At 70.1% G+C, this 55,779-nt stretch carries 57 protein-coding genes and 1 pseudogene (1 of these 58 only partly in view); 23 read left to right on the plus strand and 35 right to left on the minus strand.

Annotated elements, in window-relative coordinates; genetic code table 11:
* Nucleotides 1-119 precede the first annotated feature (119 nt).
* The 11 genes from BMG523DRAFT_RS12585 to BMG523DRAFT_RS12630 all read right to left on the minus strand — a co-directional run bounded on the left by BMG523DRAFT_RS12585 (nt 120) and on the right by BMG523DRAFT_RS12630 (nt 12,656).
* Nucleotides 120-1,229 carry a lysophospholipid acyltransferase family protein gene (locus tag BMG523DRAFT_RS12585; protein WP_011434942.1) on the minus strand — a complete coding sequence of 370 codons (1,110 nt, stop codon included), beginning with the start codon at nt 1,227-1,229 and terminating at the stop codon, nt 120-122.
* A gap of 95 nt (nt 1,230-1,324) precedes the next feature.
* Complete coding sequence (locus tag BMG523DRAFT_RS12590) at nt 1,325-2,365, minus strand: NAD-dependent epimerase/dehydratase family protein (protein ID WP_023839821.1); 1,041 nt, start codon at nt 2,363-2,365, stop codon at nt 1,325-1,327.
* A 327-nt stretch (nt 2,366-2,692) separates the two neighbouring features.
* Nucleotides 2,693-3,562 carry an S-adenosyl-l-methionine hydroxide adenosyltransferase family protein gene (locus BMG523DRAFT_RS12595; RefSeq protein WP_043591250.1) on the minus strand — a complete coding sequence of 290 codons (870 nt, stop codon included), beginning with the start codon at nt 3,560-3,562 and terminating at the stop codon, nt 2,693-2,695.
* A 294-nt stretch (nt 3,563-3,856) separates the two neighbouring features.
* Nucleotides 3,857-3,955 (minus strand): AURKAIP1/COX24 domain-containing protein, encoded by a 99-nt coding sequence (locus BMG523DRAFT_RS23110; protein WP_003948845.1) that lies wholly within the window; start codon nt 3,953-3,955, stop codon nt 3,857-3,859.
* 96 nt (nt 3,956-4,051) lie between these two features.
* Nucleotides 4,052-4,849 (minus strand): pyrroline-5-carboxylate reductase, encoded by a 798-nt coding sequence (gene proC, locus BMG523DRAFT_RS12600; protein ID WP_023839823.1) that lies wholly within the window; start codon nt 4,847-4,849, stop codon nt 4,052-4,054.
* A 100-nt stretch (nt 4,850-4,949) separates the two neighbouring features.
* Nucleotides 4,950-7,085, minus strand: a complete 2,136-nt coding sequence (locus BMG523DRAFT_RS12605; protein ID WP_083494819.1) for an acyltransferase — start codon at nt 7,083-7,085, stop codon at nt 4,950-4,952.
* Nucleotides 7,086-7,483: 398 nt separating this feature from the next.
* Nucleotides 7,484-8,281, minus strand: coding sequence for a class I SAM-dependent methyltransferase (locus BMG523DRAFT_RS12610; protein ID WP_051623860.1), 798 nt, complete (start codon nt 8,279-8,281; stop codon nt 7,484-7,486).
* Between the two features lie 82 nt (nt 8,282-8,363).
* Complete coding sequence (locus tag BMG523DRAFT_RS12615; RefSeq protein ID WP_023839825.1) at nt 8,364-9,374, minus strand: sugar phosphate isomerase/epimerase; 1,011 nt, start codon at nt 9,372-9,374, stop codon at nt 8,364-8,366.
* 187 nt (nt 9,375-9,561) lie between these two features.
* Entirely contained in the window at nt 9,562-10,662 is a 1,101-nt protein-coding gene (locus BMG523DRAFT_RS12620) for a Ppx/GppA phosphatase family protein (RefSeq protein WP_023839826.1), read from the minus strand.
* Entirely contained in the window at nt 10,659-11,339 is a 681-nt protein-coding gene (locus BMG523DRAFT_RS12625) for a response regulator transcription factor (protein ID WP_011434934.1), read from the minus strand. Before BMG523DRAFT_RS12625 ends, BMG523DRAFT_RS12620 begins: the two co-directional genes overlap by 4 nt.
* Nucleotides 11,340-11,456: 117 nt before the next feature.
* Nucleotides 11,457-12,656, minus strand: a complete 1,200-nt coding sequence (locus BMG523DRAFT_RS12630; protein WP_235463118.1) for a cell wall metabolism sensor histidine kinase WalK — start codon at nt 12,654-12,656, stop codon at nt 11,457-11,459.
* 407 nt (nt 12,657-13,063) lie between these two features.
* Between BMG523DRAFT_RS12630 and phoU the strand changes: the two genes are divergently transcribed.
* Complete coding sequence (phoU, locus tag BMG523DRAFT_RS12635) at nt 13,064-13,711, plus strand: phosphate signaling complex protein PhoU (protein WP_011434932.1); 648 nt, start codon at nt 13,064-13,066, stop codon at nt 13,709-13,711.
* Nucleotides 13,712-13,928: 217 nt separating this feature from the next.
* Here phoU and BMG523DRAFT_RS12640 read toward each other — a convergent pair whose 3' ends face one another.
* On the minus strand, nt 13,929-14,666 hold the full coding sequence (locus tag BMG523DRAFT_RS12640) for a phosphoglyceromutase (RefSeq protein ID WP_023839828.1): 738 nt from the start codon (nt 14,664-14,666) through the stop codon (nt 13,929-13,931).
* Between the two features lie 542 nt (nt 14,667-15,208).
* Between BMG523DRAFT_RS12640 and BMG523DRAFT_RS12645 the strand changes: the two genes are divergently transcribed.
* On the plus strand, nt 15,209-16,366 hold the full coding sequence (locus BMG523DRAFT_RS12645; protein WP_043591253.1) for a folate-binding protein YgfZ: 1,158 nt from the start codon (nt 15,209-15,211) through the stop codon (nt 16,364-16,366).
* Nucleotides 16,367-16,394: 28 nt separating this feature from the next.
* On the opposite strand, the gene BMG523DRAFT_RS12650 is transcribed toward BMG523DRAFT_RS12645, so the two are convergent.
* The 5 genes from BMG523DRAFT_RS12650 to BMG523DRAFT_RS12670 all read right to left on the minus strand — a co-directional run bounded on the left by BMG523DRAFT_RS12650 (nt 16,395) and on the right by BMG523DRAFT_RS12670 (nt 22,518).
* Nucleotides 16,395-17,744: a hypothetical protein gene (locus BMG523DRAFT_RS12650; RefSeq protein WP_043591255.1), complete on the minus strand. Its 1,350-nt coding sequence runs from the start codon at nt 17,742-17,744 to the stop codon at nt 16,395-16,397.
* Between the two features lie 352 nt (nt 17,745-18,096).
* The gene (locus tag BMG523DRAFT_RS12655; protein ID WP_011434928.1) at nt 18,097-19,254 is read right to left on the minus strand and encodes an ABC transporter ATP-binding protein; all 1,158 of its coding nucleotides are present in this window, start codon (nt 19,252-19,254) and stop codon (nt 18,097-18,099) included.
* A gap of 25 nt (nt 19,255-19,279) precedes the next feature.
* A complete protein-coding gene (locus BMG523DRAFT_RS12660) occupies nt 19,280-20,638 on the minus strand; it encodes an extracellular solute-binding protein (protein ID WP_043591257.1) in 1,359 nt (452 codons plus the stop codon).
* Nucleotides 20,639-20,650: 12 nt separating this feature from the next.
* Nucleotides 20,651-21,460, minus strand: coding sequence for a carbohydrate ABC transporter permease (locus tag BMG523DRAFT_RS12665; RefSeq protein WP_235463119.1), 810 nt, complete (start codon nt 21,458-21,460; stop codon nt 20,651-20,653).
* A 152-nt stretch (nt 21,461-21,612) separates the two neighbouring features.
* Nucleotides 21,613-22,518: a carbohydrate ABC transporter permease gene (locus BMG523DRAFT_RS12670; protein WP_011434925.1), complete on the minus strand. Its 906-nt coding sequence runs from the start codon at nt 22,516-22,518 to the stop codon at nt 21,613-21,615.
* A 279-nt stretch (nt 22,519-22,797) separates the two neighbouring features.
* On the opposite strand from BMG523DRAFT_RS12670, the gene BMG523DRAFT_RS12675 reads away from it, so the two are divergent.
* The 4 genes from BMG523DRAFT_RS12675 to BMG523DRAFT_RS12690 all read left to right on the plus strand — a co-directional run bounded on the left by BMG523DRAFT_RS12675 (nt 22,798) and on the right by BMG523DRAFT_RS12690 (nt 27,022).
* Nucleotides 22,798-24,027: a DUF349 domain-containing protein gene (locus tag BMG523DRAFT_RS12675; protein WP_023839831.1), complete on the plus strand. Its 1,230-nt coding sequence runs from the start codon at nt 22,798-22,800 to the stop codon at nt 24,025-24,027.
* A 429-nt stretch (nt 24,028-24,456) separates the two neighbouring features.
* Nucleotides 24,457-25,254, plus strand: a complete 798-nt coding sequence (locus BMG523DRAFT_RS12680; RefSeq protein WP_023839832.1) for a helix-turn-helix domain-containing protein — start codon at nt 24,457-24,459, stop codon at nt 25,252-25,254.
* A 169-nt stretch (nt 25,255-25,423) separates the two neighbouring features.
* Nucleotides 25,424-25,951 (plus strand): hypothetical protein, encoded by a 528-nt coding sequence (locus BMG523DRAFT_RS12685; RefSeq protein WP_011434922.1) that lies wholly within the window; start codon nt 25,424-25,426, stop codon nt 25,949-25,951.
* A 117-nt stretch (nt 25,952-26,068) separates the two neighbouring features.
* Nucleotides 26,069-27,022, plus strand: coding sequence for an aldo/keto reductase (locus BMG523DRAFT_RS12690; RefSeq protein WP_011434921.1), 954 nt, complete (start codon nt 26,069-26,071; stop codon nt 27,020-27,022).
* Between the two features lie 93 nt (nt 27,023-27,115).
* Here BMG523DRAFT_RS12690 and BMG523DRAFT_RS12695 read toward each other — a convergent pair.
* Nucleotides 27,116-27,910: pseudogene (locus BMG523DRAFT_RS12695) on the minus strand (class I SAM-dependent methyltransferase); the annotation flags it as partial.
* Between the two features lie 254 nt (nt 27,911-28,164).
* On the opposite strand from BMG523DRAFT_RS12695, the gene mshA reads away from it, so the two are divergent.
* Complete coding sequence (mshA, locus tag BMG523DRAFT_RS12700; RefSeq protein WP_011434919.1) at nt 28,165-29,472, plus strand: D-inositol-3-phosphate glycosyltransferase; 1,308 nt, start codon at nt 28,165-28,167, stop codon at nt 29,470-29,472.
* 56 nt (nt 29,473-29,528) lie between these two features.
* A complete protein-coding gene (locus tag BMG523DRAFT_RS12705; protein ID WP_011434918.1) occupies nt 29,529-30,023 on the plus strand; it encodes a YbjN domain-containing protein in 495 nt (164 codons plus the stop codon).
* A gap of 199 nt (nt 30,024-30,222) precedes the next feature.
* Here the strand turns inward: BMG523DRAFT_RS12705 and BMG523DRAFT_RS12710 are convergent, their stop codons facing one another.
* Nucleotides 30,223-30,585, minus strand: coding sequence for a DsrE family protein (locus tag BMG523DRAFT_RS12710; RefSeq protein ID WP_035729484.1), 363 nt, complete (start codon nt 30,583-30,585; stop codon nt 30,223-30,225).
* Nucleotides 30,586-30,790: 205 nt separating this feature from the next.
* Here BMG523DRAFT_RS12710 and BMG523DRAFT_RS12715 point away from each other — a divergent pair, with 205 nt between their 5' ends.
* The 3 genes from BMG523DRAFT_RS12715 (at nt 30,791) to BMG523DRAFT_RS12725 (ending at nt 32,187) form a co-directional block, all read left to right on the plus strand.
* On the plus strand, nt 30,791-31,009 hold the full coding sequence (locus BMG523DRAFT_RS12715) for a hypothetical protein (protein WP_023839833.1): 219 nt from the start codon (nt 30,791-30,793) through the stop codon (nt 31,007-31,009).
* A gap of 153 nt (nt 31,010-31,162) precedes the next feature.
* Nucleotides 31,163-31,729: an FABP family protein gene (locus BMG523DRAFT_RS12720; protein ID WP_011434916.1), complete on the plus strand. Its 567-nt coding sequence runs from the start codon at nt 31,163-31,165 to the stop codon at nt 31,727-31,729.
* A gap of 185 nt (nt 31,730-31,914) precedes the next feature.
* Nucleotides 31,915-32,187, plus strand: coding sequence for a hypothetical protein (locus BMG523DRAFT_RS12725; RefSeq protein ID WP_330218913.1), 273 nt, complete (start codon nt 31,915-31,917; stop codon nt 32,185-32,187).
* Nucleotides 32,188-32,275: 88 nt separating this feature from the next.
* On the opposite strand, the gene BMG523DRAFT_RS12730 is transcribed toward BMG523DRAFT_RS12725, so the two are convergent.
* The 9 genes from BMG523DRAFT_RS12730 to BMG523DRAFT_RS12760 form a co-directional block, all read right to left on the minus strand.
* Complete coding sequence (locus BMG523DRAFT_RS12730) at nt 32,276-32,575, minus strand: DUF1416 domain-containing protein (protein WP_011434914.1); 300 nt, start codon at nt 32,573-32,575, stop codon at nt 32,276-32,278.
* 3 nt (nt 32,576-32,578) lie between these two features.
* Nucleotides 32,579-33,412 (minus strand): sulfurtransferase, encoded by an 834-nt coding sequence (locus BMG523DRAFT_RS12735; protein WP_011434913.1) that lies wholly within the window; start codon nt 33,410-33,412, stop codon nt 32,579-32,581.
* Nucleotides 33,409-33,828 carry a DUF4395 domain-containing protein gene (locus tag BMG523DRAFT_RS12740; protein WP_011434912.1) on the minus strand — a complete coding sequence of 140 codons (420 nt, stop codon included), beginning with the start codon at nt 33,826-33,828 and terminating at the stop codon, nt 33,409-33,411. The genes BMG523DRAFT_RS12735 and BMG523DRAFT_RS12740 overlap by 4 nt, the downstream gene beginning before the upstream one ends.
* Before the next feature lie 95 nt (nt 33,829-33,923).
* Nucleotides 33,924-34,073 (minus strand): putative leader peptide, encoded by a 150-nt coding sequence (locus BMG523DRAFT_RS27365; protein WP_368671105.1) that lies wholly within the window; start codon nt 34,071-34,073, stop codon nt 33,924-33,926.
* Entirely contained in the window at nt 34,039-34,443 is a 405-nt protein-coding gene (locus tag BMG523DRAFT_RS12745) for a thioredoxin family protein (RefSeq protein ID WP_049761040.1), read from the minus strand. The genes BMG523DRAFT_RS27365 and BMG523DRAFT_RS12745 overlap by 35 nt, the downstream gene beginning before the upstream one ends.
* A 127-nt stretch (nt 34,444-34,570) precedes the next feature.
* Nucleotides 34,571-35,512, minus strand: coding sequence for a hypothetical protein (locus BMG523DRAFT_RS12750; protein WP_023839836.1), 942 nt, complete (start codon nt 35,510-35,512; stop codon nt 34,571-34,573).
* 32 nt (nt 35,513-35,544) lie between these two features.
* A complete protein-coding gene (locus BMG523DRAFT_RS27005) occupies nt 35,545-35,670 on the minus strand; it encodes a hypothetical protein (RefSeq protein WP_023839837.1) in 126 nt (41 codons plus the stop codon).
* Nucleotides 35,667-35,921 (minus strand): MoaD/ThiS family protein, encoded by a 255-nt coding sequence (locus tag BMG523DRAFT_RS12755; protein WP_035729657.1) that lies wholly within the window; start codon nt 35,919-35,921, stop codon nt 35,667-35,669. The genes BMG523DRAFT_RS27005 and BMG523DRAFT_RS12755 overlap by 4 nt, the downstream gene beginning before the upstream one ends.
* Nucleotides 35,922-35,956: 35 nt before the next feature.
* Entirely contained in the window at nt 35,957-36,529 is a 573-nt protein-coding gene (locus BMG523DRAFT_RS12760) for a hypothetical protein (RefSeq protein WP_051623861.1), read from the minus strand.
* Nucleotides 36,530-36,866: 337 nt separating this feature from the next.
* Here BMG523DRAFT_RS12760 and BMG523DRAFT_RS12765 point away from each other — a divergent pair, with 337 nt between their 5' ends.
* Nucleotides 36,867-37,619 carry a response regulator transcription factor gene (locus BMG523DRAFT_RS12765; RefSeq protein WP_011434907.1) on the plus strand — a complete coding sequence of 251 codons (753 nt, stop codon included), beginning with the start codon at nt 36,867-36,869 and terminating at the stop codon, nt 37,617-37,619.
* Between the two features lie 196 nt (nt 37,620-37,815).
* The gene (gene mshD, locus BMG523DRAFT_RS12770) at nt 37,816-38,850 is read left to right on the plus strand and encodes a mycothiol synthase (RefSeq protein WP_011434906.1); all 1,035 of its coding nucleotides are present in this window, start codon (nt 37,816-37,818) and stop codon (nt 38,848-38,850) included.
* A gap of 29 nt (nt 38,851-38,879) precedes the next feature.
* Here mshD and BMG523DRAFT_RS12775 read toward each other — a convergent pair whose 3' ends face one another.
* Nucleotides 38,880-39,239, minus strand: coding sequence for an STAS domain-containing protein (locus tag BMG523DRAFT_RS12775; RefSeq protein WP_035729468.1), 360 nt, complete (start codon nt 39,237-39,239; stop codon nt 38,880-38,882).
* Between the two features lie 285 nt (nt 39,240-39,524).
* Here BMG523DRAFT_RS12775 and BMG523DRAFT_RS12780 point away from each other — a divergent pair, with 285 nt between their 5' ends.
* From BMG523DRAFT_RS12780 to BMG523DRAFT_RS12800, 5 genes are all read left to right on the plus strand, one after another.
* Nucleotides 39,525-40,037, plus strand: coding sequence for a hypothetical protein (locus BMG523DRAFT_RS12780; RefSeq protein ID WP_043591262.1), 513 nt, complete (start codon nt 39,525-39,527; stop codon nt 40,035-40,037).
* Nucleotides 40,038-40,280: 243 nt separating this feature from the next.
* Nucleotides 40,281-41,666, plus strand: a complete 1,386-nt coding sequence (gene selA, locus BMG523DRAFT_RS12785; protein ID WP_023839840.1) for an L-seryl-tRNA(Sec) selenium transferase — start codon at nt 40,281-40,283, stop codon at nt 41,664-41,666.
* A gap of 51 nt (nt 41,667-41,717) precedes the next feature.
* A complete protein-coding gene (locus tag BMG523DRAFT_RS12790; protein ID WP_023839841.1) occupies nt 41,718-41,897 on the plus strand; it encodes a hypothetical protein in 180 nt (59 codons plus the stop codon).
* A gap of 325 nt (nt 41,898-42,222) precedes the next feature.
* Complete coding sequence (locus BMG523DRAFT_RS12795) at nt 42,223-43,872, plus strand: NAD(P)/FAD-dependent oxidoreductase (protein WP_011434902.1); 1,650 nt, start codon at nt 42,223-42,225, stop codon at nt 43,870-43,872.
* A gap of 185 nt (nt 43,873-44,057) precedes the next feature.
* Entirely contained in the window at nt 44,058-44,630 is a 573-nt protein-coding gene (locus BMG523DRAFT_RS12800) for a VOC family protein (RefSeq protein WP_108913486.1), read from the plus strand.
* Between the two features lie 402 nt (nt 44,631-45,032).
* Here the strand turns inward: BMG523DRAFT_RS12800 and BMG523DRAFT_RS12805 are convergent, their stop codons facing one another.
* Nucleotides 45,033-45,485, minus strand: coding sequence for a MarR family winged helix-turn-helix transcriptional regulator (locus BMG523DRAFT_RS12805; RefSeq protein WP_011434900.1), 453 nt, complete (start codon nt 45,483-45,485; stop codon nt 45,033-45,035).
* A gap of 270 nt (nt 45,486-45,755) precedes the next feature.
* Here BMG523DRAFT_RS12805 and BMG523DRAFT_RS12810 point away from each other — a divergent pair, with 270 nt between their 5' ends.
* Genes BMG523DRAFT_RS12810 through BMG523DRAFT_RS12820 form a run of 3 tightly spaced genes read left to right on the plus strand, consistent with a single transcriptional unit; the run spans nt 45,756 to nt 48,722 of the window.
* On the plus strand, nt 45,756-46,826 hold the full coding sequence (locus tag BMG523DRAFT_RS12810) for a 3-dehydroquinate synthase (RefSeq protein WP_011434899.1): 1,071 nt from the start codon (nt 45,756-45,758) through the stop codon (nt 46,824-46,826).
* A 5-nt stretch (nt 46,827-46,831) separates the two neighbouring features.
* Nucleotides 46,832-47,653, plus strand: a complete 822-nt coding sequence (locus BMG523DRAFT_RS12815) for a shikimate dehydrogenase (protein ID WP_011434898.1) — start codon at nt 46,832-46,834, stop codon at nt 47,651-47,653.
* A 16-nt stretch (nt 47,654-47,669) separates the two neighbouring features.
* A complete protein-coding gene (locus BMG523DRAFT_RS12820) occupies nt 47,670-48,722 on the plus strand; it encodes an ROK family protein (RefSeq protein WP_023839846.1) in 1,053 nt (350 codons plus the stop codon).
* On the opposite strand, the gene BMG523DRAFT_RS12825 is transcribed toward BMG523DRAFT_RS12820, so the two are convergent.
* From BMG523DRAFT_RS12825 to BMG523DRAFT_RS12835, 3 genes are all read right to left on the minus strand, one after another.
* Nucleotides 48,689-49,450, minus strand: coding sequence for an HAD-IA family hydrolase (locus tag BMG523DRAFT_RS12825; RefSeq protein WP_023839847.1), 762 nt, complete (start codon nt 49,448-49,450; stop codon nt 48,689-48,691). The genes BMG523DRAFT_RS12820 and BMG523DRAFT_RS12825 overlap by 34 nt on opposite strands.
* 108 nt (nt 49,451-49,558) lie before the next feature.
* Entirely contained in the window at nt 49,559-50,689 is a 1,131-nt protein-coding gene (locus BMG523DRAFT_RS12830; protein WP_023839848.1) for a Gfo/Idh/MocA family protein, read from the minus strand.
* Nucleotides 50,686-51,852, minus strand: coding sequence for a DegT/DnrJ/EryC1/StrS family aminotransferase (locus tag BMG523DRAFT_RS12835; RefSeq protein WP_023839849.1), 1,167 nt, complete (start codon nt 51,850-51,852; stop codon nt 50,686-50,688). Before BMG523DRAFT_RS12835 ends, BMG523DRAFT_RS12830 begins: the two co-directional genes overlap by 4 nt.
* Before the next feature lie 325 nt (nt 51,853-52,177).
* Here BMG523DRAFT_RS12835 and BMG523DRAFT_RS12840 point away from each other — a divergent pair, with 325 nt between their 5' ends.
* Entirely contained in the window at nt 52,178-52,618 is a 441-nt protein-coding gene (locus BMG523DRAFT_RS12840; protein WP_023839850.1) for a type II 3-dehydroquinate dehydratase, read from the plus strand.
* A 557-nt stretch (nt 52,619-53,175) separates the two neighbouring features.
* Here the strand turns inward: BMG523DRAFT_RS12840 and BMG523DRAFT_RS12845 are convergent.
* Nucleotides 53,176-54,330, minus strand: a complete 1,155-nt coding sequence (locus tag BMG523DRAFT_RS12845) for a malic enzyme-like protein (RefSeq protein ID WP_347272479.1) — start codon at nt 54,328-54,330, stop codon at nt 53,176-53,178.
* 217 nt (nt 54,331-54,547) lie between these two features.
* Nucleotides 54,548-54,895 (minus strand): helix-turn-helix transcriptional regulator, encoded by a 348-nt coding sequence (locus tag BMG523DRAFT_RS12850; protein ID WP_023839852.1) that lies wholly within the window; start codon nt 54,893-54,895, stop codon nt 54,548-54,550.
* 476 nt (nt 54,896-55,371) lie between these two features.
* Between BMG523DRAFT_RS12850 and BMG523DRAFT_RS12855 the strand changes: the two genes are divergently transcribed.
* A protein-coding gene (locus tag BMG523DRAFT_RS12855) for a SulP family inorganic anion transporter (protein ID WP_254668599.1) crosses the window boundary here: on the plus strand, nt 55,372-55,779 show its 5' portion. The gene runs 1,206 nt beyond the window's last position; 408 of the gene's 1,614 nt are visible here — the first part of the coding sequence; the start codon lies at nt 55,372-55,374; its stop codon lies beyond the right edge, outside the window.

Below are 55,779 nucleotides of genomic sequence, written 5' to 3' on the forward strand. Positions count from 1 at the left end.
CTCGACATCCTCGGCGTCGACCCAACCAGACCACCTTGATCGACAATCAGGTCGGTCAACGCATCGAAACCCCATGTGCGAAAGACAGGCCTAGAGCACCTTCGGCGCCGGGAAAGAACCTAGAAGAACACCGAGCGGCGCTGCATCAGCAGGCTGTACAGCGTATGCTGGATGGTCTCCCGGATGCGGTCGGTGAGCTCGAACACCAGCATCGGGTCGTCCGCCGCCTCAGCGGTGTACGTCTTCGTTGGGACCGGCTCCCCGAACTCGATGATCCATTTGGACGGAAGCGGGATGAGCCCCAGCAGACCGAACCACGGGAAGGTCGGTGTAACCGGCAGGTAGGGCAGCCCGAACAGGCGAGCGAGCGACTTCGCGTTACCGATCATAGGATAGATTTCTTCGGCTCCGACGATCGTGCACGGAATGATCGGCACACCCGTCCGCAACGCGGCCGAGACGAATCCACCGCGCCCGAACCGCTGCAACTTGTACCGCTCGCTGAACGGCTTGCCGACGCCCTTGAAGCCCTCCGGCCAGACCCCGACAAGGTGCCCGGTGTTCAGCAGGTGTTCCGCGTCAGCCTGACACGCCAGAGTGTTGCCGATCTTACGAGCCAGCGGGGCCAGGAACGGCACCGCGAACACCAGGTCGGCGGCGAGCATGCGCAGGTGGCGATGGGCCGGATGATGATCGAGGATGGCCACGGCCATCATCAGCGCGTCCATTGGCAGGGTGCCCGAGTGATTGGCCACCACCAGAGCGCCACCCGTGTCCGGGATGTTCTCCAGCCCCCGGGTCTCGACCCGGAAGTAGTCCCGGTAGATCGGCCGCAGCAGCGGAGCGACGACGTGTTCGGTGAGGTCCGGGTCAAACCCGTGCTCGTCGACGACGTAGTCGCCGGTGATGCGCCGCCGCAGGAAGGCCAGCGCTCCCGCGAGGGCCGTCTCCAGATCACCGGGTTCGGCCGTCGGCGGTGGCGCACCGTCCGTCCTGGCAGCGCCATCGGGCCCGGCAGCGGCGGTGGGACCCGTCGCCGGGTCGGACGGCCCACCCGCCGCCGACCGGCTTTCGGTCAGCGTCGCCTCGGCACCGTTGAGCGAGGAGCGAGGGGACGCGGCGGCTGGACCAAGGAAGACCTCGTCGGGGGAAACCTCGTCGAGAAAAGCCGGGTCACGCGAAGCCGGGTCACGCGAAGCCGAATCGGCTGCGGCGGATTTCCAAGGCATGATCTGCGCTTCACCCCGGGATTCGTCACCTTTTATCACGTGTTCCGCCTCCCCCCTATCCGATCCCGCACCCGGCGGGCCGCAACCGCCCTCCATCACCCTGTTCCCACCAGCCGGCGTCGGGCCAGCGAATCGAGCATCCTGTGCTCGGCTCGGGAGATCAGATCGTGGTCGATGGTGAACCGGAGCCCGCGCTGGCGGACGAAACTGTCGAAGGTCTCCATCGTCGAGTACCGGGGCCGGTAACCGAAGATCTCCTTCAGCCGGGTCGTGTCCACGGCCCGGCCGTGCGCGAGGAAGTCAAGCTGCTCAGCGGAGAAGTCGACGAGCCGCAGCCGCCGGGCGATCCCGCCCAACACCCCGATCGCGGGGAACGGCACCGGCGTGGACGGCCGACCCGCTCGGCGGATCGCCTGCGAAAGCAGGAGCACACCGTCCCCGGCCACGTTGAACGTCCCCGGGTGGGCGCGGCGGGTCGCGCGCATCAGCACGGCCAACGCGTCATCGGAGTGCAGCAGCTGGATGCGGGGGTCGAAGCCGAGGACCGTGGGAACCAGCGGAAGGTCCAGATAGCGCGCGAGCGGGCTGTCGATCTGCGGACCGAGGATGTTGGTGAACCGCAGCACGGTTACCGCGATGTCGGGACGTCGCCGGCTGAATCCACGCACGTAACCCTCGACCTCGACGGCGTCCTTGGCATAGCCACCGGCGGGCAGGGCGCGCGGCTCAGTGTCCTCTGTAAACAGCGCGGGGTCGCGAGCGGACGACCCGTAGATCGACGTCGTGGACTTCACGACCAGCTTGGTGACACTGGGCGCCTTCTGGCACGCGGCCAGCAGCTGCATCGTGCCGATGACGTTGATTTCCTTCATCGCGGCCCGTCCACCCGCACCGAGCGGCGTGGCGATCACGTTCAGATGCAGCACCGTATCGATCTCCGTGGTGGAGATCACCTTTGCGATCAACGGATGCCGGATGTCCGCGCGCACGAACTGGGTCCGCCCGAGGTCGCTGGTGGGAGCAGTGGTATCGACCCCGACGACGGCCTCGACCCCCGGGTCAGCCGCGAGCGCCATCGCCACCTGCGCCCCCAACGGCCGCGCTACACCGGTCACCAACACACGGCGTGGTCTCATGGCAGTCTCCCGCAACGCCCGCATGGTCCAGCCCGGCACCCGGACCGGATGGCCGGGCGACCGGGCAGCCCGAACCAGGCCGACCGGAGCGCGCCACCGTTCCCCGGGACCGGGGGCCGCGATGTCCGGCCGAGAAAGGTTCACGCGGTCCGATCGTGGGCTCATCGTACGCCCGTCCCTCGACCGCTCATTGCACAGCGTAAGGCCAGCCGCGCACATCGAATACGGAAAGTAGGGGAAAAACAACCCGTCCGAGCCGGACGAGGATCGACGCCGGCCAGGCCCGGTGCCGCTGCCGACGCTGCCGGCCCAGCGGTGATGCCGGCATCACCGCTGGGCCGGCAGCGGAAAATCCAGGATGGAGCGTCCCGGTGACGGGCTCCTCGGCAGCTGCGCCACGACGACCGCGTCCTGGCGCCGCAGCCGCAGCAGGTCGGCCGCTCGCCCACAATTTACTGCGATCATCACTCGACGCAACGCGTCCTCACACAAGGTGACTCCACCGCGGGGCGCATCGCCGTAGGTATGCGTGAACGTGAGCCGCATGACGCGGTTGCCGGCGAGGACCTCGACCAGATCTCCCAACAGAATACCGGCGGCCTCCAGCTCGGCCCGGGTCATGTTGAGCGAGAGATTGCCGAAGTGGTCGACGGACACGACCTCGCCGTGCACATGGTCGTCGTCGACGCTGCACGCCCGCGGCTGGAAACGCGTGAGCGCGTCGGGGTCGAGCCGGGGGCCGACGTCGGTGAGGGCGAGTCCGGCCGCAAGCCGGGCCGCGACCGGCGCATAGACGTCCCGTCCCCGGAACACCGCGGTGGGCAGCGGCAGCCACAGCTCCCGGTTGGAGATCTCGTGCACCGCGGCGACGCCACCGAGCGCATCCCAGGCCAGCGACGCCACGCCGTTGTCCGGGCAGACGAAGGTCGAGCCGTCCGTGCTCCGGATCGCCGCGCCGCGGGTGTAACCGTCGGCATCGAGCCGCTCCACGACGACGAGATGAACCCCCATCGGAAGATAACCGATCGCGCCGACCAGGGTGACGGCCGCATGCCCGACGTCCTGCGGCGCGATGGCGTGGCAGACGTCGAGGACGCGCGCCGACGGGGCGTGCCGCGCGATAACCCCGTGACACACCCCTACAGAGGCATCGTCGACGCCGTAGTCGGACAGGAAATTGATCCACGATCCCGTCATGCCGTCTCCCTGGCTGCGGGCCGGCCACGCTGCCACCCGAGGGAAACAGCCTGTCACACGGTGACAGTTACAGCACGCAAAGCCACATGATACGAGACGGCATGGCGGTACGAACTCGCGACGTGCGGGGTGGACACCGGACGCCGGGGACCGCGGATCGGCCGACTGTCTCCAGGTACGACCGGACTCCCGGGTACGCCCCACCCCCCGGTGGGCGACCCGCGTCCTAGTGCGCTACCTACTTCCTGGCAGCGGCCTGACTTCCTGGCAGCGGCCTGACTTCCTGGCAGCGGCCTACTTCTTGTTGCGGCGCTGAACGCGCGTCCGCTTCAGCAACTTGCGGTGCTTCTTCTTGGCCATCCGCTTACGACGCTTCTTGATGACAGAACCCACGTACCCGACCGATCTATGTTGAGGAAGTTACCGGGCGAGCCTACCCGCCACGGCGGGCAACCATCGGAGCCCGGGTGCTCCGGTACCCGGGTGCCCTCAACTACGGCCGAGTTCCCGCGACCGACTGCTCGCCGCCTCCAGGGCGTCCATGAGCGCCGCGCGCACACCGCGACGGTCCAGCTCCCGCAGTGCCGCGATCGTGGTCCCGGCCGGAGAGGTGACGGCCTCCCGCAACAGCGCCGGATGCTCACCGCTCTCGCGCAGCATCCGCGCCGAGCCCAGGGCGGTCTGGGTCATGAGTTCCGCGGCCAGGGTGCGGGGCAGCCCAAGGAGCACACCCGCCTCGATCATCGCATCGACAAGATAGAAGAAGTACGCCGGTCCGCTGCCGGACAGGGCCGTCACCGCGTCGAGCTGGGACTCTGCCACCCGCGTCACCCGGCCGACCGGCGTCAGCAGGGCTTCTGCCGTGGCGAGGTGCTTCTCCTCGGCGTAGCGGCCCCCGCAGATCGCCGACATCGCCTCCCCGACGAGCAGCGGGGTGTTCGTCATCACCCGGACCACCGGGGGAAGCGAAGGTAGCCGCTCCTCGAGAAGATCAGTGGTGATGCCCGCCGCCAACGACACCACGAGCGTCCCGTTCGCGACCACCGACCCGATCTCGGCCAGCAGGGTCCCGACGTCCTGGGGCTTCACCCCGATGATCAGAACATCCGCCTTGGCTGCGGCCACCGTCGGCGCCTGCACCTCGACGCCGTGACGCGCCACGATCTCACCAGCCCGGTCGGCATCACGTTCGGCCACGACGATGTCCTGAGCGGCATGCCCGGACCGCAGCAGCCCCGACAGCATCGCCCCGCCGAGCCGTCCCGCCCCCATGACCGCAACGATCATGACCATCCTTCCCTTCCACCCGCTTCTACCCCGGCCTGGAGGTTACGGCGCCCTCGGGCAGCCAGCGGAACGCGGATCCCGGCCCGCCGTCGTGCGCGGGCTACCAGCCGTAGCCCGACTGGCGATCAACTCCATGTCGCCCGTCGTACTCGAGCCGGCGTTCGTGGCCACCCCAGTGGCCGGGCTCGTGACCCGTCCAGGGCTCGTGACNGGGCTCGTGACCCGTCCAGGGCTCGTGACGTTCGCCCCGCCGGCCGACGACGGATCGAGGATCGTAGATTATTTCGGCGGTGTATGCCCGGTCCGTGGCCGCCGGCCGCTGCGCCTCCTCGCCGCCGTTTTGCCGGCCTCGCACCGCCCACGACAGGTCGGCGGTCTCGGTGAGTCCGTACCCGTACCCCGGCCAAGGACGGACGTAGCCCTCATCGATCCATTCATCACCCCATTCATCGGCATCGTCCGGGCCACCCGCCGGTTGATCGGACCCGACCTCGTACGACGACCAGCCACCGTCGCCCGACCAGCCACCGTCGCCCGACCAGCCACCGTCGCCCGACCAGCCACCGTCGCCCGACCAGCCACCCCGCGACCGGGCCCCGGGCGGATCGCCGGGCCGGTCGTGATCCAGCCGATCAGACCGACCGGTCGTGGCCGACGCGACGCGTGCCGGCCGGTCTGGCTCGCCAGCCGGATACACCTCGTCAAGGGTGTACAGCCCGGCGGCCCGGCGGTCCCCGTCAGGCCGGTAACGCTGTCCGGATTCACCGGTCCGGTCCCAGGACCGGTGGTGCCGGTGGCCCTCGTACCGGCCGGCCCGCGGGACGGCCGGGTGCGAGAACCGTCCGCGGTCGGGCTCCCGGGCCGGTTCGGGAATGCGCGCCCAGGTGGCGGCGCCGGGTCCAATGTCGTCTCCGGGAGCGGGCCGCGCCGCCGGGATCGCGCCCGGCGCGGGCCCACGGGGGGTGTCGGCCCACGGGGGTCGGGCACGCTGCGCAGGCTTCTCCACGAACCGGTTCGAGAAGTACGCGATGAACGTGCTGACCGCCGCCGCCACGACAACCGACGGCCACAGCCCGATCCGGGGCACCAGCTGCCCGTTCGCAACCGAGATCACCGGATAGTGCCAGAGGTAGATACTGAAGGTGATCTTACCGAGGAAGGCCATCCGTGGACTGCCGAGCAGGCGGACCCAGCCGGCGTCGCGGCGCAGGTCGGCGCCCAGGATGACCACGGCACCGAGCAGGGCGCTGGGCAGGTAGGCGGCATGGTCGAGCCAGTTGGCGTCATAACCGTCCTTGTTCGGCCCAAGGAAGGCGAAGAAGATCAATCCGATCCCCGCGACGAAGCCGAGATCGGCGATCCGACGGCCCGCCCGCCAACGCTCGACCGTCGCCGCCGTGACAGGGGTCATCGTGCCGATCTGCTGGGCGTGCCGGCGGCGGCGCGGCGCGGCCAGGTCCGGCTCCTCGGCGACGAGGGCGCGCAGGCGGGTGTCACGCCAGACCGCCAGCAGACAGCCGATCAGCAGCGGTGCGACGTGCGTGTCCAGCGCGAGGTACACCCGCGAGTGCGGGGCGCCGCCGGCGGCCACGGTCCAGGTCCAGACCGCCGCGAAGGCGATCATGGCGAAAAGCATCTTCAGCAGGTGCGCCCGGAACCGGTCCGAGCGGCTGACAATCAGGAACAGCCCCGGCCACAGGAGATAGAACTGCTCCTCCAGGGACAGGGACCACACGTGGGCCAACCATCGCCCACCGGCGGCAGGATGCAGGACCTTGTACCAGTTGTTGACATTGAAAAAGGCGGAGAGCGCACTCCCGACGTAGTCGTCCCGGAAGGGGATGTCGTTCCATTTGAACGCCACCGTCACCGCGAGCCCGACGAGCAGGTACACCCACATCGCGGGCATCAGCCGGTAGGCCCGGCGCACCAGGAATCGACTCACCGAGATCGTCCCGGTCCGGCTGTGTTCGGTCAGCAGGAGCGTGGTGATAAGAAATCCACTCAGCACGAAGAAGACGTCGACGGCGACGTTGCTGGCCTGGATCGCACCCATGTGGCCGGCGAGGATGGTGTAGATACAGACGATCCGCAGCCCGTCCAGCGCCGGGTTGTACGCGAACTTCGCCGCGGCGGCCGCCGCCGGCCCGGCCGGCGGCTCCCAGCCAGCCGGGGTGCCGTCGCGCGTTATCCTCGTTATCCCTGTCGCCTCAGTCTGCTGCGGGGCAAGCCGCATGATGACCGTCGCCTCCTCCATCGGGCGTCGGCAGTCCCGGCACCGACACCCGACACTCAGGGTGACCGTACGGTGCCGCGATAACCCGAGCGTGAGTCGCTCCCAAACCATGCCGCCGGTCGGACCAATGACCCGGATACGGGTACCCGTATCACTCCGCTACGCCAGCGAAGTCAGACATCACTGTGCGAATGACGCAAGACTAACGGATCGGAAAATTCGGGACAAGGCAGGTACCGGTGGCCACAAAACAACGCCACCCCAAAAGCGACGCTGTGCGCACGGTTCATTACGAAGTCACATCGGCCGAACCATGGCGTCACAGCGCGTCAGAGAAAGGGGAAGATCACCGGATGGGAGAGCCTCGGCAGAGGCGCCCACGCTGTCTCTCCCGCGCGCTACTCGGGAACCTGGGCAATCACCAGGAGCGTACGAAACGGCTCGACGACGACACCGTCAGGAAAGGCGCGCAGCATCGTGCGACGCTCCGCGTCAAGGAAATCGTCGAGGCGATCGCCGATGGCCGCGACGTAGGACTTCGACCGCTGCCAGGTGAGGTAGTCATCGATGTTAATCCGGCGCCGCCACCGGCCGGTCAGGGTGACAACCTCCCTGAAGTGGCCGGTCCACCGCAACTCGTCGGCGAACGGTCGCGCACGGTACCCGCGGTGATATCCGGGGTTCATCCGCTCGAGCCGTTCCTGCTGGCGCTGCCACCACCGGTACTCCTCGGCGTCGACGTCGTTCCACCACACGGCGAGGGCTCCGCCGGGCCGCAGCACGCGGGCGGCCTCGGCCGCGGCGGTCAGTACCTGTACCCAGTGCCATGCCTGGGCATAGCAGACCAGGTCGACGACCTGGTCCCGGAAGGGCAACGCCTCCCCGTCCCCGCGCACCGCGGGCAGTCCGGGGCTGCGCTGGCGCAACCGCGCCAGCATGGTCGGCCCGGGTTCCACCGGTACCACCCGCGCGCCCCGGCCGATCAGCAGACGCGTGGCGATGCCGGTCCCGGCGCCGACGTCAAGCACGTCCGCGCCGCGCAGCGGCCGCCCGAGGAACCGCTCGACGTCACGGAAGATGTGGTCGGGATAGCTCGGCCTGGCCGCGGCGTAGGCATCCGCCAACGGGTCGAACAGCGAGCCGGTGGGAGTACGACCAGAAGGGATGGACACTGCGTCATGGTGGCACTCGACCATGGCGGCGAGCCACGGGAACGGTGTCAGCCCCGGAGGTGGGTCAGCCGGCGGTGGACCCGGATGCGGATCAGCCGTAGGTGGATCAGCCGTAGGTGGATCGGAGTCCTGCGGCGGACGGTGCGGCGAAGTGCAGACGGGTGAACGCCAGCGCCTCGGCGAGCTCGGCCTCGCGCTGGGCACGCGACTCGGCCCGCCTGGTATTGATCTCGACCACCACGGTGCCGTCGAAACCGCCGGCGGCCAGCAGTTCAAGCAGCTCCGCACAGGGCTGCGTGCCACGACCGGGGACGAGATGTTCGTCCTTGGCCGAGCCCAGACCATCGGCCATGTGCACGTGGACCAGCCGCTCGCCGAGAAGCTCGGCCATCTCGAGCGGGTCCGAGCGGGACACACTCGTGTGCGACAGGTCGAGGGTGACATGCGCGTAGTCGTCTTCGACCGGGGACCAGTCCGGGGCATAGGCGGAGACCTCCCGCCCCCGCGCCCGCAGCGGGAACATGTTCTCCACCGCGAAGCGGATGTCGGTCTCGCCGGCCATCCGCTCGATGCCCGTCACGAACTCGCGGGCATAGTCTCGCTGCCAGCGAAACGGCGGGTGGACGACGACCGTCGACGCGCCGAGCGTCTCGGCTACGGTACGGGCCCGCACCAGCTTCGCCCATGGATCCGTACCCCAGACCCGCTGGGTGAGCAGCAGGCACGGCGCATGAATGGCCAGAATCGGGATGCCGTGATAGTCCATCAGCCGCTTCAGCGCCTGCGGATCCTGGCTAACCGGATCGGTCCAGACCATGATCTCGACCCCGTCATACCCCAGCCGCGCCGCCATCTCGAAGGCCGAGGCGGTGGACTCGGGATAGGTCGAGGCCGTTGAGAGCGCCACGCGGGCACCCGGAGCGGTCGTGGCCAGCTCGGGCGCTCCGCGCGGGACAATGAGCGAGGAGCTACCGCCACCACCGGGCCCCGAACCGCCCGCGACCCCACCGGACGAGATCGGGGCGGGAGCCATCGCGGTCGGCGACACCGACCGCGCGTCGTCACGCCATGCCTGCAATCCGTCTCCCTGCCGCGCGAGCCGGGGGTTGGCCGTCACGACCGACCTCATCTCCCAGGCTAGGCCATCTCCGCGGCCCCGCCCGCACAGACATCCGCGGGATGACGGTCGGAACCTTCATATCGCCCGTGACAACGGCCACATCGGGCAATTACGCGCATCAAGAACACTTTCTGCAAGGTTCATCTCACCCTCTGCTAGGTGAAGGGAGTTCATCGCTCCGGCGTCAGGATGAGGTGAGCCAGTCCAGGCGGCGCAGGATCACCCCTTCACGCAGGGCCCAGGGGCAAATCTCCACCTCGTCGATGGCGAACAGATCGAGAGCCTCGTCCGCGACGACCGCCCCCGCGACCAACTGGGCCGCCCGGGAGGCGGAGACGCCCGGCAGCGCCGCGCGCTCCTCGACCGACATCCGGCACACCTTGGCCGTCACCTCCACGAGGTCGTCCCGGCGCAGCACCCTGCGGGTGTAGGGACCGCGGCTGTAGGACTCCGCACCGGCGATCCGAGCCAGCGACCGGAAGGTCTTCGACGTCGCCACCGCCCTCGTGTGCTCCCCCAGGGGATAGATGGTGCCCACGATCGGCGCGATCTGGGACCGGACGTAACGGCGCAGCTCGCTGAGCTCGGACCGCTTGGGCGGGTCGCTCGGGGCCAGCCAGTCCCGGGTCAGCCGGCTCGCGCCAAGTGGCAGGGATGCGACCACCTCGGGGTCCTCGTGCATGCCGGCGCCGATCTCCAGGGAACCACCGCCGATGTCCAACGCCAGCAACCGGCCGGCGCTCCAGCCGAACCACCGGCGGACGGCGAGGAAGGTCAACCTGGCCTCCTCCTCCCCGGGCAGGACGCCGATGGAGACCCCGGTGGCCTCGCCCACCCGGCGCAGGACCGCCTCTCCGTTGGTGGCGTCCCGCAACGCCGACGTGGCGAAGGCCGCCAGATCGTGGACCCCGAGCGCGTCGGCCTGCTGGCGCATGTCCAGGACGCAGGAGGTCAGGGCGCGCTCTCCAGCGGCGTCCAGCGCCCCGTCCGCGTCGAGCAGTTCCACCAGCCGCAACGGCACGCGCACGCTGGCGGCCGGCTGCGGCTGGCCGCCCCGGTGCGCGTCCACGACAAGCAGGTGGACGGTGTTCGAGCCGATGTCGATCACACCGAGACGCATTGGACCGGGATGTGGACCCGCCGGGAGCGGACTCACCACGGCCGCCTGCCGTCCCGGGGCGACGGCGGCGTCGGGCTGCGCCACGATCTTCGGAAACCACGCACCCGGACGCACGCCACCGAGCACCTCTTCACCGTTCCCTCCGGCCGCGACCGCCGGGGTCACGGCTCGAACTTGTATCCCAGTCCCCGGACGGTCACCAGGTGCCGCGGGTTGCCGGGTTCGTGCTCAATCTTTGTCCGCAGTCGTTTGACGTGGACATCCAGGGTCTTGGTGTCGCCGACGTAGTCCGACCCCCAGACCCGGTCGATCAGTTGGCCCCGGGTCAGCACCCGGCCCGCGTTGCGCAGGAACATCTCCAACAGCTCGAACTCCTTGAGCGGCAGGGTGACCGTGGTCCCGTCGACGGTGACGACATGGCGCTCAACGTCCATCCGGACCGGGCCGGCCTCCAACGTCGCGTCCCCTACCTCCTCGTTCTCCGACCGCCGCCGCAGCACCGCGCGGATCCGCGCCACCAGCTCCCGGGCGGAGAACGGCTTCGTGACGTAGTCGTCCGCTCCGAGTTCCAGCCCGAGCACCTTGTCGATCTCGCTGTCCCGAGCGGTCAGCATGATGATCGGCACAGTGGAACGGGTTCGCAAGGTTCGGCACACTTCCGTGCCCGACAGCCCCGGCAGCATGAGGTCCAGCAGGACAAGATCAGCCCCCCGCCGATCGAACTCGGCCAACGCGCTGGGGCCGTCGGCGACGACCCCCACCTCGAAGCCCTCCCGTTCCAACATGAACGACAACGCGTCGGAGAAGGACTCCTCGTCCTCGACCACGAGCAGCCGGGTCACCTGTTCGCTCCCCTTGTTACGTTGGACGGACCGGCCGACCCGGACCGCTTCCTGTTACCGTCGATGGGACGGGTGGACCCGCCGCGTCTACCGGTCATGACCGATACCGTTCACCGTTCACGAACCGCCACCGAGTTCATCATCGCCATGATGTTCACCATCGCCATGATGTTCACTATCGCCCCGACCGCGGGCGTCGGCATCGGCCCCGACGACGTCGAAGCCATCCACCCCGTCATCCTCGCGGGTTTCGTCCGAGCCGTCCGTCATCGCATCGTCATCGTCGCCGGTGAACAGCGGCAACCGGAGCGTGAAGGTGGAACCCGCGCCCTCGGCGCTCCACACAGAGACCACGCCGCCGTGATTGGTCGCGATGTGCTTGACGATGGCGAGCCCCAGGCCGGTCCCACCGGTCGCGCGGGATCGCGCCGGATCCGCCCGATAGAAGCGTTCGAAGACCCGTTCCAGGTCCTTCTCCGCGATCCCGATGCCCTCGTCGGCGACGGAGATCTCCACGGTCTCACCGCTGCGCCGAACCCCGAGCACGACCCGGGTGCCACGCGGCGAGTAGCTGATCGCATTGTCGAGCAGGTTCGCGACGGCGGTCACGAGCTGGCCCTCATCCCCACACACCGGCAGGTCACCGTCGCCGATCACCGCAACCGAGATCGCCTGGGCCTGCGCTGCCAGCCGGGTGCGGTCGACCGCCTCGGTGAGCACCGCGGACGCCCGCATCGGCCGCAGGTTGGGCAGCGGATCGGCGCCCTGCAGCCGGGAGAGATCGATGATCTCCTGAACAAGACGGGCGAGCCGGGTCGATTCGTGGGTCATCCGGGAGGCGAACCGGCGGACTGCCACCGGGTCCTCGCAGGCCGCGGCGACCGCTTCGGCGAGGACGTGCAACGCACCGACCGGCGTCTTGAGCTCGTGGCTGATGTTCGCCACGAAGTCCCGACGGACGGCCTCGACCCGACGCGACTCGGTAATGTCATCCACGATGACGGCGACATGACCGGACGAGTCCAGCAGCCGGGCCCGGGCACGCACCGCCAGCCCCTCCTGGTCCGGTCGGGGACGGGTGAGGGGGGGCTCGGGGACGGGCGGCAGCTCAAGCTGCCGCTCCTGGTCACTGCCCGCGAGCCGGGTGGCCCGGACGAGATCGGCCAGCTCCGCCACCGCGATCTCGTCGGCGGCGACCACACCCATACGTCGCGCGACCATGTTCACCAGGACCACCCGGTCCGCGGCGTCGAGGACGAGCAGACCGGTCGGCAGGCCGGCGATCACCCGACGCACGAGCCTTGCCGGCAAGGTCATGCCGCCGGTGTCCCCGCCGGACGCCGAACCAGTAGTCAGGTCAGTCGTCGAACCGGCTGTTCCAGGCACCGCTGTCATCGTCCACCATCGTCCGCTCACCCTGTACGGCCTGCCGACCTGCACGAGCCGCGGATGCGGTGTGTACCGGTTGTCATGGCATCCGCCGACCTGTCACCCACTCGCCGCATGCTAGGTGTCCGCATGCCACCTAGGTATTGCTCTGCAAGCCTCCACCGCCGATCGTCGCTAGCTGTTCATCAGACCCATCGTCAATGTTCACCAGAGAGCGAGAGGTCCGCATCATCGTCAGAACCGGAGCGACGCAAGTACCCAGAAGCACCATGATCGAATCAATCCCTCAGGATCTCTGACCCCTCGATCCCCCACCGAATGAGAAGGAGCCGTCCGTGCGGGACGCCTTCACCGACGAACTCGACAGCATCAACCGGTCCCTGATCGAGATGACCAACCTGGTCGCCTCGGCCATGGCCCGGGCCACCACCGCTCTCCTCGACGCCGATCTCCAACTCGCCGAGAACGTCATCAGCGGAGACGAGACGGTCGACCTGCTGCGCAACGAGATCGAGGAGCGGGCCTTCGACGTGATGGCCCGCCAGGCCCCGGTCGCCACCGATCTGAGGATGATGGTGGCCACGCTGCGGATCGTCGCCGACCTGGAGCGGATGGGCGACCTCGCCCTGCACGTGGCGAAGGTCGCCCGCCGGCGCTACCCGGGCCGGGCGGTCCCGCCGGAGCTCCGGGCGACCCTGCTGGAGATGGGGCAGGTCGCGCAGCGCATCGTCGCGAAGGCCGGATCGGTGATCGCCAGCCGGGACACCGACCTCGCCAAGCAGCTGGAGGCCGACGACGACGCGATGGACGGGCTGCACCGCGCCCTGTTCCACATACTGATCGAGAAGCCCTGGCCGCACGGGATGGAGGCGGCGATCGACATCACTCTCTGCGGCCGCTACTACGAGCGGTACGCCGACCATGCGGTCTCGGTCGCCCGCCGGGTGCTCTACCTGGTCACCGGGGATTCCAGCGGCGCGTGAGGGCACCCGGGGAGATCCGCCCCCGGTCTCGCGCGGGCGTGGCCCCCACGCACGGCCCGACGGTTCCCCGCGTGCATCCCGCCGGCGCTACGGCGGCTGCCCGTGATGGCCCGCGATGATGGCACGGGCCGGTCGGGACTATATGACTCAGTCGGGACTATATGATTATAGTCCCGACTATTTTTAGCCTCGACTATCTTCTTGATTGCTTTTCTGACTACTTCTTGGTGCCCTGCGCGGCGACGGCGGCCGCGGCGAGCGCCGCGGCGTCGGGGTCGAGGTACCCCGAGCTCACCACACCCAGCTGGTCGTCCAGCTCGTAGCGCAGCGGGATGCCGGTGGGGATGTTGAGCCCGGCGATGTCGGTGTCGCTGATGTGATCGAGATGCTTCACCAGGGCGCGCAGCGAGTTGCCATGCGCCGCCACCAGGACGGTACGGCCGGTCCGCAGGTCCGGCACGATCGCGTCGTACCAGTAGGGCAGCATCCGGGCAACGACGTCGGCGAGGCACTCGGTCCGCGGGATGACGTCGGGGGCAAGGTCGTCATAGCGCTCGTCCACCCCGCTGACCTGCTCCGGACCGATCTCCGGCGGCGGCGTGTCATAGGAGCGACGCCAGAGCTGGAACTGCTCCGCGCCGAACTTCTCCAGCGTCTCCGCCTTGTTCAGGCCCTGCAGGCCACCGTAGTGCCGCTCGTTGAGCCGCCAGGTGCGGCGAACCGGAACCCAGGTGCGCCCGGCGGCATCCAGCGCCAGCCAGGCGGTGCGGATCGCCCTGGTCAGCAGGGACGTGTGCACCACGTCCGGCAGGACGCCGGACTCCCGCAGCAGCTCACCCCCGCGAGTGGCCTCCTTGGCACCCTTCTCGGAAAGATCAACGTCCACCCAGCCGGTGAACAGGTTTTCGCGGTTCCAAATGCTCTCACCGTGGCGGAGCAGGACGAGCGTCGGCATACCCGAGATCCTGCCCGCTCGGCGGCCCGCTCGGCCAGCATTGCCGGTTGTTGCCTGTGACTCCCCGGCTCGGGGCCGGTCGTGCCGGCGACCGGTTGTCACCCGGCGGCAGGACAGGAATCCGGCGGCACGACAGGAATTCATCCGGAACTGAACGACCCCCGGGCGCTCCGCCGCCGCGCGAAGCGGAGGCGGGCCGTCGGGACTTGCGACGGCGCCCGGGGGTCGGGTGTCTGCCTGGTTCTCGCCGGTGCCGGTGCCCATGGGCCACCCGGCTAGAGGTGAGGACCACGAGACCGGCTAGCGGACAGCCACCTCACGAGTCCTATGAGCATACAAAGCCTGGACCACCTCCCTTCTCGTGTACCCGTGACGCTACGCGGACCCAGGGGCGCATCGCAACGGCTTTTCCGCGCGCGTTGATGGGACGCTCCTGACACCGGCCGGTCGGAACAGCCAGGCCACCCGCGCGGGCCCGGGGCCACAGCCGAACCGTGCGCGGACCCGGCCGAGGCACGCCACGGGGACCTAGACTGAGTCCCATGACCGCAGGGTCCCTCACGACGCCCGCCTCGCTCTCCCCGTTGCTCGGCCTGCCGGGTGCGGTGGCCGGCACTGCCGAAGACGACGCGGTCGCCGCCCACTACGGCGATCCGCTACGGGAACAGCGCGCGGTGCGCGGCGGTGCCGCCGTCGTCGACAGATCACATCGGGACGTGCTGCGCGTCTCCGGCCCCGACCGGCTCTCCTGGCTGCACAGCATCACCTCTCAGCATCTGTCCGCGCTGGGCGCGCTGCGGGGCACCGAGGCGCTGGTGCTCTCCCCGCACGGCCACGTCGAACACCATCTCGTCCTCGCCGACGACGGCACGTCCACCTGGGTGGACGTCGAGCCCGGCACCGGCGGCATCCTGCTGCGCTACCTGGAGTCGATGCGCTTCATGCTCCGAGTGGAGCCAGCGGACCTCGGCGCGGTGACGGCGGTGCTCAGCGTGCTCGGGCCAAGGGCCGCGCAGGTCGCGGCCGCGGCACTGGGCGGGCCGGGTGACGGCGCGCCCGGCCCGGGCCTGCCCGAACCACAGGCACCCGGCCCGGTCGGGGCGCCGATCACCGGTCCCTACCCGGTCGGCCGTACCGGGACGGGCACGCTGGTCCGGCGGATGCCCCACGGCGTCGACCTCCTCGTCGGCCGGGCCGACCTGACCGGCACCGTCGAGCGGCTGCGCGCCGCCGGGGCGGGTCTGGCCGGGCTGTCCGCCTTCGACGCCATGCGCATCGCCTCCCGACGGCCCCGGCTCGGCCGGGAGACCGACCATCGCACCATTCCGCACGAGGTGGGGTGGCTGGCGAGCGCCGTGCACCTGGACAAGGGCTGCTACCGCGGGCAGGAAACCGTCGCCCGGGTGCACAACCTCGGTCGCCCGCCGCGGCGGCTGGTGCTGCTGCATCTCGACGGCACGGTGGCGGCGCCCCGTTCCACCGTCACGGTCGGCGGGCGCGAGGTCGGGTTTGTCGGCAGCTCCGAGGTCCACGAGGAACTCGGCCCCATCGCCCTGGCGGTGATCAAGCGGTCCGTGCCGACGGATGCCTCCCTCGTCGTCGCCGATCCCGACGGCGCGCCGCTGGCCGCCGCGATCGATCCGGACGACGAGCCAGCCACGACGGCGCCGAAGCGTCCCGCCGGGCGGCTGCGTTCCTGATTCCCGGCCGGCTCGGGTTCCGGCCGGCTCAGACAGTCCGGGCGAGGATCTGATCGAGTTCCCGCACCGCCGGGTCGGTGCCGTGCCGCCGCAGCCGGCGGCGCAGCTCGTCGGCCCGGCGGGCGTTGCGCTTGGATCGCGTCGCCGCCAGCATCGGCAGGGCCTGGCGGGTCAGCTCGCACCCGTGATCGACGTTACCGAGATCCATCTGGACCGCGGCCCACCGAAGCAGGTAGGTGGCCCGGTCCCGGGCCCGGGAGTCCGGCTGGACCGCCAGGGAGCGTTCCAGCCACCGGTCCGCCTGCGCGAGGTGACCGAGATCGATGTAGCAGCTGCCGATCTGCGCCTGGTACTCGGCCTCGTCGAAGTAGGACGACCAGGCGGGCTCCTCAGGCCGCGCGGTGACCATCGCTTCCTCCGAGCAGGCCAGCGCCTGCGCGCAGGCGCTGGCCTCCCCGAGCGCGGCATGGGCACGGGCCCGCCGCATGTGCAGCATGGCGCCGACGCGACCGGACGCCACCCCGGCGCTGGCCACGGCGGCCTCGGCCAGATCCACCGCCTCCCGCGGGCGGGCGAAGTCCACGCATTGCAGGGACATGTTCTTCAGCACGTTCGCACCGAGCATGCGGTCCCCGCCGGCGTGCGCGGCATGCAGCGCGGTGATCCAGTACCGCTGGGCGGCCGTCTGGAAGCCGGCGTCGAACGAGACCCATCCCGCGAACCGGGCGAGCTCCGCGGCCACCAGATGCAGGTGACGGCCCACGTGCTCGGTATAGGATCCGCGCGCCAGCAGGTCCGCCACCACGCCGAGCTCGGCGTCGACCAGCCGGCGCACGCTCTCCCCACCGAGCCGCTCATCCATGACCCGTAGCCCGGGGATGTTGTGCTCGATCCGGTTCACGATCTGGTCGTCGACCCGTCCCCCGTTCAGGGCCGCCGCCAGCCGGGCCGGTTCCATGCCGAGCCACTGCGTCGCGAGTTCCGCCACCCCGGTCCCAGTGATCGTCAGGAAGCCGCGGCGGTCGGAGAGCGCGTCCTCGACGACGTCCATGATCGAGGTTATGCTGCCACCCGGCGTCCACGGGTACTCGGTGCGCACCGCGTCGCCGGTCGGTAGCCACGCGGGCCAGGGGTGCGACTCCAGGCGATCGTTGGGCACGCCGAGCTCCGCGGCGAGCGCGAGCTGGGACACCCGGTCGGGCACGACCCCACGGTGCTCCCAGCGCCAGACCTTCTGCCGCTCGGCGGCCATGTTCGCCACCCCGAGGTCACGTGCGCGGCGGGCCACGACCCGCGCCAGACGCTGGTAGGACCACCCGCGCTGGGCTCGGATGAACGCAAGCGGATGAGTGCAGGCATGAGCGTTATCCGTCAGCATCGACGATCTCCTCGCAGTCGCATCTCCAGGGGCACTTCCGTGAGTACCTACTAACGCTATGTCGCGACATCTTGGTGCTCCAAGAGACGACTCCGGTGCGATGCGTGCACAGAGGTCACTCCCGGACCACTGGCGGGCCCTGATTGCACGCATGTCCGCCGAGCGTCCGAAAAAAGCGTGTTATATTTTTTTGACCGAATGCGACCACGTCGACCGGTCAGAAATTCTCCCGAGTCGGGCAGCCGGGGACAGGCCCACGGGGAGGGCCCCTCCGCGATTCACGCGGCGCCGATCCGACTGGACGCGCGGGGTGGGAGGGGGGACGGCTGCGGCGGATCGAGGCCGCGCCGCGTCAGATCCGGGCGCCGGCGGCGTCGAAGAAGGTCAGGGTGGACAGCGGTGCGCGCAGGGTGACCCGCATGCCCACGCCGGGCACCTCAGCGGCGTCGACCCTGACGGCGAGCACCCCGGCGGAGGTCCGGACGTACACCGTCCGCTCCGCCCCGAGCCGCTCGCTCACCACGACCTCACCGGTTACCCGCAGCGCGTCCGACGCCAGCGCCACCGGCGCCACCACGGCGTCCGCCGGTACCGATCCCGATCCAGTGGAAGCCGCCGCCACCAGGACCAGGTGCTCGGGCCGGACTCCGAATGCCGTCGCGCCGGCGGGGGCGGGCAGGGCGAATCCGTCCCCGTGCAGTTGGCCGTCATGCCAGCGTCCCTCCCGGACGTTCATCGGCGGGCTGCCGATGAACGCCGCGACGAAGCGCGTGGCGGGCCGGTCGTAGATCTCGTCGGGCGTCCCGATCTGCTGCAGCCGGCCGCCGCTGAGCACCGCGACCCGGTCACCGACCGCCATCGCCTCGGCCTGGTCGTGCGTGACGAACAGGGCGGTGGTGCCGAGCCGGCGCAGCAGGCCCACGATCTCGACCCGCAGATCGACCCGGAGCTGGGCGTCGAGCCCCGACATCGGCTCGTCCAACAGGATCACCCGGGCCCGGGTCGCGAGTGCCCGGCCGATCGCGACCCGCTGGCGCTGGCCCCCGGACATCTTCGCGGGCCGGCGAGCTGCCAGCTCACCGATGCCGAGCATGTCCAGCGTCTCACGGGCCCGGGCCACCGCCGCGGCCTTCGGCAGGCCGCGGCCGTGACGCAACGCCAGAGTGAGGTTCTCCAGCGCCGTCAGATGCGGGTAGAGCGCGAAATGCTGGAAGACCATGGACACGTCCCGGCGGTGGGGTGCGACGCCAAGCTGGCTGACCGCGCCGAAACGCAGATCACCCGACGTCGGCTCCTCGAGCCCGGCGCAGATCCGCAGCAGCGTCGACTTGCCCGAGCCGGACGGTCCGAGCAGCGCGACGATCTCCCCCGGCGCAACCGTCAGCGTGACGTCGCGCAGCGCATGGACCGGGCCGAACGACCGGCCCAGCCCGTCGATCTCGATCGGCACCCCCGCGGTGGCGGCCGTCACCACGGCGGGTCCGTCGGCCGGTTCCGTGATCCGGGTCATCGGTCTCTCCCGCGGCGTCCGCCGGTCAACGGGTGAGTTCCACAGCCTGGCTCTGGGCCGCGGCGAGGGCCCTGACCGGGTCCTCGCCCTTAAGGATGCGCTGCACCTGGTCCGAGATCGCGCTCGGGACCTCCCCGCCGCGGGCCCCGCTCCAAGCCGGCGCCTTCACCAGCGAGGGGATGAGCGCGTTGAACGGCTTGAGCTGCGGATAGGTCTCGTAGAACGACCCGAGCTGGCTGACGGCCTGAGTATCCACCGGGATGTAGCTCAACGCCTCCGTGCTCGCGGCCACGACGTCCGGCGAAAGCAGCGACACGACCAGTTCGGTCGCCATCTCCCGCTGGCAGCGGTCGGTGGACAGGACCGTCAGCGCGTTGCCGCCCGCGACCGGGTGCTGGGTCCCGCCGGGCAGAGTCGGGAACGGGACCGCGCCGGCCCGGAAACCCTTCGTCCCCTGCCCCGCGATGAACTTCAGCCCGCCGGCCACGGAGGCCACCGTCACGGCGGTCATCGCCGTCTGCCGGCGGATGCCGAACCGCAGCAGGCCCTGCTGGGTCGGATCGGCGGAGTGCGTGCCGTAGCTCGCGGCCTTCGCGAGGAACGCGGCGGCCTCGCGGGCCGCCGGGGTGTTCAGGGCGGGCCGACCGTTCGCGTCCTGGATCGGCGTCCCCTTGGAGCTGGCCAGGGTGTTGAGGATCCACTGCCCGAACTGCTGGCCGGTCGGCAGGTCGAGGGGCTGGATATTCTGACCCGAAGCCTTGATCTTGTCAGCGGCGGCGATCACCCCGTCGGTCGTGCCCAGCGTCGCCGGATCGACGCCGGCCTTCTGCAGCACGTCGAGGTTGTAGACCAGGGCCAGAGACGACACCTGCTGGGGAATGCCGATCTGCTTCCCGGCGACCTGCCCGAGGCCGACCAGCCGTTGGTCGTAGGACGCGCGCAGCAGGCGCGGGGAGAGCTCCTGGGCGCCGAGGTCCCGGGCGAAGGTCGGGAGCAGGTCGAAGCCGGCGACCGCCACGTCGACGGAACGGCCGGCCGAGCGGTCGGCGCTGATCTGCTGGACGAGGGAGGTGTAGTCCGGCGCACTCGTGTTGAGGTCCACGGTGAGGCCGGGATGCGCCTTCTCCAGATAGGCCTTGCCGGATTTCGCGACGTCGTTGAGCGTGCCGACGGCGGACATCCGCAGCGTCTTGACCTGGGCCACGCAGGCGGGCGACGCCTTGGCGCCCGCCACGTTGTCGACGCCGGCGTCGGCTGGACGGGCCGTGGGGCGCAGGCTCTCCGCGGGGTCTGCCGGGCTCGCGTCACCACCGCCGCCGCACGCGGTCAGGATGATCATCGCGGCGGCGACGGGCAGCGGCAGTATTCGGCGAATACGGATCACACGTTCTTCCTCTCAGGCACCGGCACCCGTACCGGTAATTCCGGCGGCGAGACGGCGTTGGGCGGCGACGAAGACGACGAGCGACGGCAGGCTGATGATCAGCGCGGCCGCGGCGAGCTCGGTGAAGTCCGGAATGACGGAGGAGGAGTCGGTCATCAGGCGCGCGAGCGCCAGCGGCGGGGTGGCGATGTCCGGCGACCGCGCGACCAGCAGCGGCCACAGGTACTCGTTGTACGACAACAGGAAGCTGAACACCGATACGGAGGCGATCGCGGGCGCGGCGAGCGGCACGATGATCGTCCACAGCGTCCGCCAGGTACCGAGCCCGTCCATCCGCGCGGCTTCCAGGACCGACCCCGGGATGGTGCTCATGTACTGCCGGAGCATGAAGATCATCGCCGCGTGTGTCATGAACGGCAGGACCAGGCCGACCCGGGTGTCAGCGAGTCCGAGCGCGGACATGGTGACGTAGTTCGGCACGGCGGTGATCTGGGTCGGCACCAGCAGGGTGGCGAGCACCACCGCGAAGGCTGCCGTACGCCCGCGAAAGCGCAGACAGGCGAAGGCGTAGGCGGCCGGGATCGCCGTCGCGAGCTGCAACGCGAGGATCGCCAGGCTCACCGCCACCCCCGTGAGCAGGGCAGGTCCGAGATCACCGGCGTACCAGGCGCGGTCGAACGAGCTCAGGTCGATGCTGGACGGGATCGGGTTCGACGTCAGCGCCAGCGCGGTCTGCCGTGGCCCAACGGCGGTCCGCACCATCCAGACGAAGGGCAGGACGGCCGCGACGATGCCGATCGTGAGCAGGACGAGACGCCCGATCGTCGGTCCGGTCGGTGACCGGCGGCGACCGCGCCGCGATGCCGGGATCGGCGCCGGCGCCGATCCCGGTTGCGGGGCCCGCCGACGCGAGGCTCGCCGCACGGCGTGGCCACGGGGCGTCGGCCCGGACGCCGGACTGGAGGTGTCGACGCTCACGCGGCGGCCTCCCGGGTGCGTCGGATGCGGCGCCCGAGCAGCCCACCAGCGGCACCCAGTGCCACGATCACGACAAACAGCATCAGGGCGATCATCGAGGCATATCCGATGCGGAACGATCCAGTGAATCCGACCTCGTAAATGTAGTAAATGATCGTCGTGCTGGAGTCCAGGGGGCCACCTTTCGTGAGCACCGCGACCGTTTCGAAGGTCTGCAGGGTCAGAATGGTGACGAACATCCCCAGGAAGATCGTCGTCGGGGCGAGCAGCGGCAGGGTGATGTGACGCAGCCGGGCGAATCCGTGGATGCCGTCCACGTCCGCCGCCTCGTACACCGATCTCGGGATCGCCGTCAGCCCGGCGAGATAGACGACGAAGACGAAGCTCGTCAGCCGCCAACCACCGACGAGGGCCACCACCGGCAACGCGGTCGAGGTGTCGCCGAGCCAGTCGACCGGAGCCACCCCGAACAGCCCGACGACGGTGTTCGCGAGACCGTCGGGGCTGCTGTCGAACATGTAGGCAAACACGACCGCCATGGCCACAATATTCGCACTGACCGGAAGAAACAGCGCACATCGCACCAGCGCCCGGCCATGGGTCACCCGTTCGGCGGCCAGCGCGAGCGCCAGCCCGATCGCGATCGCGGGTACCACCGTGAGGGCGCAGTACAGCAGCGTGTTGCGCACGGCGCCGGCCAGGTCCGCGTCGGAGAGAGCGGTACGCAGGTTCGCCGTGCCGACCCAGTCGAAACGCGGTCCCGTCAGGGTCTTGTCCGTGCCCGCGATGAACGCCGACACCAATGCGGGCCCGATGACGAAAACACCGAGTCCCACGAACGCCGGCAGCAACAACACCCCGGCTCGCCAGCCCGCCCGGCTATCACCCGCCTCACGCGTCACAGTTATGCATCCTGGCCCCACCTGTGCCGGGATGCCGGTACGGGGGTGGCTCCCGCGGAGGAGCAGCCGGTGCCTGCACGTGCCGTCCGGTCCGTCCACATCCCCCGCGCCACCGCCAACGGCCCAGGCGGCACCGCCAACGACTCGGATCGACCCCCACGGCCCACGCGCCGCACCCGGTCGACGGCGAATCGTGGTGACCGATCCGTGGCGGCTGTCCCCTCAACGGCCAACGCCTGCAAGAATGACAGGAAACGTCAGTCGATCTTCGGGAACACCATGAGCGACCGCAGCGAGCCCGACCACGCCTCCGCCTGGGGGCGTGTCGCCGATGACGGCACGGTCTTCGTTCGCACGGCCAGCGGCGAACGTGCCGTCGGATCATGGCGGGCCGGCAGTCTCCGTGAGGGTCTGGCCCACTTCGAGCGCCGCTTCGACGATCTGTCCGCCGAGGTCGAGCTGCTCGAGCGGCGGCTGACGGTCAGCGGGGTCGATCCGGCCGGGATCGTCGGCAGCGCACGGCGGCTGCTCGATTCCCTCGACGAGGCCGCGGTCGTCGGTGATCTGGATGCGCTGCGCACGCGGCTGGAGGCCGTGGTCGCCGCCACTGAGGAACATCGCTCCGCGCTCGCTGCCGAGCGGGCCGAGCGGGCCGGCCGGATCGCCGCGGCCAAGGAGCAGCTGGTCGCCGAGGCCGAACGGCTCGGCCGCAGCTCGGAGTGGAAGACCGCCGGGGAGCGGTTCCGCGCGCTCGCCGAGGAGTTCCGCGCCGCCGGCTCGTTGGACAAGCGCACCGACTCGGCGCTGTGGCGGCGCATCGCCACGGCCCGGGACGAGTTCACCCGCCGCCGGACCGCGCACTTCGCCGCCCTCGACACGCAGCGGGCCCGTTCGAGGGAACGGAAGGAGGCGATCATCGCCGAGGCGGAGGCGCTGTCCGACTCCACCGACTGGGCCGGCACGGCCGCCCGCTACCGGGCGTTGCTCGCCGACTGGAAGGCCGCCGGTCGCGCGGCAAAGGATATCGACGACGCGTTGTGGAACCGCTTCCGTGCGGCGCAGGACGCCTTCTTCACCCGCCGCAACGAGGCCAATGCCGAGCGCGACGCCGAGTTGCGCGAAAACCAGGTCAAGAAGGAGAAACTGCTGGCCGAGGCGACGGCGTTGGATCCGGCCGATACCGACCGCTCGCTGCGTCGTCTCCGGGAGATCCAGGACCGCTGGGACGAGATCGGACGGGTCCCCCGGGAGGTCGCGGGCTCCCTGGAGCGGCAGATGGCGGCCATCGGCGACAAGCTGCGCGAGGCCTCCGACGCCCGCTGGGCCCAGCGCTCCCTCGCTTCCTCACCATTCGTGACGAAGCTGCGGGAATCCGTCGCGAAATTGGAGGCGAAGCTGGCCCGGGCCCAGGCCGCCGGACGCACCAAGGAGATCGCCGACACCGAGTCCGCCCTCGCCGCCCAGCGGGCCTGGCTGGCCCAAGCCGAGGGACAGTCCCACAACGACTGAGCCGCGCCGGCAGGCGCGGGCGCTTCGTATGGACCCGAAAACGGGGAACTGCGGCATCCGCCGTGGTCGAAGGGGCGAAGGTCCGCGGAGTACCAGGTGGTGCACCTCGGGGCGGACACGTCCAAAGAGCGCTAACTGACCGCTTGCCAGAGTTAGCAACCCGACGTATCGTCGACTGCGTTGGTGATGTGTTGTGGCGGCGCACTCGTTTCCGTGCCGACCGGAGCTTGCCGAGGCAGCATGGCCTCCCCTGAATCGCAGCGTCCACGGACGGCGGGCTCTCGGCGGACGGTCGTCCGCGGAGTCCGAGGAGTCCGCGGAGTCCTCGGCCGCGGGGTCCAGCCGTATGCCGAGGTTCACGGATGGCGGGGCGCCCGCCATGGGCGCGGCAACCCGCCTCGCCCTCCGGCGAAGGAGGCGTTCGACCCGGTGGCGGCCCTGAATGTGCGCGATCTCGGCGATTTCATCCGCGATCAGCGGCACAGCGCACAGATCTCCCTTCGTCAACTCGCCAAGCAGGCCGGGGTGAGCAACCCTTACCTCAGTCAGATCGAGCGAGGCCTCCGGCGGCCGTCCGCGGAGATTCTTCAGCAGATCGCGAAGGCGCTCCGCATCTCCGCCGAAGTGCTCTACGTGCAGGCCGGAATTCTGGAGGAACGGCAGGGCGAAGAGAACGTCATGGCTGCCGTGCTGGCGGACGAATCCCTGTCCGAACGACAGAAGCAGGTCGTGCTCGACATCTACGAGGCGTTCTGCCGGGAGAACGCCATCGCGGCGCGGGCCGGCCGCGGCCACCCGGACAGCGACGCCGAGGCCGGGCCGCGCGGGTTCGTCCCCGGCGAGCCCGCCGCCCCGACCGCGGGTCCGGCCGCCATCGGTGATTCGGCATCCGCACGGGGTCCGGCCGCCACCGCGGGAGCGACCTTCGCGGAGCCGACGACGAAACGGAGATCCGCCCGACAGGCGTCGGCGACATCCCGGGGCGGCACCACCACCGCGGCGCGGTCGGCCTCGTCGGACGGTACGGGTAAGCCGTCCCCGGGGACCGCCCCGGGCCGCACCAGGCGATCGAAGGCCACGGGAGGCGAACCGGCGGCGGCGACGAGGACCGAGAGCGGTCCGATCACCGGCGCTCCCCCCGCGTCCCTACCCACACCGGCAGCACCGGCAGCACCGGCAGCACCGGCTCCGCAGCCGACCACCGACAACCCGGTCGATCAGACCTAGATCGACCGGCGGAGACCGCGACGAAAAGGAAAGCGGTACTCCGTTCCTGTACGGCCTATCACCATCCTGACCCTCACATCATTTACCCGACCTTTCACCCGTCGGCGACGAGGCGCTAACAGGAAATCTCTACACGAAATCAACGAATCTTCGAACCGAGGGAGACATCATGGCCACCACGCGCACGACGAACCGCCCCGCCAGCCGTCCCACCGCCCGCGTCAGCGCGCAGGCCCAGGAGGACACGGCCGAGGCGAGGGCCGAAGTCAGGGTTCCGCTGGCGGAGGTGCGCAAGCCGCTCTACGCGTCGGTGGGAGCGGCGGATCTCGCTGTGGCGAAGCTGCTCGCCCTGCCGACGACCACAAGCACCGAGGTTCGGAAGATCTCCGACCGGGTCGGCGCGCTGCCTACCCAGGCGGCGCGGGTTCCGACCCAGGTCGGGACGGCCGTGCGTGCGCTGCCGGCCACCGTCACCTCCCAGATCTCCGACCTGCAGGGACGCGCCACCTACCTCTACAACAGCTTCGCCACCCGGGGCGAGAAGCGGGTGGCGAGCATCCGGCGCAGCCCGGCCACGGAGGAGGCGGTGCAGCGCACCCGGACGGCAGTGAGCCAGACCCGCGCCGCGCGCACCTCGAGTCGCAAGGCGGCCGAGGCGGTCGGCCGGGCCGTGACCGAGGCCGCCCCCGAGAAGTAACGGCCCGCGAACATCGACACACCGGATCACCAACGGACGGTCATTGACCTGTTCCGGTCGACCACGGGTCCGGGGCCTGCTGTCCGGGGCCCGTGGTCCGATGTGTTGTATTAACTTATGCGCTATCGCCCGCTGGGATCCTCCGGACTACTGGTGTCTGTCGTCGGCCTCGGCTGCAACAATTTCGGCTCGCGCGTCGACCTCACCGGCACCCGTGCGGTCGTCGACGCGGCGCTCGACGCCGGGATCACGTTCTTCGACACCGCCGACACCTACGGGAACAAGGGCGGCTCGGAGACGCTTCTCGGGCACGTGCTGCGAGGCCGCCGCGACGATGTCGTCCTCGCCACAAAATTCGGCAACGACATGGGCGGCATGTACGGCCAGGACTTCAGCGCGCGGGCGTCCCGGCGGTACATCCGCAAGGCGGTCGAGGGTTCGCTGAGCCGGCTGCAGACCGACTACATCGACCTCTACCAGCTGCACACCCTGGACGCCTTCACGCCGATCGAGGAGACGCTCGAGGCCCTCGATGAGATCGTCAAGGAGGGCAAGGTCCGTTACATCGGTGCCTGCAACCTCGATGCCTGGCAGGTCGCCGACGCGGAGTGGACCGCCCGGGCATCCGGGACGACCCGCTTCATCTCCGCGCAGAACCACTACAACCTGCTGGAACGGGGCGTGGAGGCAGAGCTCGTGCCGGCCGCCCAGAAGTACGGCATCGGCGTCATCCCGTACTACCCGCTGGCGAACGGCCTGCTCACCGGCAAGTACCAGCGCGACGAGGTGCCGGCACCCGGCACCCGGCTGGCCGGCCGGCAGGACGAGCTGACCGACGAGGTCTTCGACCGGCTGGACGCCCTGGAAACCTTTGCGCGGGAGCGGGACCGGTCACTGCTGGACGTCACGATCGGCGGGCTGGCCGCCCAGCCCGGGGTCGCCTCGGTCATCGCCGGCGCGACCAGCCCGGTCCAGGTGCGCGCCAATGCCGTGGCCGGTCAGTGGCAGCCCCGCGCGGACGACCTCGCGGTGCTCGACAAGATCGCCGTGACCCGCCGTCCCGCCGACTGAACGCGGGACCGACGGATCCACGATCCGGGACGTCCCGTCAGATCTCCGCTGGGGCGTCCCGCACCGCACCGGCAGAACGCCCGAACCGCCCGCCGGGGGCCAGTCGATGGTCAGCTCGCCCAGCCGCCAGCGCCGCCGGTCGCCGCGGACCGGCCAGCCCTGGGCCCGCAGATCCGCCACGGCTGCGATCCACCGCTGGCGTGGGGAGAAGACGGCCCGCGGCGCGGCCCGCTCCCAGGCGCGGTCGAAGGCCGTGAACAGCCGGTGGACGTCATGGCCGGGCACGTTGTGCTCGATGAGCGCCTTGGGGAGCCGCTCGGCGAGCTCGGACGGACGGGCGAGGCTCGCCAGATGCGCGGAGAGGGTCAGCGTGGGCCCGGCCGGGCCCCGCGCGCCGGACGGCAGCCAGGCCGGCGCCGCTCCCGGGGCCGGAAGACCGAACCAGCAGGCGCGCCGACCCGTCTCATCGCAGGTTCCCTCGACGAGCATCCCGCCCGGGGCGAGCCGCGCCAGCATCGTCGCCCACGCGCCGGGGACCGCCGCCTCGGGATACTGCCGTAGCACGTTCAGGGCACGCACCAGCACCGGGCGCTCCCCTGGCGGCGGAAGCTCGAACCCGCCGCGGGTGAACCGCAGCCCGGGAGGTCTCGCGGCCGGAGCGGCCCGGGTGACCCGGTCCTGGTCGAGCTCCAGGCCGACGACGCGCACGCCCGGACGCACCGTTCGCAGCCGCTCGTAGAGCTCCACCGTGGTCACCGGAGACGCGCCGAAGCCGAGATCGACGACCAGGGGATCCGCCGCCCCACGCAGCAGCGCGGCGGCCGCGTCGAGCGTCCAGCGATCGATCCGTCGCAACCGGTTCGGCGCGGTGGTACCCCGGGTGGGCATCCCGAGGGCACGCGCCCGTCCGGCCGCGAGCCGCGGCTCCCGACGGGAGGAGTTCGTCACGGATCCACCCTGGCAGACCGGCAGACCGGCAGACCGGCAGACCGGCGGACCAGGGACCGGCCGGGAGCCCGAAGGGGGGAGACCAACAGTTGACCCGACAACCGGCCGGGTAGAACGGTTGGAGACGTGTTCGTCCACAGCAGGGTTGGTCGTGTCGGGCAGGCGCCGGTGGCGTGCGGATGCGGAGGTGCTCGATGCGTCTGATCAGAAGTGGCGCCGCCCAGGTCCGCGGTGAGGCCGAACGGCGCGGGCGGCCCAGCCGGGTCGCGATGCTGTCCATGCACACCTCACCAATGGAACAGCCGGGAACGGGCGATGCCGGGGGGCTCAACGTCTACGTCGTCGAGCTGTCTCGGCAGCTCGCGGCGCTGGGGGTGGAGGTCGAGGTGTTCACCCGCGCGGTGAGCAGCAAGCTGCCGACCTCGGCCGAGCTGTTGCCGGGTGTGACGGTCCGCCACGTTGACGCCGGCCCGTTCGAGGAGATCCACCGGGAGGATCTTCCCGCCTGGCTGTGTGCATTCACCGCGGCTCTGCTGCGCGCCGAGGCCGGGCACGAACCAGGGTGGTTCGATGTGATCCACTCGCACTACTGGCTGTCGGGCCAGGTCGGTCTCGCGGTGGCACAACGATGGGGTATCCCGCTCGTGCACACCTCCCATACGCTGGCGAAGATCAAGAACGGCGCGCTGGCCGTCGGAGACCGCCCGGAGCCGCCTGGCCGGCTACTCGGCGAACAGGAGGTCATCGGGGGGGCCACCCGGCTGCTCGCCTCCACGCCGGACGAGTACCGGCACCTGATCGATCTGTACGACGCGGCGTCGGACCGGGTCGACGTCGTCGCGCCCGGCGTCGACCTTGAGGTCTTCCGGCCAGGTGACATGGCGCAGTCCCGGGCCCGCGTCGGCGTGGATCCCGCCGACGACCTGCTGTTGTTCGTCGGTCGGATCCAACCGCTCAAGGCGCCCGATCTGCTGCTGCGCGCCGCTGCGGAACTGCTGCGGCGCGATCCCGCCCGCCGCTCGCGGCTCACCGTCGCCGTGGTCGGCGGCCCCAGCGGATCCGGTCTGGAACAACCCGACGCCCTGGTCAAGCTCGCGGCGTATCTCGGGATCTCCGATCGCGTCCGCTTCCAACCGCCGGCCCCGCAGCAGGAACTCGTCCACTGGTACCGCGCGGCCACCGCCGTCGTCGTCCCCAGTCACAGCGAGAGCTTCGGCCTCGTCGCGCTCGAGGCCCAGGCCTGCGGCACCCCGGTGGTCGCCGCGGCGGTCGGGGGCCTGCGCACCGCGGTCGCCGACGGTGTCTCCGGGCTGCTCGTCTCCGGTCGGACCCCCGCCGTCTATGCCGACGCGCTGGACCGGCTGCTGCGCCAACCACGATGGCGGGCCCGGCTCTCCGCCGGAGCGGTGGCCTGGGCCGGTGGGTTCGGCTGGTCGGCCACGGCCCATGGCGTGCTGCGCAGCTACCGGCACGCGCTGAGCCCCACCGCCGTCGCCGTCTGAGAGAGGATCTCCGCCGGAACCAGCATCGTCTACCAGCTACCGGGGAGGCCCCAGCCATGACGGCGCCCATCGACGCAGCGGAACGCAACCGGCTCGACGTGGTGATCGATGACACGCTTAAGGATCTCTGTCTCGCCTACGACCATGTCGACACCGGCTCGTTCCTCGTCACGCTGGAGGGCGAACACAAGCTGCGCACGATGACGTGGCTCGTCGTGCAGGACCACACCCTGCTCGTCGAGGCGTTTTTTATGCGCGCCCCGGCGGAGAACGCGGCGGGCACCTACGGATTCCTACTCGGCCGCAACGCGAAGACCTATGGGGTGCACTTCTCCATCGACCGGGTCGGTGACATCTTCCTCACCGGGCAGGTCCCGCTGCTGGCGGTCACCGCGGAGGAGATCGACCGCATCCTTGGCTGCGTCGGCTCCTACGCCGACGAGAACTTCGACCCGGCGATAGCGCTGGGATTCGCCTCCGCCATCGAGCGGGAGAAGGCGTGGCGGGCCAAGCTGGCCGCCGACGCCGGCTCGGCCACGAAGCCGGGATGAGACCCGGTCCCGAGGAGGACGCGGTGCTTCCCGGCGATTCACGCGTCCCCGTTGCACCCAGGCCGTTGCGTTCAGGCTGTTACATCCAGGCCGTTGCGTCCAGGCCGTTGCGTCCAGGCCGTTGCGTCCAGGCCGTTGCGTCCAGGCCGTTGCGTCCAGGCCGTTGCGTCCAGGCCGTTGCGTCCAGGCCGGGCGCTCCTCAGTAGACGAGGGCCTGCACGCCGTCCGCGAGAACCTCGTCGACGAACGCGGCGGCACCGGCGATGCGGACGCCGGGCAGGACGTCGTCCGGGCCGATGGAGCGCCGGGCCGCACACTGGGTGCACAGGGTGACGCGACCCCCGGCGAGGACGGCGGCGAGCAGATCGGGCAACGGCGCCGCCTCCGGCAGGCTGAACTCCTCCGCCCGGCCGGGCAGCGCGAACCAGGCGGACTCCCCGGTAAGCCAGAGCGAGACGTCTGTACCGGCGGCGACGGCGACCGCCGCGACCGTGAACGCCTGGGAACACCGTTCCGGCGCATCCGTCCCGGCGGTGACCTTGACGACGAGCGGGCGGGCCATCGTGCCAGTCTGCCAAATCGCACCCATCCCGTGCGTCCCGCCGAGGAACGAGTCCGACGACCCGTGCTTCCACTTGGCCAGCGCTCCGCCGCTCCCATCCGTCCTGCCTGCCCGCGGCTATGGAATCGTAATGAAATAAAAAATGCATGTTCGGGAGCATCTTGACAGGTAGGCGCATGGGGCCGGCTGGGTAGACGCCGCGTTCATGGTGATCCGTCTCATTTGCGCCGGACATACCCCCCAGCAGGCCGAGCAGTGGGCTGCGGGGCTGGACTGCTGGGCTGGCGGCACCGACGAGGACGGGACCGCCTTCGCCTGCCACGTGGCGGGACTGTGGAGCATGCGAGCGGCGCGGTCGGACAGCCTTGCCGCTCAGAACCGAGCCGCCCTGGCGCGCAGCTATGCCGCGTGGCGCCTGAGGTGACCAGGACCGGTACGGCCACGAGGAGTCCCGTGATCTCGTCGTCTAGGCTACAGACGTGCTGCACTACTTCTTCACCGGGCTTCTGGTGGCGATGTCCGTCCTGATCGCCTGGTTCTCCGGTTACGTGGTCTACAAGCTGTACGAGGGTCAGCGTTGAGCGCCGGGAAGCGGTCCGCGGCCGGATCGGCGCGGTCCGACACGGCGACGAGCACCGTTGATCTGCACGCCAGCCTGCTACCGCTGGCCTTCCTCGTCGGGACCTGGCGGGGCGAGGGGGTCGGCGGCTACGAGGGCCTGGACGGATTCCACTACGGCCAGGAGATCACCTTCGCCGCGGACGGCCGCCCGGCGCTGGGATACGTGTCGCACACCTGGTGGGCGGACGAGCCCCGGGACGGCCGCGAGCCCGGCAGCCCGCTGGCGACCGAGACCGGGTTCTGGCGGGTCCAGCCCGGAGAGGACGGAAAGCCGGTCGTCGAGGTGATGCTGGCCCACCCGTTCGGCATCGCCGAGATCTACGTCGGCACGGTGACCGGCACCCGTATCGATCTCGATCACAACGTCCTGATCCGCACCGCCACCGCCCGTGACGTCACCCGGTCGGTGCGGCTCTACGGCCTGGTCGAGGGCTGCGATCTCGCCTATGCGATCGACATGGAGGCCGAGGGCAAGCCGATGCAGTCACACCTGTCCGCGCGCCTGCACCGCGTGTCCGACTGAGCCGACTCCGCGGAGGCGTCTCCAGCTGCCCGTCTACCAAGAGGTGCCCGTCCACCAAGAGTCACACTTCATTCACGGTATGACGGAGCCTTTGCGGAAGACATCGCACGCGCAACGACAGACCACGAACGGAACACGCGAAAACGTGTTCGGGCCTTCCCGGGATGCGCTTTCATGATCGCATGATGGCAGAGTCCGACGTACTCTTCGCGGTCGTCCTTTTCGCCGCCGCCGGCCAGCGTGCGGTCGACCGGATCATCGCGCCGTTCCCCGATCGGGGCTCCGCAGTGGCGTTTGCCCGCGACAACGGTCTGCACTGTTTCTCGATCGGCCCGATGGCCTTCGCCGTACCGACCACGGTTCCGCCACCGGCGACCACGGTTCCGCCACCGGCGAGCACCGTTTCGGCCGTCGTGTCACCGGCGGGAAACAACCGCGGTGGCCAGGTCCGGGCATGAGCACGGGGGCAACGTGAGCACGGGGGCAACGTGAGCACGGGGACAGCGGAAGAAACCCGCTGTCCCCGTCCGGCGAAGGAACGCGACGTCAGGCCGCGACCTCGACCTGGGTGTCGACCGGCTCACCCTGACGGGCGACGACCTTGCGCTCGCCGGTCGCGCCGGGGACAAGAGCCCGGACGGTCCACTGCCCCGGCCGCGCGAAGAAACGAAACTGACCCGTCGCGGACAACGGAACCTCGGCGGTGAAATCGCCGCCTTCGTCCAGCAGGCGGGCATAACCGGTCGAAACCGGCTCCCCGCCCTGCACCACGACCCCCTGGATCACGGTTTCCTTGGCCACGTCAATTCCCTCCACAGATGGTCCACCGCTGATGGCGCCGCACATGGCTCACGCGCCCTTCTCGATCGGCACGCCGACGAGCGAGCCGTACTCGGTCCACGAACCGTCGTAGTTTTTCACGTTCGGCAGGTCGAGCAACTCGTGCAGCGCGAACCAGGTGTGCGCCGAACGCTCGCCGATACGGCAGTAGGCGATGATGTCCCTGGACAGGTCGACCCCGGCCTCGGTGTAGAGGCCGGTCAGCTCGTCATTGCTCTTGAACGTGCCGTCCTCGTTCGCGGTCTTCGCCCACGGGATGTTCTTCGCCGTGGGGATGTGCCCGGCCCGCTGGGACTGCTCCTGCGGCAGGTGCGCGGGAGCGAGCAGCCTGCCGGAGAACTCGTCGGGCGACCGGACGTCCACCAGGGCCTTCTCACCGATCGCGGAGATGACCTCCTCACGGAAGGCCCGGATGTCGGTGCGCGGCTCCGGGGCGGTGTAGCTGGTGGGCTGGCGCGGGGTGGCCTCGGTGGTCAGCTCACGGCTGTCGAGCTCCCACTTCTTGCGACCACCGTCGAGCAGGCGGACGTCGGCGTGGCCGTAGAGGCTGAAGTACCAGTATGCGTATGCGGCGAACCAGTTGTTGTTCCCGCCGTAGAGCACGACGATGTCGTCGTTCGAGATCCCCTTCTCGGAGAGAAGCTTCTCGAACTGCTCCCTGTTGATGAAGTCACGAATGACCGGGTCCTGAAGCTCGGACTTCCAGTCGAGACGCACCGCCCCCGGGATGTGCCCCTTGTCGTACGCGGAGACGTCCTCGTCGACCTCGACCAGGACGACCTTCGGGTCGTTACGGTTCGCTTCGACCCACGAGGCGTCGACCAGCGCCTTCTCACGACTCATGTGCGTGCTCCTTTCACGGCTATCGAATGGAGAAAAAGATACAGCTGGCACCCGAGACAGAACTCGAACGCCGCATTGAGGAGGGCCGCCACGAAGGCCAGGGCCACCGCGACGTAACCGAGTGCCGGCATCCCCGCGAAGAATCCCACGAGACCCACGACGCCGAAGATCGCGCCGACCAGCTGGGCGAACCGGGGCGGCGCGGCGTCCTCGGTGGCGGCCGGCGGCCCCAGCCTCGGCCGGATCAGGGAACGGAACACCAGCCCGTAGGGCGCGTGCCGGACCCCGGCCACCGCCCCCACCCCGAACACCACGGTCTGCGCGAGCAGCAACCAGCGGCTGCCGGCGAGCAGTATCACGGCGAGCATGATCGTGGTGACGGCAGCGGCGAACCGCATCCCACGAGGATCTACCACGAGAGCCTTCTCCTGACTTCCGGCTTGGACTACCCGCTCGGACGTGGCGATGCACCGGGGCCAGCCGATCACGGCTGAGGAACATCAACCCACGATCAGGAAAGACAACACAGACAGCTGTGTACGCGGCACAGATCGACCGCGCGGCGCTTCACAAGCTGTATCTGGGACATGGTTCGTGTCACGGTAGCAGTGAACGTCACGTCTGTGTTAACCCGCCGACGATGAATCCGAAGGATCACCATCTGCCCGATTGATCCCACCGGAAACGATCTCTTCGAGAGTGGCGAACACCGCCGCACGCGTCGGCGGGGCACCGCTCGCGCGCCGCACCTCCCTGCCATGACCGTCAACGATCAGTACCGTCGGAGTCCGCCTGATCCCCAGCCGACGGACGAGGTCGAGATGCGCCTCCGCATCAACCTCGACATGGCGTACCCCGGGCACGACCTCGGCAACCCCTGCCAGCACCCGACGGGTGGACCGGCAGGGGGCGCAGAACGCCGTGGAGAACTGCAGCAGCGTCGCCCGCTCCCCCATCGTCTCGCCCAGCGACGCGAACTCGGCCCGCAGCCCGCCGTCTACCGGCCGGAACCGTCCGTCCCGGACCCGCATGAGCACCCCCAGCCCGAGAGCAGCCACGGTCGCCACCGACAACACCCACATTCCGGTCACGGCTTCTACAGCATCCGACAGGCCCCGGCTCTTCCCGTCCAGGCCCCGCCGCGGCCCGACGATCGACTCACGCGGGCAGATGCCGGCCGACGAAATACACCAGTGGCGCCGCGGAGGCCAGCGGCAGGATGGCGGTGAGCAGGACGTCCGCGACCAGCGCCGAGGTGGCGACCGGGCCGACCCGCGGCTCGGCGTCGCGGGCCCGCGCCAGCACCAAATCGATGACGGCGGCCACGGCCGCTCCCGCCGCGGCGATCGCGACGGCGGCCCCCACCGCCAGGCGATCGGGGTCGAGGGCACCGAAGCCGGCCCCCAGCGCCGCGCCGACCAGAACGCCGACCGCCCCGGCCGGCACCACCGGAACGCCCGCCCATCCCACCAGCCGGCCCGCCACGACCGTGCCACCCGCGCCGAGAAGGCCGGCGATGACCAGCAGATCGGCCGGATGGTGCGCGCCGGACCCGACACGCAGCGCAAGGTAACCGGCGAAAAGCGCGCAGAAGATGATTCCACTCAGCGCCGCGGCGAGATCCGCACCGACCCGCACGGCAGGACCGGGCGGCGGACTCGAACCGTTGGCAGACACCGGGCTCGAACCATTGGCAGACACCGAGCCTGCCCCGGATACGGGAGCTGACCGGCGTCGGGCGAGCTGGTAGAGGATCATGACCGCCACGGCGATCCCGACGACGCCGGCCAACGATCCGTAGCTGGGCCGGTCCGAGGCCAACAGGACCACGTCACCGAGGACACCCCAGGCCGCCACGAGCAGGGTGGTACCGGTCGACGCCCGGAGTATCCGGACCCAGGCCCAGGCAAACGCGATCTGTTCGACGATGAGGACCGCCGCGAGGGCTCCCGTGCCGAGGGCTGCGGCCGCCATCACCAGGCCGGTAGCCACCAGGGCCGCCAACGGCAAAGCACCCGGCGCCCATCGGGCTGCGGGGATGGACGCAGCCTCGTCCGGGACGAGGACGCCATGGGGCGTGCCGGGATCGCCTGCGCTCACCGGGCCATGCTGTCATGTCCGGCTCGGGCGGCTCACGTCGCGCCGTCCCAGCCGGGCGCGACCCCGGGCCGGGCGGCGAGGACCTCCGCGTCAACGGTCTCCCCAGCGGCGATAGCCTCCGGACCGACGATCTCCGGACCGACGACGAACAGCGTCATCCCCCGGCGAAGGGTGGGAGGGCCTCGACTACGCAACCGTCACGCAGGATGACCCCCGCCGGATCCCGCCGGCCCACGGGCTGGTCGTCGACGAGGTAGGAGCACCGTCGCAGCAGCGCCGGCAGGGTCCCGCCGTGGCGGGCCGCGACGACATCGAGCAGAGCGGCCAGCGTATCCGCGCCGATCTCCTCCTGGGACACCCCCGCGGCGTCCCTGGCGGCGGCCCAGTAGCGGACGGTCACCCGCGCGATCGACGCGGGCCGGCCCGCCCCTGCGGTCTCGTCCGTCACCGTCCTTCCGGCCCTTCGTCCGTCCTCGCGGCGGCGGTCCTCGCGGTCCTCGCGGTCCTCGCGGCGGCCAACGCGCGCGGATGTCTCAGCGTGAAATACCCGTCACGACAGCCGTGGACGATGAGCGGCGAGGTCGGTGCGACCGAACCAACTATCTTCACCGGAGAAGCGGGAATTGGTACGAACGCGTGGGGGCCGATACGCACCCGTAACAGGCGCCGTGCCACCATCCGGCCGGTGGGCCGCTCGGCCAGCCGATGGATCCGGCGCATCCGAGCGGTGTCCCGCACGAACCACCGGCTGGCCGCGCTCGCATTGGCTACCGCCTCCGGGGGATGCCGACGGCGATGGCTGTGGGCGGGCTCGCCCACCTGGATCAGCACGCCGTGCCGCGGCACGGCGGCACCGTCCACCGACCATCCCATCGACCATCCCGTGAGGCAGACCCGCTGGTAGCCGAGTCGACGGGCCGCGCCGGCAGCCACGCCGACGGCCGCACCGACATCCAGCACCTCGGGGTCACCGAAAGTGCACAGTCTGGTGGATCGGTCGTACGCTTGCAGATCCATGACCTGGACATCGGGATGTGGACGTAATCCGACCATCACTGTTTGCAGCGCCAGGCGTGACGTCGAACAGGAGAAGCCATGGGTGACCACTACAGCCAGATTGCGTGACGCACCGGGCACCCGACCGCTCCAGCGATCATGACTCGTGGTCGGGATCTCACCATCCGCCGTAGGTAGTGGCCCGTAGACGGTAGGAGCCGAGTAGGACACTCCGCTATCCTCCCCACATACCGGCCTTCGTTTCATGCCCATGACGGTCGTGAGACGCCCAGCGCCGGGCATCGAGTTACTCACCGGGTCGACGCTGCCCCACCACACACCACCTGGAGGAGTCGTCTTGAGCGTCGTCCTTTTGCTCACCAACGCCCCCGGTCCGTCCGCCGAGTCGTTTCCGTCGCTTGGGCTTCTCACCCACACCGTACGGGTCGCCCCGCTCGAGGCGAGCGCGCTGCTGGACGCCCCGCCGGTGGATGTGATCGTGGTGGATGGCCGCCGGGAGCTTGTGATCGCCCGCGGTCTGTGCCGGCTGCTACGCACCACCGGGCTCACCACGCCGCTGCTGGCGCTGGTGACCGAGGGTGGGCTGGCGGCGGTGTCCGCGGACTGGGGGGTTGACGACGTCGTCCTCGATTCCGCGGGTCCCGCCGAGGTCGAGGCCCGGTTGCGGCTGGCCATCGGTCGGGTCGCCGCCGCCGGCGGCACGGCCGAAGCCGGTGTCATCCGGTCCGGCGACCTGTCGGTCGACGAGACCACCTACTCGGCCAAGTTGCGGGGCCGGCCGCTCGAGCTCACCTTCAAGGAGTTCGAGCTGCTGAAGTACCTCGCGCAACACCCGGGCCGGGTCTTCACCCGCGCCCAGCTGTTGCAGGAGGTCTGGGGTTACGACTACTACGGCGGCACCCGCACGGTGGACGTCCACGTCCGGCGGCTGCGAGCGAAGCTCGGCCCCGAGCACGAAGCGATGATCGGTACTGTTCGGCACGTCGGGTACAAGTTCGTCGCGCCGCCCATCGCACCGCTGCCGGAGAACACCCCCGGGGAGGTCGGCCGGATCGGCCGTGACGAGTCCCGGACCCCCGAGCGGGTCTGACGTCACCGCGGACACCCGTCCGCCGCGTGGCATCCCGGCATCCCGGCACCCCGGGCACCGCCAGTAGGACGGCATCGCCGGCGCGAGGCCCAAATCCTGGCTCCAGGAGCCAGGATTCGGCCTCGCGTCCGGGGCCTCGCGACCGGGGCCTCCCGACCGCACCGTCGAGGGCCGCCCAGCGTCATACGGTCGTCCGGTGACCTCGCTGAGCTGGCAGCAGACCCTGAGCGCCATGGACGTGGACGACATCGTGAGCCTCCTCGCCGCCGCGGAGCGGGCGGACGGCACCGGGCCGGTGTCCGAGGACGTCCGGCTGGCCCTCCGGCCCGGACTGCGGATCGGCGCCGGCCGGCACCTGCTGGCCGTGTCGGCCGCCGCGGACACGAGCGGCCCGAATGTCCCGGACACCCCTGGTGACCAGAACGCCGCGGACACGTCGACCATGCCGGGCCGCGTCCCCGCCGGGCGGATCATCGGCTACGCCCATCTGGGCGGCGTGGACCAGGCACGGCAGGCCGAGGTGGTCGTCCATCCCGACCACCGCGGACGCGGCGTCGGCACGGCTCTGGTTGGCGGACTGACCGAGGCCCTCGCGGCGCCGTCGTCCCGCCTCGACATCTGGGCCCACGGCGACCTGCCGGCCGCCGCGGCACTGGCTACCCGGCTCACGTTCACTCGCACGAGGGTGCTGCTCCAGCTTCGGCGACCGCTGGCGGCCGGGACGCCCCTGCCGGACCCCCGGCTGCCGGCCGGTGTGACGGTCCGCACCTTCGTCCCCGACCAGGACGACCGGGCCTGGCTGGCCGTCAATGCGGCCGCCTTCGCTGATCATCCGGAGCAGGGCCGGTGGACCCTGGACGATCTGGCCCGGCGCCGGGCCGAGCCGTGGTTCGACCCGCGTGGCTTCTTCCTCGCGGAGCACGACGGCGCACTCGTCGGCTTCCACTGGACGAAGGTGCACGAGACCGACCAGACGCCGCCACGGAACGCGCAGCCGGGGCCCATCGGCGAGGTCTACGTGGTGGGCGTGCTCCCGGGGGCGGGCGGCGCGGGACTCGGCCGGGCACTTACCCTGATCGGCCTGCGGCATCTGCAGGCCGAGGGGCTCGACTCGGTCCTGCTGTACGTGGACGAGGACAATGTCCGCGCCGTGCGGATGTACACCGGACTCGGCTTCATCACCTACGTCCGCGACGTCTCCTACCACTGGGAGAGGCCGTCCACGGGTTGATCCGGCCAGGGCCGGAAGGCACCCGTGGCTCAGGCGCCCTGACGGGTCGCCAGGCCGCGCGCGGGGGCGGAGTCGCCGTGATCGACGTCTATCACGGCACTCAGGTTCGTGACATGCAGCAGGCGGTAGGCGTCCTCGTTGAGGTTACGCAGCACGAGACGGCCACCGGCCGAGCGCTGACGCTGGTGGGCGAACAGGATGACCGCCAACCCCTGCGAGTCGAGGAAGCTCACCTGCTCCAGATCCACGATGATCTCTTTTACTCCGGCGACCCGTGCGTCGAGCAGTGCCTCGCGCAGGGGATCCAGGGACGAATAGTCGATGTCGCCGGCCGGATGCACGACGATGGCATCACGGTCGGTCACCTCAACCCGCACGCTTGGCTCCATGGCTCCGCTTGCGACCGGACGGCGTGAGCGCCACGAGAAGCCGGCCGGGCTGCCTCCCGTGTCGCGCCGCGCCTTTGGGCAAGCGCGACCATGGCCCCGTACCCCGACCGAGGTACTTCCACACGCGGCCGACCTCGCCAGGGGCGACTTCTCATCGCGCGTCCGTCAGCACGCTTGTCCGCGCCCCGCCCGTCGTCATCCGCCCGTCGTCATCCGCCCGTCCGTCCCGCATGCTCCCCGCCGCGCGGGATGGGATGACGAGCTGCCCGATGAGAGCGTCTACGCATGGACATCGACCCGCCCCGGACCCCGCCCCGGACCCCGCCCCGGACCCCGGATGACACTCCCCCGGACGTCATCACCTTCATCGGCCGGATCGACGGCACGGTCATCACCGTGGGAACGCAGCCCAGCGTCCCGCGGAGAACCCCGGTCGTCGTTCTCCGCACCCAGTCGGCCCTGCTCGACGTTCTCTGCGTCGCGCATCTCGTGCCGGACGAGGCGCACCGGCTCGCCGCTCTGTTGTCCAGCGCCGCGCTCTCCAGCGTGGGGCGCTCCGCGTCCCGGCCCTCCGGCGCTGCACCGCCGCCTGCCGACCTCGCCTGCGGGGTCCGCTCGCGGCACATCATCTCCGCTGAGGAAGGATCGAGCGCCGCGGAGCTCCGTCACGCGCTGGCTCTGCTACCGGCGGGGGCACGGCTCGTCGATTTCGTCTCCGACACCGACGTCGCCCTCATCTTCAGCGTCGACGATCCACCCTGGCCGACGATCAATCTGGGCGGGGGGCCGTCCGGGTGACCGAAGGTCCGAGGCCTGACCATGCGCCGCTTTGATCATCGAAAGGACGGCCAGAGCCGTGCGGGCAGCGGGCCGATCCTACAGGCACCCAGCAGGGGCAGACACCCGACAGGCCACGCCGCCGTCCCGGCCAGGTCCGGAATCCCACGAGGAGGAGCACTAGCTTCACCGAGAGTGATTGATCGTACAAGTCTGTTCGCATCCCCGGCCCAGGACAGCCCGACGACGCCGGTAGCGACACCGATGACGCTCGCCCGCGCCGCCACCGGACTGCGCCCAGTAATCAACGCTACCGGCGTCCTGCTCCACGGAGGGCTCGGCCGAGCTCCCCTGTCCGCGGCCGCCCGCGCGGCCCTCGACCTGGCAGCCGGCACGACCGACCTCGAGCTTGACCTCGGGACCGGACGGCGAGGACGACGAGGACGTACCGCCCTGGCCGCGTTGGCAGCCGCGGTGCCCGCGGCGGCGGGCGTGCACATCGTCAACAACAACGCGGCAGGGCTGATCCTCGCGGTGACGGCGCTGGCCGGGCGGCGGGAGATCGTGGTGAGCCGCGGGGAGCTGGTGGAGACGGCGGACGGGTTCCGGCTGCCCGAACTGCTGGTCTGCACCGGGGCTCGACTGCGGGAAGTCGGCACCACCAACCGCACGACGCTCGGGGACTACGCCGACGCGATCGGGCCGGAGACCGGGCTCGTGCTGCACGTGCATCCGTCCAGCTATCAGGTGGTGGGGCTGACTGACACCCCTGCGATCAACGATCTTGCCGCGCTCTGCGCCGATTTCGAGATCCCCCTCGTCGGTGACTGCGGCTCCGGGCTGCTACACCCCGAGCCGCTCCTCGCCGATGAACCCGACGTCACGACCTGGCTCGGCTTCGGCGTTAACGTGGTCACGACCAGCGCGGACAAGCTGCTCGGCGGGCCTCAGTGCGGCCTGCTGCTGGGACGCGCCGACCTGATCGACCGGATACGTCGGCATCCGATGGCCCGGGCAATGCGGGTCGGAAAGCTCACACTCGCCGCGCTGGAAGCCACCCTCAGCCATCCCGACTCCCCGGTCAGGCAGGCGTTGCACGCCCGACCGGAACGGCTGACAACGCGGGCCGAGACGCTCGCCGCGTGGCTACGGCGTTCGGGCATCGCAGCCTCGGCTGTGGCGAGTCGTGCGGTCGTTGACGGTGGCGGGGGTGGATCGTCGCCGCTGCCGAACGACGCCGCATTCCGTCGATCGGGCGGCCACCGGCGCGAGGGCGCACGAGACGAAGACGGCATGGCCCCGGCGGGCCCGGAGAGTGGTCTGACGATCAAAGGGTTCGGCGGCTTCGGCCCGGAGCTGCCAAGCGCCGCGGTGGCCCTGGACGCAGTCATCGCCGCCCCCCTGCGCCAGGGCGAGCCGTCCGTGTTGGGCCGGGTGGAGCAGGGATGCTGCCTGCTCGATCTGCGGACCGTTCCGGTGGAACTCGATCCCGTCCTCGCCGCCGCCGTGCTGGCTGCCGCGACCGAAGCCGGCGCGACCACGATCACCGACGCCCCGACCGAGCCGCACATCGCCGAGGATGCCGACGTCATGACGATCGAATCCATGGCCATCCCGCGCGCCACCGTGCCCGGCCGACGGGCGCCGTGAGCCTCGGCCGCCCCTACGACTCCCCGGCGTTCGCCGGCGTTCGCCGGCGCGGTGAGACGGCTGGGTTCGGTCGCCGCCGCGCTGACCCTGCTCTGCTACGGGCTCGTCCACCTGCTCGTCTGGCCCGGCGCACCCACGGGGACCCCGGATGAACGGTACCGGTGGAACGGGGAGTCCACGCTGCTCGACTCGTTCACGATCAGTGGACGGCCGATCCAGACCTCCACCTAACGCTAAAACGACGGAGAAATAAGCGATTCACGGTTCGCTCGGCGACGGCGGGGACCCGCATCGCTTCTTCGCACGTGGCGGGCCCGCTGACGGGCCCAGACATCAGGGCATTATAGAGCAAATGTTTCAAATCCGGCATATAACTCAAACTTCCGATTCAGGAATCTTGATTACCCATCGGCATCGATATACCGCTTACTGGGACCAGGGGCCGTAGAGGTGGTTCAGTACGTCGTTGTGTACTGGTTGTGCTGATTGTGATCCTTTAAGGAGTGCGGCGGATGCAGTCGGCCACCTCGGATAGCGGCGTCCAAGGAGTCACGCAATGAGCGGGTACGACTATTCGGTTGCCATCCTCGGTAGCGGCATCGCCGGCTCGACGCTGGCCAATATCCTCGCCCGACACGGTCACCGCGTGGTTCTGATTGACAGTGGCACGCATCCACGTTTCGCGCTCGGGGAGTCGACCATCGGTGAGACGACCTATCTGCTGAAGTTGCTCGCCCAGCGGTTCGACGTCCCCGAGCTCGGCCATGTGAGCAGCTTCGAGGGCGTCCGCTCCCACGTCACCTCGGCCTGCGGAGTGAAGCGCAACTTCGGATTCGTCTACCACCACGAGGGTGCGCTCCAGAACCCCGAAGAGGTCACTCAGTGCAGCGTTTCGGAGTTTCCGAACGGCCCGGAAATGCACATGCACCGCCAGGACATCGATGCTTACCTCTTCTATACGGCCGTCCGTTACGGAGCCGAACCGCGGCAACGCACGATGGTGGAAAAAGTCGACTTCGCCGACGACGCCGCGACGCTGACGACAGGGGCCGGCGAACGGATCCGCGTTCGCTACGTCGTCGACGCCTCAGGACGCAACTCCGTGTTGGCGAACCAGTTCGCCCTGCGAGAGGATCCCTGCCGGTTCCGGACGAACTCCCGCACCCTGTTCACCCACATGGTGGGGGTCACCCCCTTCGACGAGGTGACCCTCCCGAGCGGGCAGCCGTCGCTGTGGCACCAAGGCACCCTGCACCATCTGTTCGACGGCGGCTGGCTGTGGGTGATCCCGTTCGACAATCACCAGCGGGCCACCAACCCACTGTGCAGCGTCGGGCTCAACCTCGACTCGCGACGCTTCCCCAGGGATCCCTCGGTACCCGCCGAGCAGGAATGGAACGCTTATCTTGAGCGGTTCCCCAGTATCGCGCGCCAGTTCGCCGGTGCCCGGCCCGCCTGGGACTGGATCTCCACCGGTCGCACCCAGTACTCCAGCTCGCGGACGGTCGGTGACCGCTGGGCGATGATGTCCCACGCAGCCGGGGCGATCGACGCGCTGTTCTCCCGTGGCATGGCCAACACCATGCAGGTCATCTACGCCCTCGCACCAACCCTGATAGAGGCCCTCGCCGACGACGACTTCTCGGCGGAACGCTTCGGCCACATCGACACGCTCAACCAGACGATCCTGGACGTCAATGACAAGCTCGTACACGGCTCCTATGTCTCGTTCCGCGACTTCGACCTGTGGCGGGCGTGGTCGAAGGTGTGGTTCCTGGGCTGGAACATGGGCATCTCCCGGATCGTCGGAACCTACTTCGGCTATCTGGAAAAGGGCGATCCGGCGCTGTTCGACCGCCTGCTCGACGCGCCACATCTGGGCACTTTCTGCCCCGATCTGCCGGAATTCCAGCCCTTCTTCGACTCGCTCAGCGCCGTGATGGACGAGGTCGAGGCCGGCCGGCTGGCCCCGGCCGCCGCCGTCGAACGGCTCGCCACTCTGCTGGGCGGCGCCGACTTCCTCCCCGCTCCGCTCCGGCTGGGCGATGTGCTGCGCCGCTGGCACGACGGCTCCTTCGAAGCCCAGCGCCGCATGTACGAGTGGGGGCGCACGAGTTCCCCCGAGCCGCTCCGCCGCTGGTACGAGTACGACCTCGACGACCTGCTCACCCGCACGGGTGGGGTGCCCACTCCGGCAACCCTCTAAAGGTCGGGCCGCTGAGGGTCGGGGCCATCCCGCCTCCATCCGCGACGGGATCGTCCTGATCGACGGCACCCGCGGAACGGCGAGAACAGCCCGCAGAACGGCGAGAGCAGGGAGGACGGAGGACGGCGATACGATCGGCGCCCTCGCCCTCTGCCTGGGCCAGGGGCATGGAGGGAGCCGCGGTGATGGAGACAATCATCCAGAATCGGGAGGACTGGATCCGGACGACGCCGGATCCGGCGTCGTCGTCCGTCCGCACCACGCCCCATTCACCGGCCTGCGCCCTGCTGGCGGCACGGGTCATCGAGGAGATGCTGGGCGAGCTGACGTTCCACCATCTCGGCATCCTCGTCGCGGACCTCGACGCTGCCCGGGAACGGTATGCCGTCTCCCTCGGGGTCGATGCGTGGGAGTCGCGGGTCGTCTCCGGCCCCGCCGTCTGGCGCGATCGACCGATCATGATCGAGGACGTCCGGATCGCGTTCGGCCGCTTCGGCAGCAGCCTGGTCGAGCTGGTGGAACCCGGCGAGCGGCCGTGGACAGGGCGGGAAATTCTCGACCAACGTGGCGAGGGGTTGTTCTCCATCGGCTACGAGGTCGACGACCTGCCGGCGTGCCTGCACCGGGCGGTCGCCGCGGGATGCCTGGTCGAGCAACTCCGGCCGGACGCTCGGAACCCGCGACGGGCCTATCTCGACGCGGGTTCCGGACTACTGATCGAACTCATCCCCGGGGGTGCCGGACAGAACGGTTGGTGATCACTGTCCGAAACCTGCCGTCCTCGCGGGCTTGTCCTGGCGGCCATCCAAATGTCATCATCAATCGAGGCCGCCCGGCACCCCCCGAGCCGGGCGGCCTCCCTGCAGGTACGGGCCTTCCGATGTTCCGCGGGCGCCGCTATGTTGCCGTGCGCATCTCCCCCGTCACTAGCAGCCAGCGTAAAGGCGAGAACCTCCAAACCGCCGGCGTCGAGAGATGAAGCATTAACAACACTCGTTGACAACATCCGTTGACAACACCCGTCACCCGTTCCTCGAACCAGAAAAGGCCAAGCCGTCAGGAGCCGTGAACGGCAATCCCGATGATCACACCGATGAGCGTCGTCGCGATGGCGACGAAGGTTGCAATCTTCCCCCGTCCGCTGCCCTGGTTCGGCCTGGTCACCGGTCCCGACCGGCAAGATGCTCCGCGACAAAGCGTTCCATGCCGGCGACGAAGGCACGCGCGTCCTCGGCGGGCCAGTCGTCGAGCATGCGCTGGAAGACGTCGGCCAGCCGACGCCGAGAGCGATCGATGGCGGCCCGGCCCTCGTCGGTGAGCGTCAGGCGGACCGCGCGGGCGTCATCGGGATCGGCCGAACGGCGCAGCAACCCGAGCGCCTCGAGACGATCACTGTGCCGGCTCACCACCGAACGGTCGATGCCGATCTCCATGCTCAGCTTGCGCGCCGTGGTCGGGCCCGTACGGGCCAGACCGTTGAGCACGGGGTAGACAGCCTCGTCGAGTCCGACGTCCGCCGAGGAGAGCAACTCCCCGAACAGACGCGTCCGGTTCGGCCGGGTCAGGAGAAGTCCGAGCGCTGTCGCGAGCCTCGCGCCGTCGTCTGAACCCACCACACGACCCTACTCTGCGTGCACCATGCACCAATTCGTGCGGGGTGCGGATCCACGCGGGGGCACCGACCCACGCGGGGCGTCGGTGGCGCGCGGGAGCGACGAAGACGCACGGAAGGAGGAAGTGCGATGGCTCACACCCGACCCGGCGGAAGGGTGCGACTGCCGGGCACGGCAGAATTGCCGGGGCGGCCCCGTGCAGAACCACCGCAAGGCACCAGGCAGGCGCCAGCACGCGACCGCGGATCCGGAAGGCACACCGTGACGGGCATGCTCACAGCACAGCGGACGAGTCCGATCGAGCAGATCACCGCCGATCATCGACGGGTCTCGGTGGACCTCGGCTCACGCAGCTATCCGATCGATATCGGTCCCGGGGTCCGCCGAATCCTGCCCGACATCGTCGCGCGGATCGGCGCCCGGCGGGCCGTCATCGTCTCGGCGCGGCCGCAGGACGCGGTTCCCGACCCGGGCGTGCCGGTACTGCGGCTGGCCGCACGGGACGGCGAGGCGGACAAGAACCTGTCGAACGTCGAGGCGCTCTGCGGCCGGTTCGCGGCTTTCGGGCTGACCCGGTCGGACGTCGTCATCTCCTGCGGCGGGGGAACCACCACGGACGTCGTCGGGCTCGCCGCGGCGTTGTACCACCGCGGCGTGGCGGTGGTACACCTCCCGACATCCCTGCTCGCCCAGGTGGACGCGAGCGTCGGCGGGAAGACGGCGGTGAACCTGCCCGCCGGCAAGAACCTCCTCGGTGCCTACTGGCAACCCAGCGCCGTCCTCTGCGACACCGACCACCTGCGGACCCTGCCCCGGCGGGAGTGGATCAACGGCTACGGCGAGATCGCGCGGGCCCACTTCATCGGCACCGGGGACCTGCGCGGTCTGCCGGTGACGGAGCAGATCACCGCCAGCGTGGCGCTCAAGGCCGCCGTCGTCGCTCGGGACGAACGGGACTCAAGCCTGCGCCACATCCTCAACTACGGCCACACCCTGGGGCATGCCCTGGAGCGCGTCACCGACTTCGTGCTGCGCCACGGTGAGGCGGTGGCGATCGGCACCGTGTTCGCCGGCCGTCTCGCCGGGGAGCTCGGCCGGATCGGGGACGATCGGGTCCGCGAGCACCTGGACGTGGTCCGCGGCTACGGGCTGCCGACGGCCCTGCCCACCGAGGCGGACGCCGCCGAACTCGTCGCCGTGATGCGTCTGGACAAGAAGTCGACGAACACCGGCCTCACCTTCGTGCTCGACGGTGCGGACGGCCCACAGCTGGTGGGCGACATTCCGGAGGACCTGGTCATGAAGACGCTCGGCGACATGCCGCGCGGGCCGCTGGCCTGACGCCCGTGCCACCGGCCGCGCATGCTGTCACGGGCGCCACCCGTCTGTTCGCCGTCGTCGGGGATCCCGTCGAACAGGTACAGGCGCCGTCGTTACTCAATCCGCTGTTCGACGAACTCGGGCTTGACGCCGTCCTCGTACCGGTGCACGCCCGGCAGGCGGACTTCCCCGCCGTGCTCGATGGACTCCGGCGCATCGAGAACCTGGACGGCATCCTGATCACGATTCCGCACAAGGCCGCCGCCTGCGCCCTTGCCGACGAACGCAGTCCGGCGGCCGCGATCAGCGGGAGCGCCAACGCACTGCGCCGCGGCCCGTCCGGGCGCTGGCAGGCCGACAACTTCGACGGAGCGGGATTCGTCCGGGGACTGACGGCCGCCGGACGTCCGGTGGCCGGAACGCGGGTCTCGCTACTGGGCGCGGGCGGCGCCGGCAGCGCCATCGCGGCCGCGCTGCTCGACGCCGGCAGCACACGGCTGTCGATCTACGATCCGGATCGGGAGAAGCGCGACGGCCTGCTCGCCCGCCTCGACGAGCATTGGCCGGACCGCGCCGTCGGCGTCGCGACACCCCTGCTGCACGATGTCGATCTCGCGGTGAACGCCACGCCGCTCGGCCTGCGTCCGAACGATCCGCTCCCCTTCCCGCCGGATGGGCTCGCGGCGGGCTGCGTCGTGGCGGACATCATCATGAAACCGCCCGACACCCGCCTGCTGCGGGCCGCGGCCGCACTCGGCCTGCCGACCCATCCGGGCATCCACATGCTCGCCCACCAGATCGGCTTCTACCGCTCGTTCTTCGATCTCGTCCCGGCGGCACCCGCCTGACGACCTGCGAGGGCTCATGCGTGCACCATCCCCAACCGGCTGTCTGGGTATCGACGTGGGCGGCACCAAGGTCGCGCTGCGCATCGAGGCCGCACAGGCCGGGACGGCACAGGCCAGGACAGCACAGGCCAGGACAGCACAGGCCGGGGCCGCACAGGCCGGGACGAACCCGATGGGAGGCGACGAGCAGATCGGCCCGAGCAGGCCGAGCGGACCGGAGGGTCCCGTCAGGCCGGTGGAGACAACCTTCCAGTGGTCGCCGTCGGCGACCGCCACCCAGGACATCGACGATCTCGCCGCACACGTTGCCGCGCTGACTGCCCGATGGGGCGGTCGGGTTGACGCCGTCGGCGTGGCGATGCCCGCGACCATCGACGCCGCCGGCCGGGTCACAACATGGCCGGGCCGGCCGGCCTGGACCGGGCTCGACCTCGGCGCCGCGCTGCGGGATCTGCTGCCGGGCAGCACCGTGGTCTGCGGCGACGACGGCGATCTGGCCGCGCTCGCAGAGGCGGACGCGGCCGGCTGTGAGAACGTGGTCTACCTGGGAGTCGGGACGGGCGTCGGCGGCGGGATCGTGCTCGGCGGCCGGTCCTGCCCGGGGCCCGGTCGCGGCTCCAGCGAGATCGGACATCTGATCATCTCGTCCGACGGGCCCAGCTGCGACTGCGGCCGCCGCGGATGTGTGCAGGCAACCGCGTCCGGGCCGGCCACCCTGCGCCGGGCCACCCAGCGGCGTGGTGCGGAGGTGACCTTCGCCGAACTGCGCGCAGCCTGGCTCGCGGCCGACGCCTGGGCGGTGCGGACGGTAGGCGAGAGTGCCGCGGCGATCGCCACGGCCGTCATCGGGCTGACCGAACTGCTGCATCCCGCGATGGCGGTGGTCGGCGGCGGGTTCGCGGCCGGCCTGCCTGGATTTCCGCGGGCGGTCGCCGAGCACGCCCAGACCCTTGCCCGTCCGGGACATCCGCCCGCGCCCGTCCGCCCAGCGTTGCTGGGCGGCCTGTCCTCCCTGTTCGGAGCGCTCCTGGCGGCTCAGTCGCCGGCGAGGATCGGCCGGCTGGCCTGAGCCGCGGGGACACCGGCGGTGCCGGCGGGTTCGACCGGGTGCGGCCGGAGAAGGGACAGCAACTCCGCGGGCCGGCGCAGCACCGCGTCCGGCCCGGCCGCGACCAGCTCGGCGCCGTCCGCCTCGCCCCACAGCGCGGCCACCGCCATCACGCCGGCCGCACGCGCGCTCTCCAGGTCGGCGACCGCGTCCCCGATCATCATCGCCTCATTCGGCGCCACGCCCAACAGCTCAAGTGCCCGGTTCACGATGTCCGGCGCCGGCTTGGGACGGGCGATCTCATCAGAGCCGATGACATAATCGAAGATCGGCAGAATGTCGAGCTCACCCAGCAGGTGCCGGGCCCGTGGACCCGCCTTGCCGGTGGCGACCGCGAGCCCGAGGCCGCGCTCGTGCAGGCTCCGCAGCAGCGCGGCGACCCCTTCGAAGAGCACCACCTGGTGGGCCAGCCGATAGCTCTCGCGGACGAACGGCTCCTCCATCTCCAGCGGCAAATTCATAATCCGCATGATGTCCGGGAAGTAGCGTCCCAGGTGCCGATTGTACTGCTCGAACGGGGGCTCGCCGGGACCCACGACCTCGGCGTAGGCGATCGTGAACGCCTGCCGCATCACTCCGAAGCTGTCGACCAGCACCCCGTCGAGATCGAAGATGACCGCACGTTTCCGTGTTCCGGACGCCGCACCGGTCCCGATGGTCGTCCCCGCACCGGTCCCGGTGGTGGTCATGGCCGACCAGGGTTTCAGCTCAGTTCCCACGTGCCCCCCCGGGCTCGACGTTGGGTGCCGTTCGATATTCGTGACACAGGTCGTGACACAGGTCGTGGATGCGTGACCTCAGCGAGTCGCGTGCGCGAGCGGCGCGACGGACCGGTGCGAGCGCGCGGAGTCGTAGAACCTCTCGATGGCGGCGATCGTCGGGCGGACCTCCTCGATCGCCCGCCCCCGGGACGCGGGATCCGCCAGCAGCGCGGGCAGTTCATCGAGCTGGCGGCGGTACTCCGTTCCGATCGGTTCGTCGGGCACAGGCACCGCCACGGTCTCGCCGGCCCGGGTGCGGGTCAGAACCGAACGATCCTGCCGGTTTGGACCGAAACCGAACGTGCAGCGCAGCGACGCGGTGCCCGCGGCACCCTCGACGTTGATCAGGGTGACGTCCCGGGCCTCGTGCGAGGCCCAGCTCGCCCGCAACGACACCGAGACCCCGTTCTCGGTGACCAGGAAGCCACGTGCGGTGTCCTCGACGTCACCGCCGACGCCGACAGCCGGCCCGGTGCCATCGTCGTGACGCCAGGAGGCCGCCCAGGAGCCGTCGCTGACGAAGTCGTCCGAGATCGTCCCGACCACCTGCTGGAAACGGACGCTGCCCAGCAGCGGGGTGAGGGTGTCGAGCAGGTGCCAGCCGAGGTCTACCAGGGCTCCGCCGCCGGAGAGGTCCCGCCGGGTGAACCAGCCACCGGCGTCGGGAATGCCCCGGGCCCGGATCCAGGCGAGATCGACGTGCCGGATGGCACCGAGCCCGTCGGCGAGCTCGTAGAGCCGGCTGACATCCGCCCGGTACCGCGCGGCGCTCCCAGCGAGCAGGATGGTGTCGCCCGCGCGCTCGGCCGCCGCGAGCCGGTCGGCCTCGGCCGAGCTCAGGCACACCGGCTTCTCCAGGAAAACCGGAATACCGGCGCTCAGCAGCCGGGCTGCGATCTCGGCGTGCCGGTGGTTGGGCACCGCCACGACCGCGAGGTCGACCTGAGTCCGGTCGATCTCGTCGACGTCGGCGAGCACGGCCAGGCCCGGGTCGGCCCCGGCCGCCGCCCGGCGGGCCCCGGAATCGGAATCGACGGCCGTGACCACGACGAACTCCGGGTGTTCTCGCAGCCGGGGAAGCCAGATCGACCGGCCGGCCCAGCCCAGCCCCACCACGGCGACCCGCAGCGGAGTCCGCGTGGGGTTGCCGGTCTCGCCTCGGCTCACAGCTCGGCCAGGGTCTCGGCCACGATGGCCGCGACCTGGTGCATCTGTTCTTCGGTGCCGAGCAACGTCCGATGGTGCAGCCAGACGCCGTCCGCGCTGATCGCCTCGGTGTTCGGGCAGCGCTTCGCGATCTCGTCCACCGTTTCGTCCGGGGCACCGGTCTCCCAGAAGCCGTTGGACCGGTAGATCGCCCGGAACGCGGCGAAAGCGGGCAGCCCGCGGTCCACAAGGGCGTCGACGAACGCGTTGCGGCGCTCCTCACTGAACCCGGGCAACCGGAACATCGCCATGTAGTGCGGATTGCGGTCGCACCGGTCGTCGCGGCCCTGCGGGACGACACCCGGGATGTCGGCAAGCGCGCCCGCCAGCACCGGCCAGCGCTCCTCACGCGTGTCAATCTGGCCGGCCAGGCGGCCGAGCTGGGCACGCAGGACCGCGGCGGAGAACTCGTTGAGCCGGAAATTCGACCCGGAGGTCTGGTGGAGGTACCGGCGGTCCGTGCGTGGCCGCCCGCAACTGTGCCGCAGGAAGCCGAGTTCGTACAGCTCGGCGTCGGGGAAGGTGACGGCGCCGCCCTCGCCGGCGGTCATGAGCTTGCCGTTCTGGAAGCTGAACGCCGCCACCGAGCCCAGCTCGCCGAGCTTCTTACCCTGCCACTGCGCACCGTGCGCGTGCGCCGCGTCCTGGATCAGCGGAACCCCGGCATCCGCGGACAGCTTCGCCAGGGCGTCCATGTCGCAGACCTGGCCCGCCATATGCACCGGCATGATCGCCCGAGTGCGCGGGGTCACCGCGGCCGCCGCGGCGGTGACCCCGATGCAGTACGTGCCCGGGTCGATGTCGACCGGCACGGCCACCGCGCCGAGGCGCTGGGCCGCCTGCGAGGAGGAGATGAAGGTGAACGCCGGCACGATGACCTCACTGCCGGGTCCGACCCCCAGGACCTGCAACGCGAGCTCCAACGCGTGCGTCCCGTTGGTTACGGCGAGGGCGTAGCCGGCCCCGTGGTAGGCAGCGAATTCCCGCTCGAAAGTGTCGACCTCACTGCCGCCCATGCGCCACCACTGGCCCTGTTCCAACGCCCGGATCAGACCACCGCGCTCCTCGTCGGAGTACTGCGGCCAGGCCGGCAACTCCGGCGCTGGCCGTGCTCTACCGATCATGATCCCCACCCTTTTCTTGCCCGTGACCGTATCGTTGTTCTTCGCGCCGGGATCGAGGTTCCGTCGGCGGTTCCATTATCGCGATCGGCGAAGGAATCTACGCGAGAGGATGCATGACGGACGGTACCTCGGTACCCCCGGGTTCCCCATCGCCCTCCGGACATGACACGCTAATATCAACGGACAGACTACAGATAGACTTGATAAGAACACCCCAGCTGGCCCTTTCTGCTTGCAGGTGTCCAGCAGGTGGCTTTGCTATAAATGTGGGGTTCCGGATCAGAAACGCCGACCATCGAGCCGGCCAGCATGTCTGTGAGGCGCCGTGACCACGCTACTTCTCCTGAATGGCCCCAATCTGGGCATACTCGGCCGACGCCAGCCGGAAGTCTACGGCACGGCGACACTGGCCGATATCGAGGCGGCCGTCGCGGCTCGGATCTCGGACCGCGGATGGAAACTTGTCTCCGTACAACGTGAATCCGAAGGTGAATTGATCCACACCATTCAGGATAATTACGACTCGATCGGTGCGATCGTCAATCCAGGTGCGCTGATGATGTACGGCTGGAGCCTTCGTGACGCTTTGGCCAATTATCCGAACCCGTGGATCGAGGTCCATCTCTCCAATGTCTGGGCTCGGGAGTCCTTCCGGCACGAATCCATTCTCTCGGCGCTCGCCCGGGGAGTGATCGTCGGCCTGGGGGCCCTCGGATACGAGCTTGCCGCTCAGGCACTGCTGGACCTCGTCCCCACGCCGAGCTGAGACGTCCCGCCGGACCGGGAACGACTCTTCGGATAACTGGTCACGCGAAGTGGCGTTCGTATCCCCTTCCCGACGTGACCAGGCCACCCGCGACGTGGAACTCCCCCGCGCCGGGCCGGCCGGCGTCGGACGCACGAGCGCCCTCGGCCCGGTGTCATCTCCTCGGCCGTGTCGGTTCCTCGGCCGTGTCGGTTCCTCGGCCGTGTCGGTCCGGCTCGGGCTTCCCGGCAGGCCGAAGAAGCAGGGTGGCGCATTGCTGGAATATGGCCGTATGACCCTTTAGGATATTTTTGAGTGATATGCCGCAAAGATCGGACCGGGGCCGTCGTACTTCCGCATCCGCAATGCCGGCGGGAGAGTGCCGCCCATGACAACGCACCCCGTTCACCCCGTTCATCCCGTTCATGAGGAACGGTCCTCCCAACGGACGATCATCCGCCGGGATTCGCCGATGGGCCTGGCAGTGGACCTGTCGGTGGGCCTGGCAGTGGCGGGCCCCACCACCCCCTACCAGGTGACCACCTCCAGGCGACCACCTCCGCCGGGAGCGCGGTGAGCTACTCCTGCGCGGTGAGGGCGTGGGTGGCTGCCGCGGCAACGGCGGGGGCTAGCCGTGGATGGTCGAGGGGAGGCAGCACGCTGCCGGGCGGCGTCTGACCGACGAGGGCGTGCACGGCGGCGAGGCGGGCAGCGGGGGTGACCGGGCGGCGAGTGGTGACGACCGCCCGCAGCAGTCCGGGCAGCGCGTGCAGCGGACGCGGGCCCGAGGTGGCGCGGGCCAGCGGAGGGGGCGTCTCCGGGCGGATCCGCAGGACGGGAACGCCCTTGGGCGGCGCCGCCAAGCCGATCAGGTCGACGATCAGATCGAGTTCGGGGGCAAGCAGGTGCAGCGGCTGGATGCCGTAGTCGACCGGATCGTAGAGGGTGATCTCGTGGAGGCCGACACCGATCAGTAAGCCGGCGAGATCGCCGCCCCGAGCCGGGTCCACGACGGCGACGCGGGCCCGCCCCGGCGCGATGTCACGCGCCCGGAGATGGTTGAGGACCGCGGCCGCGGCGGCGACGGCGAGACCGTCGTTGACGGTGTCGAGCAGCAGATGCGGGGCGGCGGACCGCAGCGCGGCGCGGGCGGCGTCGATGCGGCGGACATGCGTGTGGACCAGGACGGTGGCGGCGAATCCCGGAGCGATCATGCCGATCGCCGCGGCGAGCTCGGCGGCGGTACGGGCTGCGATCGGCATGGGGATGACGTCGAACCCGGTCGCCCGGTGCAGGTGGACCGCCTGGGACTCGACCGCTGGCAGGGCCGCCTCGGCGGCCAGCGGCTCAAAGTCCAAGACGGCGCTGCCGTCGGTGAGCAGCGCCACTCGGCGCGGCCGGCCGGTGAACCGGTCGGTGTGCGTCGGGTGCATGGCCAGGTGGCTGATGACGCGGCGGTCGGCGTCAGCGTCCAACAACGCAAGATCGTGACCGGTCGTGACCGACGCGCGGAGACACTGGGCGAGTTTGCCGGTCGACGCGACGGTGAAGACGGGATCCTCGGTCTGCAACAGGTCGGCACCCAGCCGCTCCCGCAGCGCCCGGACCAGCCAGGTCAATGTGGACCCGCTGTCGGCATCCAACGTGATCCGCCGGCCGCCCCCGGGATCCGGCTCGTCCGCGTAGCACGTCACGGGGCCGGGGGCTGCGGCGACGACCGCCTCGATGATCATCGTGGCCCGGTGCGGAACACGGACCGTGACGCTGTAGGCGGGGTTGACCCCGGCTGAACCGGCCGGACCGGCCGGACCAGGGGGCGTCACGCCGGCTCCACCCGTGCCCGACTCCGTCCGGTGCGCGCCGGTCCCCCAGCCGGCCCCTCGGCGGGGCTCCCCTCCGCGGGAGTCCCACCTGCGGGAGTCCCGGGCATCGGTCCACCACATTTCATGCTCATGAGGAGCTTGTCTCCGCTTCGCGCAACTCGGCCAACAGTCCGGCCTGCCCGGCCGCCATCTCGGTCAGAATCCGCCGGGCCGCGCGCATCAGCTCCGCCACGTCCCCGCCCGCGAGCGCGTACACCACCGTCGGGCCGTCCCGCGTCGCGGTCACGATCCCGGACCGGCGCAGCACCGCGAGCTGTTGGGAAAGGTTCGACGACTCCACCTCGATCGCGGCCAGGAGATCCCGCACCGGCATCGGCCCGTCCTGCAGCAACTCCAGCACCCTAATTCGCACCGGATGGCCAAGCATGCGAAAAAACTCCGCTTTAGCCTGGTACAGCGGAACCCGCCTCGTCACGAGCCACCTCCCGTCGACCCCACGCAGCTCCGGCCGAGGCCTACCGGCCGAGGTACCGGCCTGGCCGGAGTACCGGCGACCGCCCACCCAGAGATCACGCCGGCACGGTGAGTAGCGCCACGACCCGTTCGCGCCCGATGGCGACCTCCCCGCCAGTTACAGAATTTATCAACTGTTCGTTACCACACTTCGGAGTCGGGAAACAGCTCTTTATCGCACGGCACGGCTCTGCGGGGGCCGCTGTGTCCGAGATCTCGCCCACTCCATACTTTTTAGCATGTAAATTGAAGAAACCTTCAATTTTTCATCCCAGTATATGGGAGGATCGGATCCGCATCGAGATGACGACGGGGCAGGCCGAGGACCCCCGGCCCCACTGCCCCGCCCCCATAAGGACGGCCCCGTCACGCTGGCCCAGGCCACTCGGCCGGCTGGAACTCGGCCGGCTCCTGCCCGGCCGGGCCGATATCGAGAGCATGCGCCGCCAGCCAGGCCGTGACCTGCTCGCGGGGATGACCGTCGCGGTGGTCGCGCTGCCGCTCGCGCTGGGATTCGGGGTCTCCTCCGGCCTCGGCGCGGCCGCCGGACTGGTGACGGCGATCGTGGCGGGTGCTCTCGCGGCGGTCTTCGGCGGGTCGAACCTGCAGGTGTCCGGGCCGACCGGCGCGATGACCGTCGTGCTCGTGCCGATCGTGCACCGGCACGGGCCGGCTGGTGTGCTGACCGTCGGGCTGCTCGCCGGGATGATCCTGCTCGCGCTCGCGGTCCTGCGGGTCGGCCGCTCCGTGCGATATGTGCCGGCGCCCGTGGTGGAGGGATTCACCGTCGGCATCGCCGCGGTGATCTTCCTTCAGCAGGTTCCCTCGGCCCTGGGGGTGCACGCC

The organism is Frankia sp. BMG5.23 (genome assembly GCF_000685765.2).
In the GTDB taxonomy this organism is placed as follows: Bacteria; Actinomycetota; Actinomycetes; order Frankiales; family Frankiaceae; genus Frankia; species Frankia casuarinae.

Bases quoted from the DNA above. Each gene is read 5' to 3' on its own strand.
- BMG523DRAFT_RS12595 (WP_043591250.1), bottom strand. From the start codon at position 3,562: ATGACGGGATCGTGGATCAATTTCCTGTCCGACTACGGCGTCGACGAT.
- BMG523DRAFT_RS12690 (WP_011434921.1), top strand. From the start codon at position 26,069: ATGCGCTATCGCCCGCTGGGATCCTCCGGACTACTGGTGTCTGTCGTC.
- BMG523DRAFT_RS12810 (WP_011434899.1), top strand. From the start codon at position 45,756: ATGCTCACAGCACAGCGGACGAGTCCGATCGAGCAGATCACCGCCGAT.
- BMG523DRAFT_RS12685 (WP_011434922.1), top strand. From the start codon at position 25,424: ATGGCCACCACGCGCACGACGAACCGCCCCGCCAGCCGTCCCACCGCC.
- BMG523DRAFT_RS12795 (WP_011434902.1), top strand. From the start codon at position 42,223: ATGAGCGGGTACGACTATTCGGTTGCCATCCTCGGTAGCGGCATCGCC.
- BMG523DRAFT_RS12835 (WP_023839849.1), bottom strand. From the start codon at position 51,852: ATGATCGGTAGAGCACGGCCAGCGCCGGAGTTGCCGGCCTGGCCGCAG.
- BMG523DRAFT_RS27365 (WP_368671105.1), bottom strand. From the start codon at position 34,073: ATGGTGATCCTTCGGATTCATCGTCGGCGGGTTAACACAGACGTGACG.
- mshA (WP_011434919.1), top strand. From the start codon at position 28,165: ATGCGTCTGATCAGAAGTGGCGCCGCCCAGGTCCGCGGTGAGGCCGAA.
- BMG523DRAFT_RS12780 (WP_043591262.1), top strand. From the start codon at position 39,525: ATGGACATCGACCCGCCCCGGACCCCGCCCCGGACCCCGCCCCGGACC.
- BMG523DRAFT_RS12775 (WP_035729468.1), bottom strand. From the start codon at position 39,239: ATGGAGCCAAGCGTGCGGGTTGAGGTGACCGACCGTGATGCCATCGTC.
- selA (WP_023839840.1), top strand. From the start codon at position 40,281: ATGACGCTCGCCCGCGCCGCCACCGGACTGCGCCCAGTAATCAACGCT.
- BMG523DRAFT_RS12800 (WP_108913486.1), top strand. From the start codon at position 44,058: ATGGAGACAATCATCCAGAATCGGGAGGACTGGATCCGGACGACGCCG.
- BMG523DRAFT_RS12725 (WP_330218913.1), top strand. From the start codon at position 31,915: ATGGCAGAGTCCGACGTACTCTTCGCGGTCGTCCTTTTCGCCGCCGCC.
- BMG523DRAFT_RS12705 (WP_011434918.1), top strand. From the start codon at position 29,529: ATGACGGCGCCCATCGACGCAGCGGAACGCAACCGGCTCGACGTGGTG.
- BMG523DRAFT_RS12630 (WP_235463118.1), bottom strand. From the start codon at position 12,656: ATGACCTTGCCGGCAAGGCTCGTGCGTCGGGTGATCGCCGGCCTGCCG.
- BMG523DRAFT_RS12735 (WP_011434913.1), bottom strand. From the start codon at position 33,412: ATGAGTCGTGAGAAGGCGCTGGTCGACGCCTCGTGGGTCGAAGCGAAC.
- BMG523DRAFT_RS12590 (WP_023839821.1), bottom strand. From the start codon at position 2,365: ATGAGACCACGCCGTGTGTTGGTGACCGGTGTAGCGCGGCCGTTGGGG.
- proC (WP_023839823.1), bottom strand. From the start codon at position 4,849: ATGATCGTTGCGGTCATGGGGGCGGGACGGCTCGGCGGGGCGATGCTG.
- BMG523DRAFT_RS12655 (WP_011434928.1), bottom strand. From the start codon at position 19,254: ATGACCCGGATCACGGAACCGGCCGACGGACCCGCCGTGGTGACGGCC.
- BMG523DRAFT_RS12715 (WP_023839833.1), top strand. From the start codon at position 30,791: ATGGTGATCCGTCTCATTTGCGCCGGACATACCCCCCAGCAGGCCGAG.
- BMG523DRAFT_RS12760 (WP_051623861.1), bottom strand. From the start codon at position 36,529: ATGGATCTGCAAGCGTACGACCGATCCACCAGACTGTGCACTTTCGGT.
- BMG523DRAFT_RS12845 (WP_347272479.1), bottom strand. From the start codon at position 54,330: ATGATCATCGAGGCGGTCGTCGCCGCAGCCCCCGGCCCCGTGACGTGC.
- BMG523DRAFT_RS12745 (WP_049761040.1), bottom strand. From the start codon at position 34,443: ATGCGGGTCCGGGACGGACGGTTCCGGCCGGTAGACGGCGGGCTGCGG.
- BMG523DRAFT_RS12585 (WP_011434942.1), bottom strand. From the start codon at position 1,229: ATGCCTTGGAAATCCGCCGCAGCCGATTCGGCTTCGCGTGACCCGGCT.
- BMG523DRAFT_RS12730 (WP_011434914.1), bottom strand. From the start codon at position 32,575: ATGTGCGGCGCCATCAGCGGTGGACCATCTGTGGAGGGAATTGACGTG.
- BMG523DRAFT_RS12820 (WP_023839846.1), top strand. From the start codon at position 47,670: ATGCGTGCACCATCCCCAACCGGCTGTCTGGGTATCGACGTGGGCGGC.
- BMG523DRAFT_RS12675 (WP_023839831.1), top strand. From the start codon at position 22,798: ATGAGCGACCGCAGCGAGCCCGACCACGCCTCCGCCTGGGGGCGTGTC.
- BMG523DRAFT_RS12610 (WP_051623860.1), bottom strand. From the start codon at position 8,281: ATGGTCGAGTGCCACCATGACGCAGTGTCCATCCCTTCTGGTCGTACT.
- BMG523DRAFT_RS12645 (WP_043591253.1), top strand. From the start codon at position 15,209: ATGACCGCAGGGTCCCTCACGACGCCCGCCTCGCTCTCCCCGTTGCTC.
- BMG523DRAFT_RS12650 (WP_043591255.1), bottom strand. From the start codon at position 17,744: ATGCTGACGGATAACGCTCATGCCTGCACTCATCCGCTTGCGTTCATC.
- BMG523DRAFT_RS12640 (WP_023839828.1), bottom strand. From the start codon at position 14,666: ATGCCGACGCTCGTCCTGCTCCGCCACGGTGAGAGCATTTGGAACCGC.
- BMG523DRAFT_RS12710 (WP_035729484.1), bottom strand. From the start codon at position 30,585: ATGGCCCGCCCGCTCGTCGTCAAGGTCACCGCCGGGACGGATGCGCCG.
- BMG523DRAFT_RS12825 (WP_023839847.1), bottom strand. From the start codon at position 49,450: ATGACCACCACCGGGACCGGTGCGGGGACGACCATCGGGACCGGTGCG.
- BMG523DRAFT_RS27005 (WP_023839837.1), bottom strand. From the start codon at position 35,670: ATGACGCTGTTCGTCGTCGGTCCGGAGATCGTCGGTCCGGAGGCTATC.